Origin of the sequence: Hydrogenophaga sp. (assembly GCF_025699295.1) — a bacterium.
Lineage (GTDB): Bacteria > Pseudomonadota > Gammaproteobacteria > Burkholderiales > Burkholderiaceae_C > Hydrogenophaga.
The window spans coordinates 1-56647 of sequence record NZ_JAILWB010000028.1; the positions used below are offsets into that span (position 1 = coordinate 1).

A 56647-nucleotide genomic window follows, 5' to 3' on the forward strand; every position below is an offset into this window, starting at 1 on the left:
AGGGGCTGTTCCCCTGGACGGCATCCGGCCGCGCCATTGCCAATGGGCGCGACGAAGGCGTGACCAAGCTGCTGTTCGACGATTCACCCGAGGCCCACGGCCACGGCAAGATCCTGGGTGGCGGCATGGTGGGCACGCACGCGGGCGACATGATCGGCGAGATTGCGCTGGCCATCGAGATGGGCGCCGACGCGGTGGACATCGGCAAGACCATTCACCCGCACCCCACGCTGGGCGAGAGCATCGGCATGGCGGCCGAGATCGCGCACGGTTCCTGCACGGACGTGCCGCCGCAGCGCAAGTAACGCACTGATGCAACAAGCCGCCGGCCCGCAAGGACTGGCGGCTTTTTCATGGGCGCTCGACTCAGCGCGGCGCGACGCGGCTGGCCAGTGGCGCGCTGCGGTAGTCCGGCAGCAGTCTGCAGGTGTCGCCGTAGGCCGCCTCATACCCCTTGCACAGGGCTGCCACCTTCTGTGGTGTGGGCTTGTTCTTGTTGTCGATCCAGTTCAGCAACGCGGTGAACAGGGCAGGGTACTGCGGTTCGCTCAGGTAGCTGTGCTCGGACTCGTCGCTGAAGGTCTGCACCAGCAGGGCACCGTTGCCGGCGCCCTCCACGATCTCACGGTAGGCGGATTCGAGCTCCACGAAGGCGGTGGGATCGTTCACCGCGTGCAGCGTGAGGACGGGCACATTGATTTTTCCCTGAGGGTCACTGTCCATCGCCAGTTCGGCCACGGCCGCCGGGTCGGCGGTGTAGCGCTGCACGCCCGCGTTCAGGGCCGCGTCGTCCGGGGAGCCTTTGTACCGCACGTTGGCGTTGCCGAACGGGTTGCGGTTGCCCAGGCGCAGCTGCGTGAGATCGCGGAACAGCCAGGTCGCCCAGTTGAGGTGGCCGATCAGCGAACGCTCGGGAATCCGCATGACCTGGGTGAGGGTGGCCAGGTTCGCCTTCTGCTGTTCCGTGCGCTGGGCCGCGGGTTTGCGCACGCCCGTGCAGGCATCCACGCGGGTGGCGAGTTCGGCGCGCGTGAGCTTCGAATCCATGGGCAGGCCTTTCCACAGCGGGTACTGCGGTTCGTCGGCCCTGGGGTGGTTCTTGCAGACGTACTGGTAGACAACCCGCAGGTCGAGCCGGAAATCGTAGGCGCGCGTGCCGCCGCCCAGCACACCACTGGTGAGCAACACGCCGTCGTAGGGTCCGCGCACCTGGCCGTTGGGGCCATCCACCATGGCATGGAGCTCGGCCGCCCTGGAGGCGACGGCAGCGCCGTAGCTTTGCCCGTGCAGCAGGGTGCGACGGGGCGGGCCGAAGTGCCTCACGAAGATCCTGCGCACGCGCTCGGTGTCTTCGGCCGCCATGCTCACGCCGAAACCGCCCCGCCGGTAGCTGGCACCGGCCCAGGCGTAGCCGGCCTTGACCGTCACGGCCCATCGCTTGAGGTCCGCCTCGCTGCGCTCCCTTTTGGCGGGACCGGTGTCGGCCGGGCCGCCGTGGGCGTGCATCACGAGCACGCCGGTTTGCGGCTTCCACTGGGCCGGCAGGGCCATCCAGTAGAAGCCGCCCAGGCCATCCTCGCCGGTGTAGCAGGTCGCACCAGCCGGCACCTCGGCCGGGCAGGTGCTGGCAGCTGGCGGGGGTGGGAGCTGGGCAGACGAGATCTGGGGGAGGAGCGCCAGGACGGTCAGCGCGGGCAGAGCGATGTGGCGGATGTGCACGGTGTGTCTCCTTGTGTTTTTGCAAGTCCACGGCACGATAGGTGTGAGACAGACCAACGTCAAATATACTGAAATGCCATTTTTGATATGTTTTGAGTATGGAGATTCGTCACCTGCGTTATTTCCTCGCCGTCGCCGAGTCTGGTCACATGACGCGCGCAGCCGAGCGTCTTGGCATCCAGCAGCCGCCGCTGAGCCTGCAGATCAAGTCGCTGGAGAAAGAGTTGGGGGTGACCCTGTTCCACCGCCACCCCAAAGGTGTGTCGCTGTCCGACGCCGGCCGGCTGTTCGAGCTGGAGGCGCGGCGCCTGGTGGAGGACATGGCGGCGATGCAGCAGCGCATGGCGCGCGTGGCGCGGGGCGAACTCGGTGTTCTCAACGTCGGGTTCACCAGCTCGGCTGCCGCGCACAGCTTCACGCCGGAAGCGCTGCGGGCCTGCCGTCGAGCCTGGCCGGGCATCGCGCTGTCGATCCGCGAGGACCACGCAGCAGGCATCACGGACGCTGTGGAGGCCGGGCGCCTGCACTGTGGCCTGATCCGCGTGCCGGTGTCCCAGCCTGACAGCCTGACGTTCGAGACCTTGCTGCGCGAGCCGGTGCTGGTGGCCTTGCCGGGGGACCACAGGCTGGCCGGTGCCCGCCGGGCGCTGAAGCTGGAGGATCTGCATGACGAGGGGTTCATCCTCGTGCGGCAGCCGGGCGCGCCGGGGCTCTACGCCAATCTGCTGGCGCTGTGTGAGGTGCAGGGTTTCCGTCCGCGCATCGCAGCCGAAGTGGAGCGCATGGTGACGAGCCTGAATCTGGTCGCGGCTGGCGCAGGCATTGCGGTGGTGCCCGCATCCATGCAGGGGCTTCACCCGCACGCAGTGGCGTACCTGCCGTTGGCCGAAGGCACGCCACTGGACGCGCCGCTGACCCTGGTCTACCGCTCGGCCGACGCCGTCGGGCCGGCCGCGCACTTCCTCAAGATCGCGCGCGAAACCGCACGCAAGGCCCGCGCGCGCGCACCACGGAGGCGCGTGGCGTGATGGAGCTGACCCGTCGGCATTTCCTGCCCGTTGCCTGGACCACGGCCGGTGCTCTTGTGTGGCCGCACACCGGTTCTGCGCAAACCGGCCCCTGGCCTTCGGACGCCGTGCGCATCATCGTGGTCTATCCGCCAGGGGGACTCAGCGATGGCGTGGCGCGCACCCTGGCCGAGCAGCTTGGGTTGCAGCTGGGTGTGCCCGTGCGGGTGGAGAACCGCGCCGGTGGCGGCGGCAGCGTGGGTTTGCAGGCGCTGGCGCGTGCGCGGCCGGATGGCCACACGCTGGCGTTCTCGGCGGTCAGCCCGCTCACGCTGCGGCCCCATCTGGGTGCGGCGGCGCATGACTGGTTGCGCGACGTCGAACCCGTGGCCAGCGTGATGTACACGCCGGTGCTGCTGGTGGGTACCCCGGCATTCGCAGGCCGCACGTTTGACGCGCTGTTGCAACTGGCGCGCTCGCGCCCCCGGGCCTTGCGCTGGGCCACCTCCGGCGTTGCCACGGCTGGCCATCTGGTGCTGGAGCAGGTGCAACTCGGCAGTGGCATTGCCGTGACCCACGTGCCCTACAAGGGAGGGGGGCAGCAGCTCACGGATGCGCTGGGAGGGCAGTTCGAACTGCTGTCCACGAATGTGGCGCCAGCGCAGCTGCGGTACATCGAAGCCGGCCGCCTCACGCCACTGGCGGTGGGCGCTCCCCAGCGCCTGGCCGTGCTGCCCCAGGTGCCCACGTTCGAGGAACTGGGCCTGCCGCATGCCAACGTCGCGTCGCTCTTCGGTCTGTTTGCGCCAGCAGGCACACCGCCGGCGCTGCTCGACCGGCTGAATACGGAGATCAATCGCGCCCTGGAGGTGCCCGCGATCCGTGAGCGGCTGCTGGCTTCGGACAACCTGCCCGTGGCCGGCGACCGCGCAGCCTTCTCGCGCCGGATCGAGCAGGAATGGGCAGGCAACCGGAGGCTCGACCGCGCGAGCATCAAACCCTGAGGGCTCAGGGCTTTTGTTCGGCCGTGTTCACGCGCCGCGCGCCGTTGAAGCGCTTGCTCCAGTAGGCCAGGCGCATATCCTCCATGCGCACCTGCGCGCCGGTGCGTGGTGCGTGGATGAACTTGCCCTCGCCGACGTAGATCCCGACGTGGCTGAAGGCGCGGCGCATGGTGTTGAAGAACACCAGGTCGCCCGGCTTGAGTTCGCTGCGATCGATGGTTTGCGTGGCCGCGGCCTGTTCGTCGGAGCGGCGGGGCAGGATCTTGCCCAGCGACTGTTCGTACACGGCACGCACAAAGCCGCTGCAGTCGAAGCCGGTTTCGGCGCTGTTGCCGCCGTAGTGGTACGGCACATCCAGAAACGCCATGGCGTTGATCACCAGGCTGGACGCCTGATCGCTCACCGTATTGCGTGCGTGCTGCACCTGCTGCCCGAGACGGGCGACCACGCCCTTGTCGCTGAGCAGTGAGTCCATGTCCTCATAGGCGACCGCACCGGGAGCGGCGTGGGCCGCGACCGAGCAGGTCAGCATCAAGGCAGGGAGCCAGGGAGTCATGCCGGGGAGGGTATCGGCGCCCTGATGGGAAGTCAAGCGAGAAATAGGTCCCAAGTTATTGATTTGCAACAACTTTGACGCGGCATTGTCGCTGCCGCCGTGCAGCAGGCCGCCGGCGCAAGGCGCGGCCTGCGAAAATGCCGCACCCGAACCCTTTGCCGCGAAAGAACCCCCATGCTGCTGGATGCCTCCGATTCCCAACTCCTGCTGGTGGACTACCAGGCCCGGCTGATGCCGGTGATCCACGAAGGCTCCCAGGTGCTGGGCAATGCGCTGCGCCTGGCGCGCATGGCCCGGTTGATGAAGGTGCCTGTCTGGGGCACCGAGCAGAACCCCGACAAGCTCGGCCCCAACCCGCCCGAGCTGCGCGAGCTCTGTCAGAAGACCATGTCCAAGATGCAGTTCGGTGCAGCGACCGATGGCCTGGGCGAGTGGCTGCGGCCGGCCGCACGGCCGGTGCCCGGCAATGCACGCAGCCTGCCCAAGCACCTGCAGAAACCCCCTGCCGCTGCCGTTGCAGAGCGCCAGACCATCGTGGTGGCTGGCTGCGAGGCCCACGTCTGCCTGCTGCAGACGGCGCTGGGCCTGGTCGAGCAGGAATTCGACGTCTGGGTCGTCACGGACGCCTGTGGCTCACGCACCGAGCGCAACCGCGACGCGGCGTTCGACCGCCTGGCCGGCGCGGGCGTCGAGCTGGTCACCACGGAGATGGTGGCGTTCGAGTGGCTGCGCACGGCCGAGCACCCGGCGTTTCGCGACGTGCAGGCCTTGATCAAATGAAAGTCCGGCTGCGCGGCGCACGGCGAGCGCCGCGTCAGTGTGGTGCAAGCCGAATGCTCATAATTATGAATTCAGTTTGACCGCCCCACCCGCCAACCACCCGCAGGAGCCATTCATGAGCACCCCCCAGAGCTATGCCGCGTTCTACCGCCGCTCGGTCGATGACGCCGAGGCCTTCTGGTCAGAGCAGGCCGCGCTGGTGGACTGGAAGCGGCCGTTCGACCGCGTGTGCAACCCGGATCGCCCGCCTTTCGTGCACTGGTTCGAGGGCGGCACGACCAACCTGTGCCACAACGCAGTGGACCGCCACCTGAAGGACCGTGCCGAACAGAACGCACTGATCTTCGTGTCCACCGAAACCGATACCGAGCGCACCTACAGCTTCCGTGAACTGCATGCCGAGGTGCAGCGCATGGCGGCGGTGCTGCTGGGACAGGGCGTGAAGAAGGGCGACCGGGTGCTGATCTACATGCCCATGATTCCCGAGGCCACCTTTGCCATGCTGGCCTGCGCGCGCATCGGCGCCATCCATTCGGTGGTGTTCGGCGGTTTCGCCAGCCACTCGCTGGCCAACCGCATCGACGACGCCACCCCGGTGGCGGTCGTCAGCGCTGACGCAGGTTCGCGCGGCGGCAAGGTGGTCGAGTACAAACCGCTGCTGGACGAGGCCATCCGCCTCTCCAGCCACAAGCCGGCCGCGGTGATCATGGTCAACCGGGGTCTCGCCGCCATGAACCTCGTGCCGGGGCGCGACCACGACTACGCTGCGCTGCGCGAGCAGCACCTGGAGGCGCAGGTGCCCTGCGAATGGCTGGACTCGACCGCCATCAGCTACACCATCTACACCAGCGGCACCACCGGCAAACCCAAGGGCGTGCAGCGCGATACCGGCGGTTACCTGGTGGCACTGGCTGCAAGCATGAAGCACATCTTCATGGGCGAGCCCGGGGAAACCTATTTCTCCACCAGCGACATTGGCTGGGTGGTGGGACACAGCTACATCGTCTATGGTCCGCTGATCGCCGGCATGGCCACCATCCTGTACGAAGGGCTGCCGATCCGGCCCGATGGTGGCATCTGGTGGCGGTTGGTGGAGAAGTACAAGGTCACCGTGATGTTCAGCGCGCCCACCGCCGTGCGCGTGCTCAAGAAGCAGGATCCGGCCTACCTCAAGCAGTACGACCTCTCCAGCCTCAAAGCACTGTTCCTGGCGGGCGAGCCGCTGGACGAGCCCACCGCGCGCTGGATCAGCGATGGCCTGGGCGTGCCCATCATCGACAACTACTGGCAGACCGAGAGCGGCTGGCCCATCCTGACCATCGCCAACGGCGTCGAAAAGAAGGCCAGCAAGTTCGGCAGCCCCGGTGTGCCCATGTATGGCTACCGCGTGAAGCTTCTGCACGAGTCGACCGGCGAGGAACTGACCGGGGCCCACGAAAAGGGCGTGGTGGTGATCGAGGGGCCGACGCCACCCGGCTTCATGCAGACGGTCTGGAAGGACGATGCACGATTCGTCAACACGTACTGGAAGAGCATTCCCGGCAAGCTGGTCTACAGCACCTTCGACTGGGGCATTCGCGATGAAGAGGGCTACTTCTACATCCTGGGCCGCACCGACGACGTGATCAACGTGGCGGGCCACCGTCTGGGTACGCGGGAGATCGAGGAGAGCATCTCCAGCCACCCCAATGTGGCCGAAGTCGCCGTGGTCGGCGTGGCCGATGCACTCAAAGGGCAGGTAGCCATGGCCTTCGTGGTCGCCAGGGACACGTCGGCGCTGGGCGACGACGCGGCGAAGCTGCGGCTCGAAGGCGAGATCATGAAACGGGTGGGCGAGCAGCTCGGCGCGGTGGCACGGCCGTCGCGTGTGCACTTCGTGGCCCTGCTGCCCAAGACGCGCAGTGGCAAGCTGCTGCGCCGCGCCATTCAGGCGGTGTGTGAAGGGCGGGACCCAGGAGACCTCACCACGATGGACGATCCGGCCGCGCTGCAACAGATCAAGGACATGCTGGGCTGAGCGCCGCACGGGCGGCCTTCGCTGCCACCGCGCAGCCGACACCGGGCGGGCACCGGCGTATGATCCATGCTTATATTCACACGAGCGATGACTGCCATGGAACAGATGATCGGGTCCCAAGGTCAGGTGGAGAAAGTCCGCGTGTTCGAGCTGGCTGCCGAACTCTTCGGTGTGCTCGCGACACCCATGCGGCTGCGCATCCTCAGCGCACTGTGTGACAAGGAAAAGTCGGTGTCGCAGCTGTTGCAGGAAATTGACACGACCCAGCCGAACCTGTCTCAGCACCTGAACCTGCTCTATCGCGCAGGCGTGCTGGCCAAGCGCAAGGAAGGCACGCAGGTCATCTACCGTGTGCAGAGTGAAAAGGCCGTCACGCTGTGCCGCACCGTGTGCACGCAGATCGCCATCGAAATGGACGAGCCGAGTGCCGTTCCCACGTCCGAGCGGCTGTCGCCGCGCGTGGTCTCCTGATCTGAGCGGCATTCGCCTGACATTCTTTTGCCCAAGGTCACTCCTCAGGTGGCACAATCGCGGGCTGCAGTCAGGTCCTTCCACAGTCACTGTCGCATCCGCCTAACGGTTCAGCCGTGCCGCGGAAGGTTGTCTTAACCAGCTTATGTTTCCTGCAGGGAAACGGAGGTCAGCGGATTTATGAGCGATTCCCAATCGAACGGGGGCAACGTCTATGTTGCCTACAAGGGCAACTCGTACCTCTTCGGCGGCAACGCGCCGTACGTGGAAGAGATGTACGAAAACTACCTGGACAACCCAGGCAGCGTGCCCGAAAACTGGCGCGGCTACTTCGACGCGCTGCAGAACGTCCCGGCCGGTGATGGCACCGATGCCCGCGACGTCCCCCATCAGCCTGTCATCAACGCGTTTGCAGAGCGTGCCAAGCAGGGTGGCACCAAGGTGGTCATCGCGGCCGGTGCGGATTCCGACCTGGGCCGCAAGCGCGTGGCTGTGCAACAGCTCATTGCCGCTTACCGCAACGTCGGCGCCCGCTGGGCCGATCTGGATCCGCTCAAGCGCGCCGAGCGTGATCACATTCCCGAACTCGAGCTGTCCTTCTACGGTTTCGCCGACGCGGACCTGGAAACCATCTTCAACACGAGCAACACATTCTTCGGCAAGGAGACCATGTCCTTGCGCGAGTTGCTCAATGCCCTGCGCGAAACCTACTGTGGCTCCATCGGTGCCGAGTACATGTACATCACCGACCAGAGCCAGAAGCGCTGGTGGCAGGAGCGCCTGGAAGGCAGCCGCGCCAAACCGGTGTTCAACGCAGAGAAGAAGAAGCACATCCTTGATCGCCTGACGGCCGCGGAAGGCCTGGAGCGCTTTCTGCACACCAAATACGTCGGGCAGAAGCGTTTTTCGCTCGAAGGCGGCGAGAGCTTCATCGCCTCGATGGACGAACTGATCCGTCAGGCCGGCCAGGTCGGCATCCAGGAGATCGTGATCGGCATGGCCCATCGGGGCCGCCTCAACGTCCTGGTCAACACCCTGGGCAAGATGCCCAAGGACCTGTTTGCCGAGTTCGATCACACGGCCCCCGAGGAACTGCCCGCTGGCGACGTGAAGTACCACCAGGGCTTCAGCTCCGACGTGACCACGCCCGGCGGCCCTGTGCACCTCTCACTCGCCTTCAACCCGTCCCACCTGGAGATCGTGAACCCGGTGGTCGAAGGCTCGGTGCGCGCCCGCATGGACCGCCGCGGCGATCCGCTCGGCAAGCAGGTGCTGCCGGTGCTGGTGCATGGCGACGCGGCCTTTGCCGGCCAGGGCGTGGTGATGGAAACCCTGGCACTGGCCGAGACGCGTGGTTACTCCACCGGCGGCACGGTGCATCTGGTGATCAACAACCAGATCGGCTTCACCACCTCCGACCCGCGCGACAGCCGCTCCACGCTGTACTGCTCCGACGTCGTGAAGATGATCGAGTCGCCCGTGCTGCACGTGAACGGCGATGACCCCGAAGCGGTGGTGTTCGCGACCCAGCTGGCGCTGGAGTTCCGCATGGCGTTCCAGAAGGACGTGGTGGTCGACATCGTGTGTTTCCGCAAGCTCGGTCACAACGAACAGGACACGCCGAGCCTGACCCAGCCTCTGATGTACAAGAAGATCGCGGCCCATCCCGGCACGCGCAAGCTGTACGCGGACAAGCTGGCCGCACAAGGCCTGGGTGAAACCCTGGGTGACGACATGGCCAAGGCCTATCGCGCGGCGCTCGACGACGGACGCCACACGGTGGATCCGGTGCTGACCAACTTCAAGAGCAAGTTCGCGGTCGACTGGAGTCCGTTCCTGGGCAAGAAGTGGACCGACAGCGCCGACTCGGCCATTCCGATGGCCGAATGGAAGCGCCTGTCGGAGCGCCTGACCACCATCCCCGAGAGCGTGACACCGCACCAGCTGGTGAAGAAGGTGTATGCCGACCGTGCAGCCATGGGCCGTGGCGACATCCCGGTGGACTGGGGCATGGGTGAGCACATGGCGTTTGCCTCGCTGGTGGCCAGCGGTTTCCCGGTGCGCCTGTCGGGTGAGGACTGCGGCCGCGGCACCTTCACGCACCGCCATGCGGTGATCCACGACCAGAACCGCGAGAAGTACGACGAAGGCTTCTATGTGCCGCTGCAGAACGTGGCCGACAACCAGGCACCGTTCGTGGTGATCGACTCCATCCTCTCCGAGGAGGCGGTGCTGGGCTTTGAATACGGCTATGCCTCGAACGACCCGAACACGCTGGTGATCTGGGAGGCGCAGTTCGGCGACTTCGTCAACGGCGCGCAGGTGGTGCTCGACCAGTTCATCGCCTCCGGCGAAGTGAAGTGGGGTCGCGTCAACGGCATCACGCTGATGCTGCCGCACGGCTATGAGGGCCAGGGCCCCGAGCACAGCTCGGCACGCCTGGAGCGCTTCATGCAGATGGCGGCCGACACCAACATGCAGATCGTGCAGCCGACCACGGCCAGCCAGATCTTCCATGTGCTGCGTCGACAGATGATTCGCGGGCTGCGCAAACCACTCATCATCTTCACGCCCAAGTCGCTGCTGCGCAACAAGGACGCGACTTCGCCGTTGTCCGAGTTCACCAAGGGTGGTTTCCAGACCGTGATCCCGGAGCAGAACGCCGACGTCGCGAAGAAGGCCGAAAAGGTCAAGCGCATCATCTGCTGCTCGGGCAAGGTGTACTACGACCTGGTCAAGAAGCGCGAGGAGCGTGGCTCGGACGACGTGGCCATCCTGCGCGTGGAGCAGCTCTATCCGTTCCCGCACAAGGTGTTCGGTGCCGAGATCCGCAAGTACCCCAACGCCACGGACATCGTGTGGTGCCAGGACGAGCCGCAGAACCAGGGGGCCTGGTTCTTCGTGCAGCACTACATCCACGAGAACATGCTCGATGGCCAGAAGCTCGGCTACGCCGGTCGCGCGGCCTCGGCGTCGCCTGCGGTGGGGTATGCCCACCTGCACCAGGAACAGCAGAAGACCCTCATCGAGGCCGCCTTCGGCAAGCTCAAGGGCTACATCCTCACCAAGTAAACCCGTCGTGTGTTGTGCGTCCGGCGTTGAGCGTGATTCACGCCAACGCGCGCACAACGCCCGACCCTGAACCGGAAATTGATATGGCAATCGTAGAAGTCAAAGTTCCCCAACTGTCCGAGTCAGTGGCCGAAGCCACCCTGTTGACGTGGAAGAAGAAGGCCGGCGAGGCTGTCGCCGTCGATGAAATCCTGATCGAGATCGAAACCGACAAGGTGGTGCTCGAAGTCCCGGCCCCCGCCGCAGGCGTGCTGGTTGAACTGGTACAGGCCGACGGTGCCACGGTCGCTGCCGAGCAACTGATCGCCCGCATCGATACCGCTGCAGTGGCTGGTGCTGCGGCCCCGGCCGCCGCAGCCCCGTCTCCTGCCGCCGCGCCGGCGGCCGCTGCCGCTTCAGCCTCGTCCAAGGCAGGCGTGGCCATGCCCGCCGCCGCCAAGCTGATGGCCGACAACAACCTGGCCGCAGGCTCGGTGGCCGGCACCGGCAAGGACGGCCGGGTGACCAAGGGCGACGTGCTGTCGGCTGTGGCGGCGCCGAAGGCCGCTGTGGCCGCCCCCGTGGCGATCCCGACCGGAGCCCCGTCCAGGGTGCTGCCGCAGGTGCCCGTGGTCGCGCCTGACCTGGGCGATCGCCCCGAGGAGCGTGTCGCCATGACCCGCCTGCGCGCGCGGGTGGCCGAGCGTCTGCTGCAGTCGCAATCCACCAACGCCATCCTGACCACGTTCAACGAAGTGAACATGGCGCCCGTGATGGAGATGCGCAAGAAGTTCCAGGAGAAGTTCGAGAAGGAGCACGGTGTGAAGCTGGGCTTCATGAGCTTCTTCGTGAAGGCCGCGGTGCACGCGCTCAAGAAGTATCCGATCATCAACGCGTCGGTGGACGGCAACGACATCGTCTACCACGGCTACTTCGATATCGGCATCGCCGTCGGCTCGCCGCGCGGTCTGGTGGTGCCCATCCTGCGCAACGCCGACCAGATGAGCTTTGCCGATATCGAGAAGAAGATCGCCGAATTCGGTCAGAAGGCCCGGGACGGCAAGCTGGGGCTGGACGACCTCACCGGCGGCACGTTCTCCATCTCCAACGGCGGCACTTTCGGCTCCATGCTGTCCACGCCCATCATCAACCCACCGCAGTCGGCCATCCTGGGCGTGCACGCCACCAAGGACCGTCCGGTGGTGGAAAACGGCCAGATCGTGATCCGCCCGATCAACTACCTCGCCATGTCCTACGACCACCGCATCATCGACGGCCGCGAGGCCGTTCTGGGGCTGGTGGCGATGAAGGAAGCGCTGGAAGACCCGGCCCGCATCCTGTTCGACATCTGATCGACAACCTCTTGTGCCAGCGCCCCTGTGAGGGGCGTTGGCCCTTTGAACCCAGGAAAACAACATGTCCCAAGCATTTGACGTCGTCGTGATCGGCGGCGGCCCCGGTGGCTACATTGCCGCCATCCGCGCAGCCCAGCTCGGCTTCAAGGTGGCCTGCATCGACGAGTGGAAGAACGCCGCGGGCGGCCCGGCCCCAGGTGGCACCTGCACCAACGTCGGCTGCATCCCCAGCAAGGCGCTGCTGCAATCGTCCGAGCACTTCGACCACGCCAACCACCACTTCGCCGACCACGGCATCAGCGCGACCAACGTGAAGATCGACATCGCGAAGATGATCGGCCGCAAGGACGCGGTGGTGAAGCAGAACAACGACGGCATTCTCTACCTGTTCAAGAAGAACAAGGTCACCTTCTTCCATGGCCGGGGCTCGTTCGTGAAGGCCGTCGAGGCGGGTTACGAAATCCAGGTGACGGGTGCGAAGGAAGAGCTGATCACGGGCCAGCAGATCATCCTGGCCACCGGTTCCAATGCGCGCGCGCTGCCCGGCGTGCCATTCGACGAGGAGACTGTGCTGTCCAACGACGGCGCGCTGCGCATCGGTGCCGTGCCGAAGAAGCTGGTGCTGATCGGTTCGGGCGTGATCGGCCTGGAGATGGGTTCGGTCTGGCGCCGTCTGGGCTCTGACGTCACCATCCTCGAAGGCCTGCCCACCTTCCTGGGCGCGGTGGACGAGCAGATCGCCAAGGAAGCGAAGAAGGCATTTGACAAACAAGGCATGAAGATCGAGCTGGGAGTGAAGGTCGGCGACGTCAAGACCAGCAAGAAGGGCGTGAGCGTGGCCTACACCAACGCCAAGGGCGAAGCGCAGAGCATCGACGCCGACAAGCTCATCGTCTCCATCGGACGCGTGCCCAACACCATCGGCCTCAACGCAGAGGCCGTGGGTCTGCAGCTCGACGAGCGAGGCGCCATCGTGGTGGATGCCGAATGCCGCACCAGCCTCAAGGGCGTGTGGGCGGTGGGCGACGTGGTGCGCGGTCCCATGCTGGCGCACAAGGCGGAAGAAGAGGGCGTGGCGGTGGCCGAGCGCATCGCGGGCCAGCACGGACACGTCAACTTCAACACCATTCCCTGGGTGATCTACACCAGCCCGGAAATTGCCTGGGTGGGAGAGACCGAGCAGCAGCTCAAGGCGCGTGGCGCCGCGTACAAGGCCGGGACCTTCCCCTTCCTGGCGAACGGCCGCGCACGCGCGCTGGGCGACACCACCGGCATGGTCAAGTTTCTGGCCGATGCCGCCACCGACGAGATCCTGGGTGTGCACATCGTGGGCCCGATGGCGTCCGAGCTGATTGCGGAGGCCGTGGTGGCGATGGAGTTCAAGGCCAGTGCCGAGGACATTGCACGTATCTGTCATGCGCACCCCTCGCTGTCAGAGGCGACCAAGGAAGCCGCGCTGGCGGTGGACAAGCGCACACTGAACTTCTGACGCGGCGCGGGTCTTGAGCGTTCGCAGCACCTACGAAGCCGCTCTCAGGGAGCGCGGCTACACGTCGGATCCGGCGCAGGAGCGCGCCGTCGACGCGCTGGAACGCTGTGCTTCCGAGTGGGCGGTGTACAAGCAGAAGCGTTCCAATTCCCTCAAGAAGCTCTTCGTCAACCCGGACATCCCGCGTGGCGTCTACATGCACGGCGGCGTGGGGCGGGGCAAGAGCTTCCTGATGGAGTGCTTCTTCAACGCCGTGCCGCTGCGCCGCAAGACGCGGTTGCACTTTCACGAGTTCATGCGCGAAGTGCACCGCGAGCTGCGCGATCTGCAGGGCACGGTCAACCCGCTGGACGAACTTGGCGCGCGCATTGCCCGGCGCTACAAGCTGATCTGCTTCGACGAATTCCACGTGGCCGATGTGACGGACGCCATGATCCTGCACCGTCTGCTGGACGCGCTGTTCAAGGCAGGCGTGGGATTCGTCACCACCTCCAACTTCCACCCGGACAACCTGTACCCCGACGGGCTGCACCGCGACCGCATCCTGCCCGCCATCGAGCTGATCAAACAGAGGCTGGAGGTGTTGAGCGTGGACAACGGCACGGACTACCGCCAGCGCACCCTCAACCACATTCAGCTGTACCACTGCCCGCTGGGGCCGAAGACCGAAGCATCGATGGCGACCACGTTCGGCGAGCTGGCCGAGGTGGGGGACCAGGATCCGGTGATGCACATCGAGGCGCGGCAGATCCACGCCCTGCGCCGCGCCGGCGGCGTGATCTGGTTCGACTTCCGAACGCTGTGCGGCGGGCCGCGCTCGCAGAACGACTACCTGGAGATCGCGACGCAGTTCCACACCCTGATGCTGTCCGACGTGCCGCAGATGTCGGTCCGCCAGGCGTCGGAGGCGAGGCGCTTTACCTGGCTGATCGACGTGCTGTACGACCGCCGCGTCAAACTGGTGATGTCAGCGGCAGTGCCGCCGGAGGAACTCTACGTCGAAGGACCGATGTCGCACGAATTCCCGCGCACGGTGTCCCGGCTCACGGAAATGCAGTCGCAGGAGTTCCTGTCGCTGGAACACCGGCTGGTGGATACCGGGTTGACTTGAGCGCTGCGTCAGCCCAGCGGATCGAGCTTGACGATCGTCAGCGACAGGTTGTCGCCCATGCCCTTGGCGCGCGACCGCGCCTTCTGGATCAGGAACTCGCAGGCCTCGCGTGGCGACAGCATGGCGATGGTGCTGGAGAGCTCCTCCGGCGTGAAGTAGTGCCAGATGCCGTCGCTGCAGGCCATGATGGCATCCCCCGCCTGCAGCTGCGGCACCACGTGGATGTCCACGGGTGGATCGTTCTCCGTGCCCAGGCAGCCCATCAGGATGTTCGCATGCGGATGATCGAGCGCCTCTTCTTCGCTGATCTCGCCCTGGTTGACCAGCGTCTGCACGTACGAGTGATCCATGGTGCGGAAGACCATCCTGCCGTTGCGAAAGTGGTAGATCCGCGAATCACCCGCGTGCACCCAGTGGCTGTCGCCACCGGGGTTGATCAGAAAGGCGGCGATGGTGCTGTGGGGTTCCTGCTCGGCCGACACCGCGGTGAGCTTGATCACCAGATGCGACTCCTCGACGATCTGGCGCAGCAGCGACGCTGCATCGTCGGTGTCGGGGTCGTAGCGCTCGAACAGCTGGCGCGCCGTGAGCATGACCTGATCGGACGCCTTGCGCCCACCACTGCGCCCGCCCATGCCGTCGGCCAGCACCGCCAGCATGCAACTGCTCTGGCGCGGGTGGTGCAACAGGCAGACCTGGTCTTGCTGGTAGTCGCGGTCGCCCCGGTGGATGCCGGTGGACGCCTGGATGCGGTAGCCTTTGGACATGGGTGGTGTACGCGTTCGGTGCTGACGGGGAAGTGCCTGCAATGGTATCCATTTATCCACGCCGCACACTTGCGCCCTTTGCAAAACCGCGAACCCGTGCATGCCGCGCCACAGCACGCTCGTGCCCGGAGGCTCGCATTGGCTGCGGGCGATAGATCACCATGGAAGAGGTGATGTCGAGCGCTCTGGAGAACCGTGTGCTTGCGGCGTTTGCCTCTGGCGGAGCCCTGGCACGCTCGCGTGGTGGCGTCCTGCGCGAGCGACCAGGGCAGCAGAACATGGCGACAGCGGTGGCGCGTGCCATCGAAGCGGGTGATGACCTGGCGGTCGAGGCCGGCACGGGCGTGGGAAAGACCTTTGCCTATCTGGTGCCCGTGTTGCTCAGTGGCAGACGCGCCCTGCTGTCCATGTCCACCCAGGCACTGCAGGACCAGCTGTTCGCCCGCGACATCCCGGCCGTGGTTCGTGCCCTGGGCATGCCGGTGCGCGTGGCCCTGCTCAAGGGGCGGTCGAACTACGTGTGCCTGCAGCGTGTCGAACAGGCCCTGCAGGGCACTGCCACCCTCGGGCCGCGCGACCCTGCGATCGCTGCGGCACTGGCGCAGGTGATGCGCTGGGCGACGACATCGCGCGCCGGCGATCTGGCCGAACTGCCGACACTGGACGAAGGCTCGCCGCTGCGCCCGCTGATCACCTCCACACGCCAGAACTGCCTGGGCGCTGCCTGCCCGCGCCATGTCGATTGCCATGTCAACCGCGCGCGCCGCGAGGCGCTCTTGGCAGACTGGGTGGTGATCAACCACCATCTGTTCTTCGCGGACCAGCTGCTGCAGGAATCAGATGTGGCCGCGTTGTTGCCAAGGGCCGAGGTGCTGGTGTTCGACGAGGCGCACCAGTTGAACGACACCGGCATCGAGTTTCTGGGCCGCGTGCTCGGAGACGCGCAGCTGCGCGATCTGGCGCGCGACCTGGCCCGGCACGGGCCGCTGTGGGCCCGTGGACAACAACCCTGGGCGCACCTGTCGCTGGCACTGGAGCAGGCCACACGGGTTGTCGGATCCTTGCCCAGGCGCGACAACCTGGCCGGCATGCGCCGACGATGGTCCGGCGCGGCGCCGCAAGGGGTGGACGTGGTGGTCTGGTTGCGGGCGGTGGCGATGCTTGATCAGGCGCTGTCACAGGCGCATGCTGCACTGTCGGCCACGGCGGAGGCATCGGCTGACCTGAGGGGACTGGCGACCCGTGCACATGCCCTGCGCGAGTCGTGGCGGGGCATCGCGCATGCCCCCCAGCCGGACCCGCCGTCAGGCGACGCGCGCTGGGCCGAGTGGGGCTTTCGCGGGCAATGGCGCCTGGTCTGCGCGCCACCCGACAGTTCAGCCGCGTTCCGAGCCTGGATGAGCGAGGCCAGATCCCGTCCGCGCAGCTGGATCTTCTCGTCCGCCACGCTTGGTGGCGACGACGCGCTGAGCTGGTTCACGCGAGGCCTTGGTATCGAAGACTGGCCGCGCCTGCACAGGTTGCGCGTACCGAGCCCGTTCGACCACGCGACCCAGGCGGCGCTGTACGTGCCGGACCATTTGCCCGAGGCCGGTGAGGAGGCACATGCCGCAGCCCTGGCCGATGCCGTGGCACGCTGGGCTTCGCGCCTGGGTGGTCGAACCTTGTTGTTGACCACGACCCTGCGGTCCCGCGCGCGAATGGCCGAGCGCCTGCGTGAGCTGGTGGAGCATGGTCGCTGCGCGCCGCTGCAGGTGCTGGAACAGGGGCGCGCGTCCAGGCGCTCGCTGCTGGCGCAATTTCGCGAAGCTGCGTCCGGGGCCGCCGTGCTGGTCGCGTCGGCCACGTTCTGGGAGGGGGTGGACCTCGCGGGCGATGTGCTGCAGCTGCTGGTGATCGACAAGCTGCCCTTTCCGCCGCCCGACGACCCCCTGATGCGGGCGCGTGGCGAACGCGCCGAAGCGTTGGGCCTGAGCGCGTTCAACGATGTGTGGTTGCCCGAGGCCGCGATGGCACTGAAGCAAGGGGTGGGACGGTTGATTCGCTCGGAGACCGACCGAGGGGTGCTGGTGATCGGCGACCGGCGTCTGCTGACGCGTTCCTACGGCAACCGCCTGCTGGCGGCCTTGCCTGCCATGCGCAGGTTGCAGGACGAGGCCGAAATGGGGGCCACGCTCGACGAACTGGTACTTACCAGATCTTCCACCACGGTTCATCCGCCGACTTGAAGCCCTGGCTGAGGTACTCACTCTGCGGATAGGTGGCCTGCATGACGCGCCGCGTGTCGTCGCGCAACTTCGTCAGGCCCAGCGCGTCGTAGGAGCGCAGCATGATGAACAGCGCTTCTTCGAGGGCCGGTGCGTCGGTGTAGTCGGAAAGGGCAGTCTGCGCGCGGTTGATGGCCGCCACATAGGCGCCACGGCTGTGGTAGTAGCGCGCCACATGCACCTCGTACTGTGCCAGCGAGTTGACGATGTAGGTCATGCGGCTGCGGGCGTCCGGGCTGTAGCGTGAGTCGGGGAAGCGCGTGACAAGTTCGCGAAATGCCTCGAACGACTCTTTCGCGGCCTTCTGATCGCGTTCCGACAGGTCCTGGCGGGCCAGCGAGCCGAAGAGGCCGAGCCTGTCGTTGAAATTCACCAGCCCCTTGAGGTACAGCGCATAGTCCATGGCCGGGCTGGCGGGGTGCAGCTTCTGGAAGCGGTCGATGGCCGCCAGGGCCTGGGCCGGCTCGTCGGCCTTGTAGTGGGTGTAGGCCTTGTCAAGCTGGGCCTGTTGCGCCAGCGGCGTGCCAGCGGCGCGGCCTTCGAGCTTTTCCAGCAGTGTCACTGCCTTCTCGTAGTTGCCCGCGGCGCGTTCATCGGTGGCCTCGCTGTAGAGGCGGTTGGGGCTCCAGCCCGCCGTCTCGTCGATTGGTTTGGTGCTGCACGCACCCAGTGCAAGCACCGATGCCAGCACACACCATGGCGCAGCCGATAATCTGAAGGTCAACATCGCGGGCGCACCTTTACAACGGATCAATGGGATTGGCTCCACAAATTATATCGACGGGGGTTGCCGCGTCAGCTTCCACGCTGGGTGGCGAGGCCGATGATGTCGCGCCAGGCGACGAGATCGCACAGGACATCGAAACGCGCGATTGCGAGGTGCCCGCGGCCATGCATGGCTGGCGCGTCGACAGGGCACTGGCCCGGTTGATTCCCGAGTTTTCGCGTTCCTACCTTCAGCAACTCATGGCCGATGGTGCCGTCACACTGCGCGGTGCGGCGCGGTTCAAACCCGCCGCACGTGTTGCCGCAGGCGAGCGCCTCCTGGTGGAGCTGCGGCCGACGCAGCAGGCACAGGCCTTCGTACCGCAGGCCATGGCGCTGGACATCGTGTTCGAGGACGCCCATCTCCTGGTGATCCACAAGCCGGCCGGCCTGGTGGTGCATCCGGCCGCAGGCCACTGGACCGGCACCCTGCTCAACGGGCTGCTGGCCCATCACGCGGGGGCGGCCGGGCTGCCGCGCGCGGGCATCGTGCACCGCCTGGACAAGGACACGTCGGGTCTGATGCTGGTAGGCAAATCGCGCGCGGCGGTGGACGCACTGGTGCGCGCCATCGCCGCGCGCGAAGTCAACCGCCAGTACCTCGCGCTCGCCCACGGCCCGTGGAAAGGCTTCGTGGAGCAGGGGGTGGACCAGCCCATCGGACGCGACGTGCACAACCGTCTGCGCATGGCCGTGGTGCGCGGCGGCGAGGGCGGCGCGGGCAAGCCCGCCCAGACCACCGTACGGTTGCTCGAGGGCTCGGCGCAGGCCTGCCTGGTGGCCTGCAAGCTGCACACGGGGCGCACGCACCAGATCCGGGTGCACATGGCCTGGCTGGGTCATCCCCTGATAGGCGATACCTTGTACGGTGGTCGGGTGATGTGGGGCATGAATCGCCAGGCACTGCACGCGGCCCGCCTGAAGCTTGACCACCCCATATCCGGCGAGGCGCTGCTGTTTCGTTCGACACCGCCACAGGACATGCTCGACAGCATCTCGGCATGCGGGCTCCGCTACAATGAGGCGCGTGTGGACAGTGGTTTCCTCGAATGAACCCCACCTCGCTACCGACCGCCGCGCGGCAGTGTCGGGGCCCTGACCCCACAGCCCCCTGGTTTTTGCACCACCTGGCAACAGGTTCTTTCCCGGCGTTCCGAGCTGACGGCCTGCGCCGTCCTCGCCGGTCCGAGCCCAACGGGCCCATGCCCGCCTCCTCTACCGCCCCGGCCCTGGCCGGCCTTTGACCGACAGACATCATGAACACCACGGATGCCAAGCGCGTCCTCGAGACGGCATTGATCTGCGCACCCCAGCCACTGTCCGTGAGGGAGCTGGGCGCGCTGTTCGAAGCCGAGGTCTCCTCGGACACGCTCAAAACCCTGCTGGCCGACCTGCAGATGGAGTGGACCGGGCGCGGCGTGGAGCTGGTGCAGGTGGCCAGCGGCTGGCGCTTCCAGAGCCGGCCCGAGCTCCGCCCCTACCTGGACCGGCTGCATCCAGAGAAGCCCCCCCGCTACAGCCGCGCAACCATGGAAACGCTGGCCATCATTGCCTACCGCCAGCCCGTCACGCGCGGTGACATGGAAGACATCCGGGGCGTGACCATCAATTCGCTGATCATCAAGCAGCTGGAGGACCGGGGCTGGATCGAGGTGATCGGGCATCGCGAAACCGTCGGCCGCCCGGCACTGTTTGCCACCACACGCCAGTTTCTTGACGATCTGGGCCTGTCCTCGCTCGACCAGTTGCCGCCGCTCGAAGGCAGCGAAATCCAGGAGTCGGCGCTGGACCGGCTGGATTTCGAGGCCCTCTCGTCGAGCGTTTTGCCCGATGAAGTCGATCCGCAGGACGCGCCCGGTGCGACAGGGTCCTCCTCGGATGCAGCTGGCGCGGCCGGCCTGCCACCCCTTTGCGACGATGATCGGTCCGATGCGACCCGCAACGAACAGGAAGTGCATCGGTTGACCCCTTCAACTCAGGAAAACCATGAACCCGGCGCACACCCCCCCATCGATGCCTGAGTCCAGTCCGGACGCCGCGCCGCGCGTGTCCGAGGACACGGCCTCGCCCGACGCCCCGTCCGCGCCTGGAGCAGCCGCCGACGCCGAGGCGCTGGGCTTCGCAGACGTGGTCAGCGGCGCTTTCGACGCAGTGCAGGAACAGGACCTGCCGCTGCCGGCCAAGCGGGTGCTGGCGCCGCAGGCCGAGTCGCCCAAGCTGCACAAGGTGCTGGCCCAGGCCGGCATGGGCTCGCGGCTGGAGATGGAGCAACTCATCCTCGAAGGCCGGATTTCGGTGAACGGCGAACCGGCCCACATAGGTCAGCGCATCCAGTTTGGCGACGTGATCAAGGTCAACGGTAAGCCGGTGCGGGTTCGCATGACGCCACCGCCCCCGCGCGTGCTGGCGTACCACAAGCCGGCGGGTGAGGTGGTGTCACACGACGATCCGCAGAACCGCCCCACGGTGTTTCGCCGTCTGCCGCGCCTGATGCAGGGCAAATGGCAGTCGGTGGGGCGGCTCGACCTGAACACCGAAGGCCTTTTGCTGCTGACCAATTCGGGCGAGCTGGCCAACCGGCTGATGCATCCGCGCTTCGGCCTGCAGCGCGAATACGCCGTGCGCGTGCTTGGCGCCTTGTCGAATGAAGAAAAGCAGCGCCTGCTCGACGGCGTGCGCCTCGATGACGGCGTGGCGCAGTTTGCTTCCATTGAAGATGGGGGCGGCGAGGGTGCCAATTGCTGGTACCGGGTGACCATTGGTGAAGGACGCAACCGCGAGGTGCGCCGCATGTTCGAGGCGGTGGGTCATGCGGTCAGCCGGTTGATCCGCATCCGCTACGGCGCGGTGATGTTGCCCCGAGGGCTCAAACGTGGCGTCTGGCTGGAGCTCGACGAGCGCGACATCGGCCGGCTCACCGCAGCCGCTGGCCTGCCGAACGGCGATGAGGGTGGGCGCGGTGTTTCACGCCCCGGAGGGCGGCATCCGGCCCAGCGCGGCAAACAAGGCGGCAAGGGCGGCCGTGGGCAGGCCCGGCCACCGGGCAGCCGGGCCGAAGGCGCCGGCGATCGGGGTGCCAACAGCGGTTACGGCATGGGTGGTGCACCAGGCGGATCCAAGTCGCGCGGCGGCCGTGGCGGCGCGGGCAAGGGCGGGGCGGGAGCGGGCTCGCAGCAACCCGATCCAATGAAGACCTCGTTCGGCTATATCGGCCAGGATGCGCTGCAGCGCCAGCGCAAACAGGATGCCGGCCGTGGCGGAGCGCCCGGTGGCGCGCGCCGCCGCAGCGGTGGCCGCCCGGGTGGGCGCTGAAGGGACCTGTGAGCCCCGGGGTACGGCACGACGCTGCCACCGGGGCAATGTAGAATCGTGGGCTTTGTGAGGCCATGCAGGCCTCGGCAGATTGACCCAAAAACCTCAGGATTTCCATGGCCATCGAACGCACCCTCTCGATCATCAAGCCCGACGCCGTTGCCAAGAACGTCATCGGCCAGATTTATGCCCGCTTTGAAGCCGCTGGCCTGAAGGTTGTGGCCGCGCGCATGGCTCATCTGTCCCAGGGCGAAGCCGAGGCGTTCTACGCCGTGCACAAGGCGCGCCCCTTCTTCGGTGACCTGGTCAAGTTCATGATCTCGGGCCCGGTGATGATCCAGGTCCTCGAAGGTGAAGGCGCCATCGCCAAGAACCGCGACCTGATGGGCGCCACCGACCCCAAGAAGGCGGCCGCTGGCACCATCCGTGCCGACTTCGCCGACAGCATCGACGCCAACGCCGTGCATGGCTCCGACGCGCCCGAGACGGCTGCCGCCGAAGTCGCTTTCTTCTTTGCCGGCCTCAACGTCTACTCGCGTTGATCATGGTATGACGGCCAATCTGCTCGACTTCGATCTCGAGGGTTTGGCCGCCTTTTGCGAACAGCTGGGCGAGAAGCGCTTTCGCGCCGTCCAGCTGTTTCGCTGGATCCATCAAAAGGGGGCGTCTGACTTCGCGCAGATGACCGACCTGGCGCGCGGCCTGCGCGACAAGCTCCCCGCCGTCTGCGCCATCACCGACCTGCCGGTGCTCTCGCGCCAGGACTCGGCCGACGGCACCATCAAGTGGCTGTTCGATGTGGGCGACGGCAATGCGGTGGAAACCGTGTTCATCCCCGAGGAGGACCGCGGCACGCTCTGCATTTCGTCCCAGGCCGGCTGCGCCGTGGGTTGCCGCTTCTGCTCCACCGGCCACCAGGGTTTTTCGCGCAACCTCACCACGGGTGAAATCCTCGCGCAACTCTGGCATGCCGAGCATTTCCTGCGGCGCCATCTCAAGCGCGGGGAACGCGTGATCACCAACGTGGTCATGATGGGCATGGGCGAACCCCTGCAGAACTACAACGCGCTGGTGCCAGCGTTGCGCGTCATGCTCGACGACCACGGCTATGGTCTCTCGCGCCGTCGCGTCACGGTGTCCACCTCGGGCGTCGTGCCGATGATCGACCGGCTCGCGCAGGACTGCCCGGTGGCGCTCGCGGTGTCGCTGCATGCTCCCGGCGATGCGCTGCGCGACGACCTCGTGCCGCTCAACCGCAAGTACCCGATCGCCGAACTGCTGGACGCCTGCCTGCGCTACCTGCCGGCCGCGCCGCGCGACTTCATCACCTTCGAGTACTGCATGCTCGACGGGGTGAACGACCAGCCAGCGCATGCGCTCCAATTGCTCGACCTGCTGCGATCGCATGGAGCGCGCGGCGTTCCATGCAAGATCAACCTGATTCCCTTCAATCCCTTCCCCGACTCAGGGCTGACATGTTCGCCGCGTGCCGCGGTGCAGCGCTTCGCACAGGTGCTCATCGAAGGGGGTCTGGTGACCACGGTGCGCAAGACGCGCGGTGACGACATCGACGCCGCATGCGGCCAACTCGCCGGCGACGTGCTGGACCGTACGAGCGCCGCGCAACGGCTGGCACGGCGGCGCCAGGCCAGCGAACACACCATCCGTTTTGTTCACAAGGAAAGGCAGGCATGAGAGACGCAAACCGCACCGCCATCCGGGGTTGTCTGGCGGGGCTTGCCCTCGTGTTGCTGGCCGTGTTGGCAGGCTGCGCGCAGCCCGCCTCCGCCCCGGCCACAACGGCTGCGGCCGTGGCCACCGGCCGGGAGCCCATCACCGCGTCCGACGAGCCAGAGACCCGCAAGCGCGCCCGCATCCGTATCGAACTGGCATCGGGTTACTTCGAGCAGGGCCAGACCACCGTGGCGCTCGACGAGATCAAACTGGCGCTGAGCGCGGACCCGACCTATGCGCCGGCCTACACGCTGCGCGGCCTGGTGTACGCGCGGCTCAATGAGATCCCGCTGGCCGAAGACAGCTTCAAGCGCGCGCAGCAGCTCAGCCCACGCGATCCGGATGTGTTGCACCACTACGGCTTGTTCGCCTGCCAGCTCGGCCGCTACCCGCAGGCGATCGAACTGTTCCAGCAGGCGCTCGCCAGCCCGGTCTACGGCAGTCAGGCCAAGACCCTGATGGCCAAGGGCATCTGCGAGGTGCGTGCGGCGCAGTTCCCCGAGGCCGAAGGCAGCCTGGCGCGCTCCTACGAACTCGACCCGGGCAACCCCATCACCGCGTACAACCTGGCCGCCCTGCAGTTCCGGCGCGGCGAGAACGCCAAGGCGCAGTTCGTCATCCGGCGACTGAACAACACCGATCTGGCGAACGCGGAAACCCTGTGGCTGGGCATCAAGGTGGAGCAGCGCATGGGCAACACCGAAGCAATGGGGCAGCTCGCACAGCAACTGGAACGGCGCTACCCCGAATCCCGCGAATGGGCGTCGTACCAACGGAGAGCATTTGATGAGTGACGCGTTTGCCGGTGACGAGCGCCGTGTGGCGGGCGAGGGCGCATCGCGCCCGGTTCTGCTGCGCGCGGCCCGCGAGGCCGCCGGTCTTCACATCGCCGCCCTCGCCGCGGCACTCAAGGTGCCGGTGCGCAAGCTCGAGGCGCTGGAGGCCGGGCGCTACGGCGAGTTGCCCGACATGACCTTCGCGCGCGCGCTGGCCTCCAGCGCCTGCCGCCAGCTCAAGGTCGATCCCGGCCCCGTGCTCGAACAGATTCCGCAGGGCTCGGCGCCCGAGCTGGGTGCGTCGCGGCAAGGCATCAACGCGCCCTTTCAGTCCGCGCAGGATCCCGCGCCCATCAACCCGCTGAGCTGGCTCTCGCGGCCCGCGCTGCTGGCGGCCATTGTGCTGCTGCTCGGCGCGCTGGTGATCGTGTTCCTGCCCCGCATGGACGAAGCCGCGCAGACAGAGGTGGGTGGCGCGAACGTGGTGGTCACACCGGTTGAGCCCGTGGTGCCCACCGAGCCGGTGCCGGCGCAAGAGCCGCTGCCGCCCGCGGCGCAGCCCATGGAGGGCCAGAGCCCTCCCGCCGATGCCACCAGCGGGATGGCGACGCAGGTGCCAGTCGCCGCCGGCACGGCACCCGATTCATCCCCGTCTGTTGCGCCAGCTGCGCCGGGAACGGCGGCGCCCGCATTGGTTGCACCCGCTGCCCCGGCCTCCACCAGTCTGTTGAGCATTGCCACCACGGGGGAAACCTGGATCGAGGTGGTCAACGGCGCCGGCACCGTGGTCATGCAGCGCGTGCTGCAAACCGGCGACACGGTCGACTTCTCCAGTTCGCCGCCGTATTCCGTGGTGCTGGGCCGGGCCGAGGTGGCGCAGGTCACGGTGCGAGGCAAGCCCTTTGACGTGTCGCCCCATATCCGGAACAACGTGGCACGCTTCGAGGTGAAATGAACATGGATGCGAAAGCGCAAGCCGAAGCAGCCCCCACTTCTTGCGGGCCGATCCCGCTGTCGATCCCGCTGGCGCGCCGCTCGCGCCAGGGCGTGGTGGCCTGGGGCAACCACCGCGTGACTGTTGGGGGCGACGCGCCGGTGCGCGTGCAGTCCATGACCAACACCGACACCGCAGATGCCGTGGGCACCGCGATCCAGGTCAAGGAACTCGCGCTGGCAGGCTCTGAACTGGTGCGCATCACGGTCAACAACGACGAAGCGGCACAGGCGGTGCCCTACATCCGCGAGCAACTCGACCGCATGGGCGTGAACGTGCCGCTGATCGGCGATTTCCATTACAACGGCCACCGCCTGCTCACCGACCACCCGGCCTGCGCCGAGGCGCTTTCCAAGTACCGCATCAATCCCGGCAACGTGGGTCGCGGCGACAAGGGTGACCGCCAGTTCGCGCAGATGGTGGAGATCGCCGCGCGCCACGACAAGGCGATCCGCATCGGGGTCAACTGGGGCAGCCTGGACCAGGACCTGCTCGCCCGCCTGATGGATCAGAACGCGGCCCGCAGCGAACCCTGGGAAGCCAAACAGGTGATGTACGAGGCGCTGATCACATCCGCGCTGGAGTCCGCCCGCAAGGCCGAGGAGATCGGCCTGAATGGCGACAACATCATGCTGTCGTGCAAGGTCAGCAGCGTGCAGGACCTGATTGCCGTCTACCAGGCGCTGGCGCAGCGATGTGACTACGCGCTGCACCTGGGTCTCACGGAAGCCGGCATGGGCACCAAGGGCGCAGTGGCGTCTGCGGTGGCGCTGTCGGTGCTGCTGCAGCAAGGCATTGGTGACACCATACGCGTCTCGCTCACGCCGCAGCCTGGCGAGGCGCGCACGCAGGAGGTGGTGATCGCCTCCGAGATCCTGCAGGCGCTGGGCATGCGCGCCTTCGTGCCCTCGGTCACGGCCTGCCCGGGCTGCGGACGCACCACCAGCACCACCTTCCAGGAGCTGGCCAAACAGATCGACGATTACCTGCGCAGTTCCATGCCGGTCTGGCGTGCGCGCTACCCCGGGGTCGAAAACCTCAAGGTGGCGGTGATGGGTTGCATCGTCAATGGTCCCGGCGAGAGCAAGCATGCGGACATCGGCATCAGCCTCCCGGGTACCGGCGAGGCGCCAGCGGCTCCGATCTTCATCGACGGGCAGAAGGCCATGACGCTGCGAGGCCCGGCCATCGCGCAGGAATTCCAGCAGATCGTTGAAAACTACATCGAAAAGAAGTTCGGCGTTGGGGGGTGAGCGTCGAGCGCAGGAGACCCCGCGCCTGTCATTACGCTCAACGCCCGACGCACAACGCCCAACCACCATGACCGAGAAGCTGAGCGCCGTCAAAGGCATGAACGACATTGCCCCCCCTGCGTCCGCGCACTGGGAGTGGCTCGAAGACAAGTTGTGCGCCCTGATGAGGCGCTATGGCTACCGCAACCTGCGCACGCCGATCGTGGAGCCCACGGCGCTGTTCGTGCGCGGCCTGGGTGAGGTGACCGACATCGTCGAGAAGGAGATGTATTCCTTCGAGGACCGGCTCAATGGCGAGCAGCTCACGCTGCGACCGGAGAACACCGCCGGCGTGGTGCGTGCCGTGCTCGAACATTCGCTGCTGTACGAAGGCCCCAGGCGCCTGTACTACATGGGCCCGATGTTTCGCCACGAGCGGCCACAGCGCGGGCGCTACCGCCAGTTCCATCAGTTCGGCGCCGAGGCGCTGGGTTTCGCCGGACCCGACGTGGATGCCGAACTCATCGTGCTCGCCTGCGACCTCTGGGCCGAGCTGGGCCTCACCGGTATCGAACTCGAGATCAACAGCCTGGGCCAGCCTGCGGAGCGTCTGGCGCACCGGCAGGCACTGATTGCCTACCTCGAAGCCCATGCCGGGCAACTCGACGAGGACGCCAAACGGCGCCTGCACAGCAACCCGCTGCGCATTCTCGACACCAAGAACCCGGCGATGCAGGAACTGGTCAATGCCGCACCGCGCCTGATGGACCATCTGGGCGCCGAGTCGCTGGACCATTTCAACCGCCTGCGCGGACTGCTTGATGCGCACGGCATTGCGTACCGCATCAATCCGCGCCTGGTGCGCGGCATGGACTACTACAACCTTTCGGTGTTCGAGTTCGTCACCACGCAGCTGGGTTCGCAGGGCACAGTGTGCGCCGGTGGCCGGTACGATGGCCTGTTCGAGCAGATCGGTGGCAAGGCCGCGCCCGCCGTGGGCTGGGCGCTGGGCATGGAGCGCATCCTTGAGCTGTTGAAGGAACAGAACCGGTTGCCTGCGCAGCCGGCGCCCGATGCGTACGCCGTGGTGCCCGATGTCGCGCATGTGCCTCGGGTCATGCCCGTGTTGCGCGTGTTGCGGCAGCAGGGTGTGAACGTGCAGATGCATGCCGCGGGCGCCGATGGCATGGGCAGCATGAAGTCCCAGTTCAAGAAGGCCGATGCAAGTGGCGCTCGCTTCGCCCTGATTTTTGGCGAGCAGGAAGTCCAGCAGGATGCCGTGGCGCTCAAGGCATTGCGTGGCCCGCGCAGCGACGTACCTGCCGAGACCGCCCAGAGTCTGTTGCCGCTGGCCGGCGTGGCCGACTGGGCCGCGCGCCTGCGTGCTCCCTGAGCGGCCTTGCATCCCGGCGCGGTGGCCCCGGGGCCGCCCGCCTACAATCCCCCGTTGCGCACGCCGCGCACGTACCCCGTTGAATACCCACCATGGCCAAACACCTCGACCTTGAAGAGCAGGAACAGCTCGACCAGATCAAACATTTCTGGGCGCAGTACGGCAACCTCATCAGCTGGGTGCTCATCGTCGTGTTCGGCTCGTTTGCGGCCTGGAACGGCTGGAACTACTGGCAGCGCACGCAGGGCGCCAAGGCCGCCGCCCTGTACGACGAGGTGGATCGTGCAGCGCTTGCGCGCGATGCCCAGCGCATGGAACGGGCGCTGGCCGACATGCAGGCCAACTTTGGCGGCACCATCTTTGCCAGTCAGGCCGCGCTGCTGGCCGGCAAGACGCTGTTCGACGCTGGCGAGGTCGACAAGGCTCGTGCGGCGCTTGCCTGGGCGGTGGATCATTCCGGTGATGAGTCCTATCAGGCCGTGGCGCGCCTGCGCCTGGCCGCGCTGGACGTCGAGGCCCAGGCCTTCGACCAGGCACTCAAGACGCTCGAGGCCCCGGTACCCGAGTCCTTCGAGCCTCTGGTGGCCGATCGCCGTGGCGACGTGTTCATGGCGCAGGGCAAGCCCGACGAGGCCAAGACCCAGTACCTGAATGCCTGGCGCGCCATGGGCGAGCGCACCGAGTACCGCCGTCTCGTCGAAGTGAAACTGGCCGCGCTGGGCGTGGACGTCTCCAGCCTCGCTCCCACCGCGCGATGAAATCCATGTCTCTCAGCACATACCGCCGTTACCCGACCCCATGGCGCCGTGCGCTGCCTGTTCTCGGGCTGCTGGCCCTCGGCCTGTTCAGCGCCTGCTCGTCGGGCGCGAAGAAGCCGCAGCCGGTCGAGCTGCCGCCGGTGGCGGCGCTCATGGGCACGCGACTGGCCTGGTCCACCCAGGTGGGCGCGGGCAGTGCCTCTCTGGCCCCCGTGGTGGCCGCGGGCCGCGTTTTTGTCGCCGGCACGGCCGGCACGGTGGCCGCGCTTGACGCCGCTACGGGCAAGGACGCCTGGCGCCTGAACCTGGGCACCCCCATCGCGGCCGGTGTCGGCTCGGACGGCCAGACGGCGGCTGTGATCACGGCCAACAACCAGCTGGTCGCCCTGGCCGATGGCCGCGAGCTCTGGCGCGTGCGCCTGCCCGCTCGCTCCTTCACGGCGCCCCTGGTGGCAGGCCAGCGCGTGTTCGTGCTGACGGCGGATCGCACGGTCACGGCCTTCGACGGCAAGAACGGCGCGAAGCTGTGGACCCAGAACCGCCCGGCCGAGCCGTTGGTGCTGAGCCAGACCGGGGCACTTCTGGCCGTGGGAGACACCCTGGTGGCGGGTCTGGCGGGCCGCCTCTCCGGCCTCAATCCGGACAACGGCGCGGTGCGCTGGGAAGCGCCGGTGGCGACATCGCGCGGTACCAACGAGGTCGAGCGACTGGTGGACATCGTCGGTCCGGTCAGCCGCATTGGCGGCAGCGTGTGCGTGCGCGCTTATTCGGCGGCCGTTGGCTGCGTCGACGCCAGTCGCGGCACTGTGGTCTGGACCCGCGCGGCCCAGGGAACCACCGGCGTGCACGGCGACGACCGTCTGGTCTTTGGCAGCGAGGGCGATGGCCGCTTTCAGGCCTGGCAGCGCGCCACAGGAGAACCAGCGTGGCACAGCGACCGGTTGAAATACCGGGGCCTGAGTGCGCCACTGGCCCTGGGTCGCGTGGTGGCGGTGGGCGATAGCAGTGGACTGGTGCACCTGGTCTCGCGCGAAGACGGCAGTGAAATGACCCGCCTCAGCACCGACGGTTCGGCCATCGAGGTAGCGCCGGTGCTCGCGGGCGATGCGCTGGTGGTGCAGACGCGCAATGGCGGCGTGTACGCCTGGCGCCCCCAATGACGCCCGGCGCGAACGCCCTGTTCGCCACCGCCTGAACGAAAGCAGCTTCCGTGAAACCCGTCATCGCCCTGGTGGGCCGGCCCAATGTGGGCAAGTCCACCCTGTTCAACCGCCTGACGAGTTCGCGCGACGCCATCGTGGCCGACTTTGCGGGCCTCACGCGGGACCGCCACTACGGCAACGGCCGCCAGGGCCACCGCGAATACATCGTGATCGACACCGGTGGCTTCGAGCCCGAGGCCAGCGAAGGCATCTACAAGGAGATGGCCAGGCAGACGCGCCAGGCCGTCGCGGAGTCCGACGTCGTGATCTTCGTGGTCGATGCCCGTGCCGGCATCAGTGCGCAGGATCACGAGATCGCCAGCTACCTGCGCCGCCTGGGCAAACCCACCGTGCTGGTGGCCAACAAGGCCGAGGGCATGACCCAGGGCCTGCAACTGGTGGAGTTCTTCGAACTGGGTCTGGGCGAGGTGCTGCCGGTGTCTGGCGCGCATGGTCAGGGCGTGCGCAGCATGCTGGATGCCGCGCTGGAGCGCATTCCCGGCCTGCCACCCGAGGACGAGGAAGAGCCCGAGGCGGAGGTGGGCGTGATCCGCCTGGCCGTGGCCGGGCGGCCCAACGTGGGCAAGTCCACGCTGATCAACGCCTGGCTGGGCGAAGAGCGCCTCGTGGCCTTCGATCTGCCCGGCACCACGCGCGACGCGATCTCCGTGCCGTTCGAGCGCTCGGGACAGAAGTTCGAGCTGATCGACACCGCCGGTATCCGACGCAAGGGCAGGGTATTCGAGGCCATCGAGAAGTTCTCGGTGGTCAAGACGCTGCAGGCGATCGAGAACGCGCACGTGGTGCTGCTGCTGCTCGACGCCACCCAGGGCGTGACCGACCAGGACGCCCATATTGCCGGTTACATCCTGGAGAGCGGCCGCGCTGTGGTGCTGGCCATCAACAAGTGGGACGCGGTCGACGCCTATCAGCGCCAGCAGATCGAACGCCAGGTCGAGACCCGGCTGGCTTTCCTGAAATTTGCCTCGCTGCACCTGATTTCGGCACAGAAGCGCCAGGGCCTGGGGCCGGTGTGGAAGTCCATCACCCTGGCGCATGCCTCTGCCATGCGCAAGATGTCGACGCCGGTGCTGACCCGCCTGCTGATGGAGGCCGTGGCCTTTCAGGCGCCCACGCGCAGCGGCATGTTCCGCCCCAAGATGCGTTACGCCCACCAGGGGGGCATGAACCCGCCGGTCATCGTCATCCATGGCAATTCCCTGGAAAACGTGCCGGATGCATACAAGCGCTTTCTCGAGGGGCGCTTTCGCAAGGCTTTCGATCTGGTCGGCACGCCCCTGCGCATCGAGTTCAAGACCTCGTCCAATCCCTTCAAGGAATAGGAATTTCGACCCGTCAGCGGTCCCGTACCGGTGCTGTGGTATGGTCCATTCTTCATTAACTTACGTTGAACACGGAGCATATCGTGAGCAATAACAAAGGCCAGCTTTTGCAAGACCCTTTCCTGAACCAGCTTCGCCGGGAGCATGTGCCCGTGTCGATTTACCTGGTCAACGGCATCAAGCTGCAGGGTCAGATCGAGTCTTTCGATCAGTACGTCGTGCTGCTGCGCAACACCGTCACCCAGATGGTTTACAAGCACGCGATTTCCACCATCGTGCCGGGACGCCCGGTACAGTTCTCGGCCGTCGGCACGGACGAGCCGGCCGCCTCCTGAAGCCACTTCTGAACCGCGTTCGGCCCGTGCAGCCGCGCTGCCGGGCCAGCAGCGCCGCAAGCGTTGCTGTCAAAACGATTTGAGTTCTCCCTTTCCTGCCCCATCCTCCACGCCATCGGTCATTCTGGTCGGCGTGGATTTCGGCACGCCCCATTTCGATGCCGGGCTCGAAGAACTGGGCCTGCTGGCACAGACTGCAGGCTACACCGTCGCCGAACGCGTCAGCTGCAAGCGCCGCGCACCCGATCCGGCCCTGTTCGTGGGCTCGGGCAAGGCCGACGAAATCAAGCTGCTGGCGCAGTCCACCGGCGCATCCGAGGTGCTGTTCGACCAGTCGCTCAGCCCGGCGCAGCAGCGCAACCTGGAGCGACACCTTGGGCTGCCGGTCAACGACCGCACCTTGCTGATCCTGGAAATCTTCGCGCAGCGTGCGCGCAGCCACGAGGGCAAGTTGCAGGTTGAACTGGCGCGGCTGCAATACCTTTCCACCCGCCTGGTGCGGCGCTGGTCGCACCTGGAGCGCCAGAGTGGCGGCATCGGCATGCGCGGGGGGCCGGGTGAAACCCAGATCGAACTGGACCGTCGCATGATCGGCGAAGCCATCAAGCGCACCAAGGAGCGCCTGGAGAAAGTCAAGAAGCAGCGTTCCACCCAGCGCCGTCAGCGCGAACGGCGCGACACCTTCTCGATTTCCCTGGTCGGCTATACCAACGCCGGCAAGTCGTCCCTGTTCAACGGCCTGGTGAAGGCCCGGGCCTATGCGGCCGACCAGCTGTTCGCCACGCTGGACACCACCACCCGCCAGCTCTATCTGGGCGAAGCCGGCCGGTCGGTCTCGCTGTCCGATACGGTGGGCTTCATCCGCGATCTGCCGCACGGCCTGGTCGATGCCTTCACCGCGACGCTGCAGGAGGCTGCCGACGCCGATCTCCTGCTGCATGTGGTCGATGCTTCCAATCCCTCGCACCCCGAGCAGATTGGCTCGGTGCTGGAGGTGCTCAAGGATATTGGTGCCGATCAGGTGCCACAAATCCTGCTGTTCAACAAGCTCGACGCAATGGATCCGGCCACCGTGCCCCACGTGCTTCGCGATGCAATGGAACTGGAAGGCCAGTCCGTCCCTCGAATCTTCGTGAGCGCACACACAGGTGCCGGACTGCCCGAGTTGCGCGCCCTGCTGGCCGCACAGGTGATGGCGCAAAAGACGGGCTTCGGACCCTTGTCGCCAGGGACGTTGCCGGAAATCGGGGAGCCGGTGTCCTGATTGGGCACAATGTGGTGGTTTTGTTTTGAATCGACAACGAGTTGGCAACACATGGACGTGAATCTGCAATCCCCTTCCCGAGACGCTGAACCGGCGTCCCGCTCCGAGCGCCGGCGTGGCTGGCGTGGGATGTGGGGCATGTTCAACCTGAACGACCCGCGCTGGGGCCGGGGCGACGACGGCAACCGCAACGAAGGCTCGAACGGCCAGGAGCCCGGCCGCGACGACGACTCGCGCGGCTCGCAGCGCCCGCCTCGCGGGCAAGGGCCGAACCAGGGCCCGCCCGATCTGGACGAACTCTGGCGCGACTTCAACCGCAAGCTCGGTGGCCTGCTGGGCAACAAGGGGCGCGGCGGCGGCAACGGTTCGGGTGGTGGCGGCATGCCCGGCTTCAACCCGAATCCCAAGGCCACCGGTATCGGTGCCGGACTGATCGGCGCGGTGGCGTTGCTGATCTGGCTGGGCACCGGGTTCTTCATCGTGCAGGAAGGCCAGCAGGCCGTGATCACGCAGTTCGGCAAGTACCACAGTTCGGTGGGTGCCGGCTTCAACTGGCGACTGCCGTATCCGATCCAGCGCCACGAGACGGTGTTTGTCACGCAGATCCGTTCGGTCGACGTCGGGCGCGACAACGTGGTACCCGCCACGGGTCTGCGGGAGTCGGCCATGCTCACGGAAGACGAGAACATCGTCGAGATCAAGTTCGCGGTGCAGTACCGCCTGAATGACGCGCGCGCCTTCCTGTTCGAGAGCCGCGACCCGGATGCCGCCGTCGTCAAGGTGGCCGAAACCGCCGTGCGTGAGGTGGTGGGCAAGATGAAGATGGATGCCGCGCTGGCCGAGGAGCGCGATCAGATCGCGCCGCGCGTACGTACGCTGATGCAGAACATCCTGGATCGCTACAAGGTGGGAATCGAGATCGTTGGCATCAACATGCAGCAAGGCGGTGTGCGCCCGCCCGAGCAGGTACAGGCCGCGTTCGACGATGTGCTCAAGGCCGGCCAGGAACGCGAGCGCGCCAAGAACGAGGCACAGGCCTATGCCAACGACGTGGTGCCCCGTGCCCGCGGCGCGGCCTCGCGCCTGACCGAGGAGGCCGAAGGCTATCGCGCCCGCATCGTGGCGCAGGCCGAGGGTGATTCGCAGCGCTTCCGTTCGGTGCTTGCCGAGTACCAGAAGGCGCCCCAGGTCACCCGCGAACGCATGTACACCGATGCCATGCAGGAGATCTACAGCAATGTGACCAAGGTGCTGGTGGACTCGAAGTCGGGCTCCAACCTGCTGTACCTGCCGCTGGACAAGATCATGCAGATGACGGGGCAGGGCGGTACCACCACTTCTGCGGCGTCGAGCACCCCGGTGCCGGCCTCCGGCACGAGCTCCACGCCCGCCACCCGCAGCCTTGACAGCGCCGCGCGCTCGCGCGAGCGGGAAAGCCGCTGAGCCCGGCGCCAGCGATCAGAGAACAAGTCATGAACAAACTCGGTTTCATCATCACATCCTTCATCGTGGTTCTGGCCATCGCCAGTTCCATGCTGTTCGTGGTGGACCAGCGCCAGTTCGGCGTGGTCTTCCAGCTCGGCCAGATCAAGCAGGTCGTCACGGAGCCCGGACTGAACTTCAAGCTGCCGCCTCCGTTCCAGAACGTGTCCTACATTGACAAACGCCTGCTCACGCTGGAGAGCACGGACACCGAACCCACGCTGACAGCCGAGAAACAGCGCGTGGTGATCGACTGGTACGTGCGCTGGCGCATCGCCGAGCCCCAGGAGTACATCCGCAACGTCGGCATCAACGAGCGTGCCGGCGCCCTGCAGCTCAACCGCGTGGTGCGCAACTCGTTCCAGCAGGAAGTCAACAAGCGCACCGTGAACGAGCTGCTGTCGACGCGCCGCGAAGAGCTCATGGAAGACGTCAAGCGCGAGGTGCTCGCCGCCGTGCGTGGAGCGGACAAGCCATGGGGCATGGACGTGGTCGATGTGCGCATCACGCGCGTGGACTATGCGGAGAGCATTACCGCCTCGGTGTACCAGCGCATGGAAGCCGAGCGCAAGCGGGTGGCCAACGAGCTGCGCTCCACCGGCTTTGCCGAGGGCGAGAAGATCCGCGCCGATGCCGACCGCCAGCGTGAGGTGATCGTCTCCGAGGCCTACCGCGACGCGCAGCGCATCAAGGGCGAGGGCGACGCCAAGGCGGCGGCTTCGTTCGCCGACGCATTTGGTCGCGACCCTGCCTTCGCGCAGTTCTACCGCAGCCTGGATGCGTACAAGGCGAGCTTTTCCAGCAAGTCCGACGTGCTGGTGGTCGACCCGTCGTCCGATTTCTTCAAGGGCCTGCGCAGCAGCAACGTCGCACCGGCTCGATGAGCCACGGGCGCTGAGCGCGCGGGCACACGAATGTCGTCCGAGCTGTTCTGGTACGCGCTGGCGCTGGTGCTGGTCTTCGAGGGCCTGCTGCCTCTGCTGGCGCCCACCCTGTGGCGCCGCGTCTTCACCGACCTGATGCGCCTGCGCGATGGCCAGTTGCGCTTCTTCGGCCTGATCAGCCTGGGCAGTGGTCTGCTGCTCTGGTGGTGGCTGGCCTGAACGCGCCACGGCGCCCTGACGGGGGCCGGTAAAATCACGTTTTTAACAGCGCCTGAAAAAACAACATGTCTGCCTGGGTCCTCCCGGATCACATTGCCGATGTCCTGCCCTCCGAGGCCCGGCACATCGAAGAACTTCGCAGGAGCTTGCTGGACACGGCCCGGGGTTACGGGTACGAACTGGTGATGCCACCGCTGCTGGAGTACCTGGAATCCCTGCTCACCGGCACCGGTGAAGCCCTGGACCTGCAGACCTTCAAACTGGTTGACCAGCTCTCCGGCCGCACGCTCGGCTTGCGCGCCGACAGCACGCCCCAGGTCGCCCGCATCGACGCCCACCTGCTCAACCGCCTGGGCGTGGCGCGTCTGAGCTACTGTGGCCCTGTGGTGCACACGCGCATCGACCGGCCGCTGGCCAGCCGCGAACCCTTGCAGTTCGGCGCGGAGATCTACGGTCATGCGGGGCAGGAGGCGGACCTCGAAGTGATCGAACTGGCGCAGGCCTGCCTGCGTAGCGCGGGCGTCAGCGGCATGCAGCTTGACATGGCCGACGTGCGCGTGATCGACGCGGTGCTCGGGCCGGTGTCGCTCGCCCCCGCACAGGAGGCACGCATCCATGCCGCACTCAACGCCAAGGACGTGGCCGAACTGGACGTGCTGGCCCGCGATCTTCCGGTGACAGTGCGGCGCGACCTGCTCGCTCTGCCGCGCCTGTTCGGCGACGTGACGGTGCTCGCCGAGGCACGGCGTGATTTGCAGGCTTCGCCAGCGTTGCACGCCGCGCTCGACAGCCTGCACTGGCTCGCATCGCAGGTGGAGGGGGTCGACGTGTCGATCGACCTGGCCGACCTGCGCGGCTACGCCTACTACACCGGCATGCGCTTTGCCCTGTTCGCCAACGCACCGCAAGGCCGCGCCGCCGCGTCGCTCGAACTCGCGCGTGGTGGCCGCTACGACGAGGTCGGCGCGGTGTTCGGCCGCAATCGGCCCGCCGTGGGTTTCAGCCTGGACCTCAAGGAACTGGTGACTGCCGTGGCCCCCAGGCCTCTGGTGGCTGCGATCCGTGCACCCTGGGGCATGGACACCGGGTTGCGGGATGCCGTGGCCAGCCTGCGCGCGCAGGGCCACACCGTGGTCTGCGTCCTGCCAGGGCACGAGCACCAGGTCGACGAATTTCACTGCGACCGCGAACTGGTGCCCGATGCGGCCCGCAGCGGCGCCTGGACTGTACAAAACCTTCAAACGGATATCCGCAAATGACGAACAGCAGCAGCGCCGTGACCCCTGGGCGCAACGTGGTGGTGGTCGGCACCCAGTGGGGTGACGAAGGCAAGGGCAAACTGGTCGACTGGCTGACGGAAACCGCGACCGGCGTGGTGCGTTTCCAGGGTGGCCACAATGCGGGACACACGCTGGTCATCAATGGCGTGAAGACGGCGCTGCACCTCATTCCCAGCGGCATCATGCGCGCCGGCGTGAAGTGCTACATCGGCAATGGCGTGGTGCTCTCCGTGGGCAAGCTGTTCGAGGAAATCGCCGGGTTGGAGAAGGCCGGTGTGGAAGTGCGCTCGCGCCTGCGCGTGAGCGAAGGCTGCCCGCTGATCCTGCCGTTCCACGCGGCCATCGACATCGCGCGCGAGGCCGCCAAGGTGAAGGCGGGCAGCGAGAAGATCGGCACCACCGGCCGTGGCATCGGTCCGGCCTACGAGGACAAGATCGCGCGCCGCGCGCTGCGCGTGCAGGACCTGAAGTACCCCGATCGTTTCGCCGCCAAGCTGCGCGAGTTGCTGGCGCTGCACAACCACCTGTTGACCAGCTGGCTGCATTCGGCCGACATGGTCTGGGACGAAAAGCTCGCCGCGTACATGAAGAACGGTGAAATCCAGTTCGAACCGGTCTACGCGGAAGCCCTGCAGCAGGCCGAACTGCTCAAGCCCATGATCGCTGACGTCTCGCGCGAGCTCAACGAGGCCCACAAGGCCGGCGCCAATCTGCTGTTCGAAGGCGCCCAGGGCACGCTGCTCGACATCGACCACGGCACCTACCCGTTCGTCACCTCCAGCAACTGCGTCGCCGGCAACGCCGCGGCCGGTTCTGGCGTGGGTCCGGGCCTGCTGCACTACGTGCTGGGCATCACCAAGGCTTACTGCACCCGCGTGGGGGGCGGCCCGTTCCCCACCGAGCTGGAGTGGGAGAAGGAGGGCTCGCCAGGCTGGCACATGGCCACCGTGGGCGCCGAGAAGGGCGTGACCACCGGCCGCAGCCGCCGCTGCGGCTGGTTCGATGCCGCTCTGCTCAAGCGCTCGGCCCAGGTCAATGGTTTGTCGGGCCTGTGCATCACCAAGCTCGACGTGCTCGACGGCCTCAAGGAACTGCAGCTGTGCACGGGCTACGAGCTCGATGGCGAGGTGATCGACATCCTGCCCATGGGCGCGGAGGACATCGCGCGCTGCAAGCCGATCTACGAGAGCCTGCCGGGCTGGAGCGACTCCTCGGTGGGCGCAACGCGCTACGAGGACCTGCCGGTCAATGCCCAGCGCTACCTGAGCCGCATTGCCGAGACCACCGGGGTGCCGATCCACATCGTCTCGACCAGCCCGGACCGTGACCACACCATCCTGCTGCACCACCCCTACCATGGGTGAAACCCCCGGGGGCGGTGTGCTGCCCCTGGTGCAAAATTCTTTCCGACATCCCCACCCGGAGCCCGCATGCTCACCGAAGACGGCAAACACCTCTACGTCTCCTACGACGAGTACCACAACCTGATCGAGAAGCTTGCGCTCAAGGTCTACCAGTCGGGCTGGGAATTCGACACCATCCTGTGCCTCGCTCGCGGGGGCATGCGCCCGGGGGACATCCTCTCGCGCATTTTCGACAAGCCGCTGGCCATCATGTCCACCAGTTCCTACCGCGCCAACGCGGGCACCGAGCAGGGCATCCTGGACATCGCGCGCTACATCACCACGCCCAAGGGCGAGATCGCCGGCAAGGTGCTGCTGGTGGACGACCTGGCCGATTCCGGTCACACGCTCAAGGCCGTGATCGATCTGCTCCGCAACAGCTACAAACCCATCAGCGAGATGCGCAGCGCGGTGATCTGGACCAAGCAGCTGTCGGCATTCACGCCCGACTACTCGGTGGAGTTCCTGCCGACCAACCCCTGGATTCACCAGCCCTTCGAGGGCTACGACAGCATGCGCCCGGCTCAGCTTCTCGAAAAGTGGAAACTCTGAACTGAATGAACAAGCACGACGACGACCTGTCCACCCGGCTGATTCACCATCCCTACAAGCCCCCCGGGGGCTTCGAGGCCGTGGCGCCGGGGGTGCACAAGGCGTCGACCGTGCTGTTTCCCGACGTCGAGGCGCTGCGCACCTACGACTGGAAGGACAAGAGCGGCTACACCTACGGCCTGCACGGCACGCCGACCACCTTCACGCTCGAAGAGCGCATCGCGACCCTCGAAGGCGGTGAGCACTGCATGCTCGCGCCCAGCGGCCTGGCGGTGATCTCGCTGGTGGACATGGCGCTGCTGCGCCAGGGTGACGAAGTGCTGCTGCCCGACAACGCCTACGGGCCGGGCAAGGTGTTTGCCCAGGTCGAGCTGGCCGCCTGGGGCATCACGCACCGTTTCTACGACGCCATGGACCCGGACGACCTGGCGCGCCAGATCGGTCCGGCCACGCGCCTGGTGTGGCTGGAGGCAGCAGGCTCGATCACGCTGGAGTACCCAGACATCCCGGCGTTGATCGAACGCGTGCGCCAGGCCAATGCACAGCGCGGCGCCGACCAGACCATCGTCACCGCCCTCGACAACACCTGGGGCGCAGGCCTTGCGTTCAATGCCTTCGAGCAGGGCGTGGACGTGTCGGTGCAGGCGCTCACCAAGTACCCCAGTGGCGGCGCCGACGTGCTCATGGGCTCCGTCGTCACGCGCGACCTCGCGCTGCACCGCAAGATCCTACTGACCCGCATGCGCCTGGGCCTGGGCGTGGGTGCGAACGATGCCGAACTCGTGCTGCGCGGCCTGCCCAGCATGGCGCTGCGCTACCACGCGCAGGACGCCAGCACGCGCGCGCTGGCCGTCTGGATGCAGCAGCAGCCTGGCGTGGCGCGGGTGTTGCATCCCGCGCTGCCGGGCTCGCCGGGCCATGACAACTGGAAGCGTGATGCCTCCGCGGCCGCCTGCCTGTTCAGCGCGGTGTTCGACCCGGCCATTGCGCAGGCCCGCATCGACGCCTTCTGCAACCGCCTGCGGCTGTTCCGCCTGGGCTGGAGCTGGGCTGGGCCGACCAGCCTGTGTGCGCCGTACCACCTCGACTCGATTCGCACCCACGGCTGGCAAGACGCCGGGGGTCTGGTACGCTTTGCCGTGGGTCTGGAATCGGTCGACGACCTGCGCGCCGACCTTGCGCAGGCCTGGACTGCGCTGCAAGCCTGACCCTTTTCCTTCACCACAGACCTGAAAGACTGTTTTGGCCACTCCCAATTACGGATACGAAAAACGCCAGCGCGAGCTCGCCAAAAAGAAGAAGAAAGAGGAAAAGCTCAGGGCCAAGGCCGCCGGTCGTCAGCACCCCGAGGGCGATGCGCCAGAGGGTCAGGACGACGGGAAGCCCGAAGCACCAGGCGACGCGCCCGGCAGCGACAGCGCGGCGGACTGACGCCGCCGGCCACGGCGGCTGCATGCTGGCCTGCTGCTCAGGCTGGGTGCAGCGATGCCCCTTCGCTGGCCATCAAGGCCTGCGCGGCAGCGGCCAGGGCCTGTGGCGACCGGTTCGGCAGCGCAAGAGGCAGCGCCTGCGGAAACTGGCTGAAATTGCGCGCAATCGACTGCGCGTACATTGGGTCGTAATGCCGGGTCAGCAACTCAAGAACCACCTCCGGCGTGCGCCCCTGGCGCACCTTGTCGATCCAGCCGGAGACCACTTCCTTGCCTCGCAGTTCTGTCAACGCCTCCAGGCGCACGCAGAAGGAAGCCGGGTCCTTGACGAAGAAGTCATAGTCTTCCAGCAGCAGCGCCACGCGCTCCTCATCATCGAGTCGCAGATCGATGCAGGGGCTGGCTCGCATGGCGTCGATGAGCGCGTCGGGCACGCGCACATTGCCCACCTTCTTGCTCTCACTCTCCACGTAGACCACGCGTGCGGGGTCGAGACCACGCAGGGCGTCCCACACCAGCGAATCGAAGCGCTTCTGGCTCGGCTGCGGCTGCCCCGGAATGTGCCCCAGCACCGAACTGCGGTGGCTTGCGAGGGCCTCCAGGTCGAGCACCTGCGCGCCCTGGGCCGCCAGGGCCTGCAGCAGCCGTGTCTTGCCGCTGCCCGTGGGGCCACAGACCACGCGGCAGGATAGGGCACCGGCCAGGGCAGGGAGGGCGTCCACCAGCGCGGCGCGCCAGGCCTTGTAACCGCCCTCGATCAGCGTCACATGAAAGCCGATGGCGCCCAGGATGGTGGCGAGCGCTCCACTGCGGTTGCCACCGCGCCAGCAATACACAAGAGGCTTCCAGTCGCGGGGCTTGTCGATCACGTGGCGTTCGATGTGGGCCGCGATGTTGCGCGCCGAGATCGCCGCGCCGCGCTTCTTGGCCTCGAACGGATTGACCTGCTTGTACATCGTGCCGATCTCGATGCGCTGCTGGTTGTCCAGCGTCGGCCAGTTGATGGCACCGGGTACGTGATCGAGCGCGTACTCGTCCTCGGTGCGGGCGTCGATGACGGTGTCGAATTCCGCGAGGCGGGCCAGCGCGTGCGTGGCGCTCAGTGTGTGTACGGGCATGCCCGATTATCGAGCCGCCAGCAGCTCGCGCAGTGCGGGCCAGACGTTGTCGCGCATGGTGGGCTGGGCCGCTTCGTTGGGGTGAATACGGTCGGCCTGGAACAGGGCCGTGGGGTTCGGCGTGTCGGCCACGCCCTTGAGAAAGAAAGGTATCAGCGCGGTCTTCTCGGCTTTGGCCACGGTGGTGAACACGTCACGGAACTCCTGGCCGTATCTGGCACCGTAGTTGGGCGGCATCTCCATGCCCAGCAGCAGCACCTTCGCGCCGGCTTCGCGAGCGAGGCGGGCCATGGTGGCGAGGTTCTCGCGCGTCATCTTCAGCGGCAGGCCGCGCAGCGCGTCGTTGCCACCGAGCTCGATCACCACCAGTGCCGGGCGGTGCTGGCGCAGCAAGGCCGGCAGGCGCGAGCGGCCCCCCGAGGTGGTGTCGCCACTGATGCTGGCATTGACCACACGGGCCTGAACTTTCTCCCGGTCCAGACGCTCTTCCAGCAGGGCGACCCAGCCGCTGCCCCGTTTGAGGCCGTATTCGGCGCTCAGCGAATCGCCCACCACGAGAACCACGGGTTCCGCGGCATCCTGCGCCCACGCCGCGCTCCACGAGGCGAATGTGCAGGACGAAAGCGCCAGGGCGTTAAAGTGACGTCGTTTCAACTTGAGAAATCCTTCCATGTCCGATGTGATGATTGCGGTCCAGCATGTGTTCAAGACGGTGACCGACTCCACCGGATCGCTGACCATTCTGCGCGATATCGATTTCACCCTGCGCAAGGGCGAAACCGCCGCGATCGTGGGCGCATCCGGCTCGGGCAAGAGCACGCTGTTGTCGATCGTCGCCGGGTTGGACACGCCCACCAGTGGCACAGTTCACATCGATGGTGTCGATCTGTTCGCGATGGACGAGGACCAGCGGGCCGCGCTGCGCGCGCAGAAGGTGGGTTTCGTGTTCCAGAGCTTCCAGTTGCTGGGCAATCTGACCGCGCTGGAGAACGTGATGCTGCCCCTGGAACTGGCCGGGCGGCGCGATGCGCGCGCCACCGCCACCCAGATGCTGCAGCGCGTGGGTCTGGGCGAGCGGCTTTCGAGCTACCCCAAGGTGCTCTCCGGTGGTGAGCAGCAGCGCGTGGCGCTGGCGCGTGCCTTCGTGGTTCAGCCCTCGGTGCTGCTGGCTGACGAACCCACAGGCAGCCTGGATTTCGCCACCGGCGCCAGGATCATGGAACTGATGTTCGAGCTCAATCGCGAACAGGGCACCACGCTGGTCCTGGTCACGCACGACCGGGCCATCGCCGAGCGCTGCGAGCGCCGTATCACGATCGAGGCGGGCCAGGTCGCGGTGCCGGCCGAAGCCGCCTGAACGCACGCATCGGCTGTGCGGGCGGTTTCGTCGTTCAGCGACCCAGCGGCCCCCTCAGTTGCTGCACATCCAGCGCAGTGACCGCGCCTGCCTCATTGCCCCATTGCGTGCGCACGTGGCTGAGCACGCTGGCCAGGTCGCTGTCGCTGAGCTCCAGCACGAACGGCGGCATGCCGAAGGGGCGCGGATGGCCTGCCGTGGTTGGGCCGAAGCCGCCGTTGAGCACGATCTGAACCAGATTCGCGGGCGATGCCATGGTCACCGTGCGGTTGCCCGCCAGCGGCGGGTAGGCGATCGCGCCGCCATGGCGCACGCCTTCGCCCTCTGTGCCATGGCACTGGGCGCAGTGCTGTTCATACAGCCGCGCGCCGGTCGACAGGGCGCGCGAGTCCGGGTCGGCACGTTTCCTGGGTTGGGCTTCGCTCTGCGACGGCAACTGCCGCAGGTAGGTGGCCATGGCGCGCAGGTCTTCCGGTGTCCAGTGTCGGGTGCTGTGCTGGACCACCTCGGCCATCGGGCCGCTTGCCAGCGCGTCGCGCGCGCGGCCGTCGCGGAACAGCGCCACGATCTCTGCGATCGACCAGTGCTGCACACCTGCCTCGGTCGGGTCCAGCAGCGAGGGCGCGTACCAGCGCTGCATGGGAATGAGGCCACCTGAGAGGCCGAGCAGGTCACCCTGGCCCCCCAGCGCGTCGCGCGGCACGTGGCAGGCGCTGCAGTGGCCCAGGCCGTTGACGAGGTAGGCGCCGCGCAGCAGTTCCTGCGAAGGGGATGCGCCCTGTGGTGGTGAGATGTGGGCGTCGGCCTTGAAGTACAGCGTGCGCCATGCCTTCAGTGCGAACTGGGTGTTGTACGGCCAGCGCATGTCGTGCGGCGGCACCGGTGCGTCCTCCGGTTTCAGGCTGCGGAAGTAGGCGAAGAGCGCGTCGCTGTCTTCGCGCGTGATCTGCGTCGTGTTGTTGTAGGGGAAGGCGGGGTTGAGCCAGCGGCCGTCGCGCGACTGGCCATGGTGCAGCGCGCGCCAGAAGTCGTCGGCGCTCCAGCCACCCAGCCCGCTGTCGCTGGGAGTGAGGTTGCTGCCGTACACCGTGCCGAATGGCGTGACGACACCCCGCCCACCCGCGAACGGCGTGCCGCCCCGGGTGGTGTGGCAGGCCTGGCAGTTGCCCACCACGGCGAGGTAGCGACCGCGCTCGATGGTGTGCGGGTCGCGAAGGTTGGAGGCGCTGGCGGCGGGTGGCACCTCGATGGGGCTGGCCGGCCAGCCGAGCCAGACCATGGCAGCAATGGCACAGACCAGCAGGAGCAGGACCGTCTGCCAGACGGTGCGGCGCAACCGGGTGATGGCGCGGGGGCTCATCGGCGATTCCCCGTGGGCGGTGGCGCACTGCCACAGCGTTGCGGCAACGGCATGCCCGATGGCGCCACCGCGTGCGTGTTCGTGGGGATCCGCTGGGTGGCGAGCCAGGCGCTGACGGCGGCAATGTCTTCCGGGGCGAGGCGCCGGGCGATGTCGGCCATGCAGTCCGGCATGTGGGCTTTGCGCAGGCCGGTGCGCCAGGCGCCCAGCTGGGCGTTGAGGTAGTCGCGCGGCAGGCCCAGCAGGCCCGGTGTGGCCGGCAGCACGCCGGTGAGTGCACTGCCGTGACAGGCGGCACAGGCCGGCAGACCGCGCGCGGCATCGCCACGCAGCACGAGCTGCTCGCCGCGCTGCATTTCCTGGCGTGTGGCGTTCACCGGTGCCGGGGCGGGGTAGGGCACTTCCAGGCCGGCAAAGTGCTCTGCGATCTCCAGCAGATACGCGTCGCTCAACGGGTCGACCATCTGCGCCATCAGTGGATAGACGCGCCGGCCTTCGCGGAAATTCAGCAACTGGTGGTAGAGATAGTCGGCCGGCTTGCCGGCCAGACGTGGGTAGTAGCCATCGGCGGCGGCTCGGCCCTGCGGGCCATGGCAGGCCGTGCAGGCCAGCATGCGCTGGGCCATGGTGTCTTCAAACGGGGCCGCTGCGGCAACCTGCAGAAAAGCGCAGCCAGCGGCGATCAGAAAAGTTTGCCAGCGGCGGAGTCGGGGAATCGGTTTCATGCTGCCCAGATCATCGCAAAGCCCCATCTGATGCGCAATGTTCAGATATATTGGATTTTTACCGTATCAGATCAGATTTTTCCCGACCGGACCTTCATGGACGACTCCCGTCTCAAGCGCTATCAGCAGCTGGCCGAAGACCTGGCCGACGGCATACGCGCAGGCGTGCTGCGGCCGGGGGATCGCCTGCCCTCGGTGCGCCAGACCTGCGCCGAGCGTGGTGTCAGCGCCTCCACCGTGTTCCAGGCCTATGGCCAACTGGAGTCCCGGGGTCTGGTGGAGGCGCGTGCGCGCTCGGGCTTTTTCGTGCGCGCGGCACGACGCGTGCCGCGCGCCGTGCCCCAGGTGGCTGCCCCGCGCGGCGCGGCCACCCCGGTCGAGATCAGCGAACTGGTGTTCGATTTGCTCGGCACCACGCGCGACGCCGATGTGGTGCCGCTGGGTTCGGCGTTCCCAGCGCCGCACCTGTTCCCGTTCGAAGCACTTGCACGCAGCACAGCGCGGGCGTTGCGCCGCCTGCCCGCGGCGCGCATCACGGGCGCGCTGACCACCGGCGACGAGGGCCTGCGCCAGGCGCTGCTGCGGCGCCATGCGTTGCACGGCATTGCGCTTGACCAGGGCGAACTGGTCATCACCAATGGCGCGATGGAGGCGCTCAACCTGTGCCTGCAAGCTGTGACGAAACCGGGCGACGTGGTGGTGGTCGAATCGCCCACCTTCTACGCCGCGTTGCAGGCGCTCGAACGCCTGCACCTGAAGGCGGTGGAGGTGGCGACCGACCCGGCAGAAGGCGTGGACCTGGCCGCGTTGGCGGAACTGCTCGGGCGCCAGCCGGTGGCCGCCTGCTGGTTCATGCCCAGTTTCCAGAACCCGCTGGGCGCGCTGATGCCACCCGCGCGCAAGCAGGCCCTGGTGGAACTGCTGGCGCGCCACCGCGTGCCGCTGATCGAGGACGATGTGTATGGCGAGCTGTACGCGGGTGTGCGGCGCCCGCCGCCGGCCAAGGCCTTCGACCGGGAAGGCGGCGTGCTGCACTGCGCGTCGTTCTCGAAATGTCTGGCGCCGGGATACCGAGTGGGCTGGGCCGCGGCAGGGCGCTACGCCCCCGTGGTGGAGCGGCTGAAGATGTCGAACTCGCTGGCAACGGCGATTCCCTCGCAACTGGCGCTGGTGGACTACCTGGCGCAAGGCGGCTACGACCGGCACCTGCGTCGCCTGCGCGAGGCGCTGGCCGCGCAACAGCAGCACGCCCTGCGTCTGGTGGAGCGGCACTTCCCGGCCGGCACACGTGTGACGCGCCCGCTCGGCGGCTACTTTCTCTGGCTGGAGTTGCCTGCGAGGGTGGATGCGCTGGCCTTGCACCACCGCGCCATGGCCGAATCCATCAGCACCGCCCCGGGTGTTCTGTTTTCCGCGGACCGCCGCTTCACCCACCACCTGCGTCTGAATGTGGGCCATCCCGGTGACGACCGCATCGACGCGGCACTGCGGCGCCTGGGCGAGCTCGCGCACCAGGCCTGAAGGCCTGCAACGCCGATAATCCCCGCATGTCTTCCCCCAAAGTGCTGTTCGGCTTTCACGCCGTGGGTGTGCGCATGAAAACCGCGCCGCAATCCATCATCGAGATCTACTACGAGCCCACGCGGCGCGATGCGCGCATGCGCCAGTTCCTGGACCGGGCGCGCGAGGCCAATGCGCGCCTGATCGAGGCCGACAGCCTGCGCATCGCCAAGCTGGCGGGCAGCCATGGTCACCAGGGCGTGGCGGCGCGCGTGGAAGCCATCCCGCAGGCGCGCTCGCTCGACGACCTGCTGGAACAGCTGGAGCCCACCGGTATCCCTCCACTGCTGCTGGTGCTCGACGGCATCACCGACCCGCACAACCTGGGTGCCTGCCTGCGTGTGGCCGACGGCGCCGGCGCGCACGCCGTCATCGCGCCCAAGGACCACGCCGCCGGCATCAACGCCACCGTCGCCAAGGTGGCCAGCGGCGCGGCCGAGACCATGCCGTACTTCATGGTGACCAACCTGGCGCGCACCCTGGGTGAGCTCAAGGAACGCAACATCTGGGTCATCGGTACCAGCGACGACGCGCCGAAAACGCTCTACCAGGTCGACCTCAAGGGCCCGGTGGCGCTGGTACTCGGCGCCGAGGGTGCGGGCATGCGCCAGCTCACGCGCAAGACCTGCGATGAGCTGGTGAGCATTCCCATGGCCGGCGCCGTGGAAAGCCTGAATGTGTCGGTGGCCAGCGGCGTGTGCCTCTACGAAGCGCTGCGCCAGCGCAGTTGAGGTCGTTCAGGCTTTGCCGCCGAGCATGCGAACGGCGCTGGCAATGCGCTTGTTGGCGCGCAGGAAGTAGATGCCGACGGCCATCGTGATGAAGCCCACGAGGATCGGGATCATGGGCACGGAGACGATGATGATCAACCAGGCACCGATGACGCCGACGTTGGTGTTCAGCTGATAGATGAGGTTGGTCGTTTCGTTGCGCAGCGCCAGCGCGTGGAACTCGGCCTTGTCGTCCCCCGCCACGGTGACCTGGTCGCCTTCGGCCAGCTGAATCGAACTTTTCATCAACACCTGGCGGTTGCCGAGGCGGAAGTGCGTGCTCGATTCCTGCGCAATGTTGGCGTTGCTGCCGTGGATGACGACACTGCCTTTGATATGCGAAGCGGTGCCGGAAAGCGTGGCGAGGGCCATCGGGAACTCCTTTTTTTGTCGGGCGGGTGGAAGGCGCAAGGGTAGCGCATGCTTCATGACCCAGGTGCAGGGGCCTCAGACCAACCCCAGCGCCCCCAGCACCGCCCCGGCCCCGATCATCCACAACAGGTGGATCTTCGTGCGCCACACCAGCAGCGTGGCGCAGAGGGTCACCGCCCACAGCGGCCAGTCGCGTGCCGGGTTGTCGTGCGAGCCGGTGAGCAGCCAGCCGGTGGCGATCAGCAGCGCGATCACGATCGGGGCCATGCCGGTCTTGAAGGCGCGCACCGCGCGCAGTTCGCGGTTCTGGTGCGCCCAGCGCGTGGCGGTGTAGGTCAGCACCGACGAGGGCAGCAGGATGGCGACCATCGTCACCAGCACGCCGAAGAAGGCCAGTGCCCAGGCCAGCCACCCGGCCGATGGCCCGCCGCCCGCATTGAGCCCCACATTCCAGCCCAGCAGCGCGACGAACAGCACGTTGGGGCCCGGCGCGGCCTGCGACAGCGCGATGGACGAAGTGAACTGCGCGTCGTTCAACCAGCCGTTCTGGTAGACGAGGTAGCGGTGCATGTCCGGCGCGGTGGTGATCGCACCGCCCACGCCGAGCAGCGAGAGCGAGGCAAAGTGGGTGAACAGGTCGAGCCAGTTGGCGGCCGTTGGCAGCATGGTGCTCAGGCCTCGCCGGCCTTCTGGCGATCGGCATCCACGTCCGACAGCACGCGGTAGGCCCACAGGCAGGCGCCGCCGCCGATGCCCAGCAGCACCCACAACAGGGGCCAGCGCAGCAGGGCGATGGCTATGAAGGTCAGCGTGGCCAGGCCGATGCACACGGCCATGCCCATCGCGTTGCGATCGAGCGCGGCAATCAGCTTGATGCCGGTGGCGGTGATCAGGCCCGCGGCCACGGCGCCCATGCCGCGCAAGGCGTTCTGTGCCACCACACTGTCGGCCACGCTGCCGTACAGCACGGCGAGCAGCAGCACGACGACCATGGGCGCTGCCAGCATGCCGGCCAGCGCGGCCAGCGCGCCAGGCAGGCCGAAGTAGCGCCCGCCGATCATCATGGACAGGTTGACCACGTTCGGCCCGGGCATGATCTGCGCGACGGCCCAGTCTTCCACGAACTGCTCGCGCGTCATCCAGCGCTTTTTTTCCACCAGTTCGCGTTGCACGACGGCGAGCACACCACCGAAGCCCTGCAGGGCCAGCCAGGTGAAGGAGCGGAAAAGATCGGCCTTCGATGTCGGATGGTTGAGCGCGTCGTCGGGTGCTGGAAGGGGGTGGTCTGGCATGGCCGCGATTATCGTGTCGCGCTCATGGCCTTGCTCAGAGGGCGAGTTCCCAGGTTTCTCCGACGAGGTCCTTGCCGTAGCTGTGGTGCGGCTCGCTGTGCACCAGGGCGAAGCCGCGCTGCGCGTAGATGGCGCGTGCGGCGCTGAGGTTGCTGTTGGTCCACAGCACCATCTTGCGATAGCCCCTGGCGCGCGCGAAGGCCAGGCATTCGTCTGTGAGGCGCGCGCCCAGGCCCAGGCCGCGCGCGGTCGGGCTGAGGATGAGCAGGCGCAACTGGGCCTCGGCCTCGCTCTTGCGCACGACGAAGACCGAGCCGACGCGCTCGCCGTCGAGTTCGGCGATCCACCCACGTTCCCGGTGCGGGTCGTGCTGGCGGATCATGCGGGCCACGATCTCTGCCACCAGCGCCTCGAACTCGCTGTTCCAGCCGTACTCGCGCGCGTAAATCTCGCCGTGCTGCTGTACCACCCAGCCCATGTCGCCAGCGCGCACGTCGCGCAGCACCGCCGTGTGCGAGGGGTTGGCGGCTTCGGGGGAGAGCAGGGCCTGGGCCTTGTCCAGTGCCGCGATCAGGGCGTCGCGTCGGGCCTGCGCCAGGGGTGCCAGCAGGCGTGCGGCGGCCTCGCGTGAGCGTTGTTGCAGCGGCTCGAAGGCGGCTCGACCCTCGGGCGTGAGGCTCAGCGACAGCTGACGGGCATCCGCGGGCGACGGGGTGCGGGTGAGCCAGCCTGCGTCGCTGAAACGGCGCACGATGCGGCTGAGGTAGCCGGCGTCGAGCAGCAGTCGGCGCCCGAGGTCGGTGGCCGTGCAGGGCGCGTGGTGCGCCAGTTCGTAGAGCACCCGCACCTCGGTGAGCGAGAAAGCGCTGCCCAGGTAGGGGTCGAGCAGGCCGGTGCGCTGGGTGTAGAAGCGGTTGAAGGCGCGCAGGGCGCGAACCTGGGCGGGGTCGACTTGCGTCAGGGTGTGGTCGTTCATGCGCCCACTGTCCATCATTAATTTGACTATGTCAACTTGATGATGGAAAGAGGCAAGTATCAGCCGGTCTCCAGCATCTCCCGCACGCGCTCCACCGTGAGCGGTTTGGTGACGAAGCCCTGGATCAGGGGGATCTCGCTGGCCCGTTCGCGATCGTGGGCGGCGTCGGAGGAGGTCAGCATCATCACCACGACCGTGGGTTTGTCGCTCAGCAGGGGCGTGGCTCGCTGCGCGAACTCGAACCCGTCCATCAGCGGCATGTTGATGTCCAGAAAAAGACAAGTGGGCAGGTGCAGCGGGTCGTCGTGCAGGAAGGCCAGCGCATCGGCGCCGCCTTCGAAGACCAGCACGTCGCCTGTGAAGCCCGCGCGGCGGATCATGATCTCGTGATAGACGTTGTCGGCCTCGTTGTCGTCGACCAGGATGAAGCGTTGCGGGATGGTCATGGCGTGTTTCCTCGTGGCATATCAGGAGCTTGTGGCCGGTGACGCCGGCAGATGCAGCGTGAAGCGGCTGCCGGCGCCCGGCACCGAGCGCACCGAGATCTGGCCACCGTGCTGTTCCACGATCCGTCGACAGATGGACAGACCCAGGCCCGAGCCGTCGTAGCGCTGGCGCGAATGCAGCCGCTTGAACATGTCGAAGATGGCCGGCTGGTGCTCGGGAGCAATGCCGATGCCGTTGTCGTCCACGTGGATCAGGTCGAAGCCGTCTTCGCGGGTGGCGCTCACGCGCACCAGCGGCGGCGTGTCCGGTCGCGCGAACTTCAGGCCGTTGGACACCAGGTTCTGCAGCGCGATGCGCAGCAGCGAGGCGTCGGCCTGCACCATGGGCAAGGCGTCGCTTTCAAGCCGGCCGTTGGCCACCAGGAGCGCGGAGGCCAGGTCGTCGCGCACCTGGTCCAGCAGGCGCGCCACGTCCACCGGCCCGCTGGCGGTTGCTCGCCGGTCCAGTCGCACGTATTCGGCGAGATCGTCCAGCAATGCGCCCATGCGCAGGCCGCCCGCCTGCACAAAACCGAGGTAGCGCTGGGCCAGCGGAGGCAGGTCCTGCGCGTGATCGGTGCTCAGCAGGGCGCTGAAGTTGTTGATCGAGTTGATCGGCTCGCGCAGGTCGTGCGAGATGATGTGGATGAAGCGCTCCTGCTCCAGTGTCTTCTGCTCCAGCAGCGCTACCGTGCGGTGGAGCTCTGCTTCCCGGTCCTTGAGCGCCTGGATGTCGTGACCGCGGGTAACCACGCCTATCACCCGGCCCTGGGCATCGTGCACGGGCAACAGGGTCACCTCCATGTGCCGTGAGCCCTTGGCCCTGAAGTGCGCCTCCCGCTGGTAGGTGACCGTCTCGCCGGCCAGAGCCCGTTGCAGGCGGGATTCCACCCTGTCGCGAAAGACATCGTCCCCGAGCTGCTCGGTGACGTGGCGCCCGACGACGTCCTCGCGCGCGCAGCCGTGGTAGGCCAGGTAGGTGTCGTTGACGTGGCGGTACACGCCCGATGCGTCGACGAATGACTGCAGGTCGACGCCCAGCAGCGCCATGGCGGTCAGTTGTTCGTGCTGCTGGCGTTCGGTGGCACGGGCGCGGTCCGCCTCCGCCTGGCGCGTTTTCTCGTGCTCCAGCAGGTTGGCCACCAGGCCCGAGAGCTTGCTCAGGGCATCGAGCTGCACGGGGTGCAGCTGGCGGGCCTGCTGGTCGATCACGCACACGGTGCCCAGCGCGTAGCCGTCGTTGGTGACGATGGGGGCGCCCGCGTAGAAACGCACCTGGGTGCTTCCGATCACCAGGGGGTTGTCCTGGAAGCGCGCGTCGCGGTGGCTGTCTTCCACCACCATCACATGCTCGGCGTCCAGGATGGCGTGGGAACAGAAGGCCACCTCGCGCGGCGTCTCGGACGCATCCATGCCAATGCGCGACTTGAACCACTGCCGGTCGCGGTCCACCAGCGTGATCAGTGCGACCGGTGTGCCACAGATCAACTGGGCCAGAGACGAAATGTCGTCAAAGGCCTTCTGGGGCAGGGTGTCGAGAATGCCCAGGCCACGCAGTCTGGCCAGGCGCTGTTCCTCGTTGGCGGGTAGGGGGGCGGTCTGCATGCAGGCGGGGCAATTCGAAGTCTTTCATCATTGCACACAGGACCCGTCTGCAGCAGGAATCAGGCCCCGGGATCGGCTGGTACCGGGGAGTACCGCACGCCACTCCGTCACGCAAGGGCGAACTGCGTCACACCGACATGCCGCCCGAGACTTCGATCACGGCGCCGTTGATGTAGCTGGCCTCGTCGCTGGCCAGGAAGGCATAGACGTTGGCGATCTCTTCGGGCCGGCCCAGACGGTGCAGTGGCACGCGGTGCTCCATCTCGGCGATGACCTTGGCCGGAATCGTGTCGAGGATGTGCGTGGCAATGAAGCCCGGTGCCACCGCGTTCACCCGCACCCCCTTGGGCCCGAGTTCGCGGCTCCAGGTCTTGGTGAAGCCGATCACGCCGAACTTGCTCGCGGCGTAGTTGGTTTGCCCGAAGTTGCCGTAGATGCCCACGACTGAGGAAGCGTTGAGGATCACGCCGCTGCCCTGGGCAACCATGGTGTCGGCCACGGCCTGCGCGCAATGGAACACGCCGCGCAGGTTGACGTCGATCACCCGGTCGAACTGCTCCAGCGTCATCTTCTGCAGGCGCGCATCCTGCGTGATGCCGGCGTTGTTCACGAGCGTGTCGATGCGCCCGAAGCGCGCCACCACCTGCGCGACCACGGCGTCCACCATTTCCCGCTGCGCCACGTCCATCACGAAGCCGGCGGCCTTTGCGCCCAGTGCCTCGCACTGGCGTACGGCATCGTCCACCGCGGCCGGCAGGAGGTCGCAGACGACCACGCTGGCGCCTTCGCGCGCGAACTTGAGGGCGGTGGCCAGGCCGATGCCCTGCGCAGCACCGGTGATGAGGCTGATCTTTCCGTCGAGTCGTTTCATGGGTTCAGAAGGTCGGTTGGTGCTGGCGGATCACGGCTTTCGCGGCGCTGTCGAGTGCAAAGCCCGTGCCATGGCGGGTGGCCAGTTCGGCACAGCGCTGCTCGAAAGCCTCGATGCCCGTGCCGTAGATGAACTGCAGCGCGCCACCGGTCCAGGCCGGAAAGCCGATCCCGAAGATCGAACCGATGTTGCCGTCGTGCACGGAGGTGAGCACGCCTTCGGCCAGGCATCGCGCGGTTTCCACCGACTGGCGATAGAGCAGGCGGTCCTTGATGTCCTGCAGGTCCCAGGTGGTGCCGGCTTTCTCGAACAGCGGCTTGAGCTCGGACCAGAGCTGTTTCTTTTGCCCGGGGGGGTAGTCGTAGAAGCCGCCGCCGCCCGCGCGACCCGGGCGCTTGAGCTCCTTGACCATGCGTTCGACCAGCAACTCGCCCGGTGTGGCCTCGTAGCGCCTGCCTTCCTTCTCGTAGTCGGCACGGGTCTGGTCCAGCACGTGCACCGAGAGCGAGAGCGCGGTCTCGTCGAGCACGGCCAGCGGCCCCACCGGCATGCCGGCCTGCATGGCCGCGTTTTCGATCACCGGCGCGGGAATGCCTTCGCCCAGCATGGCCGCGCCTTCCATCACGAAGGTGCCGAAGGTGCGGCTGGTGTAGAAACCGCGCGAGTCGTTCACCACGATCGGCAGCTTGCCCAGCGCCTGCACGTAGTCGTAGGCGCGCGCGATGGTTTCGTCGTCGGTGTCCTTGCCGCGGATGATCTCCACCAGCTTCATCTTGTCCACCGGGCTGAAGAAGTGGATGCCCACGAAGCGCTGCGGCCGGCTGCTGGCCTGCGCCAGACCCGAGATGGGCAGGGTGGACGTGTTGCTGGCGAAGAAGCCGCCAGCGGCGAGCATGGGCTCGGCTTCCTTGGTGACCGCGGCCTTGAGCTCGCGATTCTCGAACACGGCCTCGATGATCAGTTCGCAGCCCTTGAGGTCGCCCGGATGGTCGGTGGGCAGGATGCGGTCGAGCAGCGCGCGCTGGTCGTAAGGGCTCATGCGCCCTTTGTCCACCCGCGCCTGCGTGAGCCGGTAGCTGTAGGACTTGCCGCGCTCGGCGTTCTCCCTGCTCACGTCCTCCAGCACGGTGTGGATGCCCCGGCTGGCCTGCGCATAGGCAATGCCCGCGCCCATCATGCCCGCGCCCAGGATGCCGACCTTCTTCGGTTTGAAGCGCGAGATGTCCTTCGGGCGCGACTGCCCGCTCTTGATCGCGTTCATGTTGAAGAAGAAGGTGTTGATCATGTTCTTCGCCACTGGGCTCACGATCAACCGCGCGAGGTAGCGGCTCTCGATGCGCAGCGCGGTGTCGAAGTCCACCAGCGCACCCTCGGCCATTGCCGCCAGCGCGGCCTCGGGCGCGGGGTACAGGCCGCGCGTCTTCTGCTTGAGCATGGCCGGGGCCACGGTCAGCATGCCGGCAACCTTGGGGTTGGCCGGCGTGCCGCCGGGGATCTTGTGGTCCTTCAGGTCCCAGGGCTGGCGCGATTGCGGGTGGGCCGCGATCCAGGCCAGCGCTGCGGTGCGCAGCGCGGCGGCGACATCGCCTTCGGCCGACACCAGCTCGTGCACCAGGCCCAGCTCCAGCGCCTCGCGCGGGTTGAACAGCTTGCTCTCCAGGATGTAGGGCTGCGCGCCCATCAGCCCGAGCAGGCGGACCATCTTGGTGATGCCGCTGGCACCCGGGATGAGCCCCAGCGTGATCTCGGGCAGGCCGAGCTGAATCCGCGGGTCGTTCACCGCGATGCGGTGGTGGCCGACCAGCGCCACCTCCCAGCCGCCACCGAGCGCGGCGCCGTTGATGCAGCTCACCACCGGCACACCCAGCGTCTCCAGCGTGCGGAAGTTCTTCTTGGTCTGTTCGATCTCGGCGAACACCCGCGGCGCGTCGGCCGCCGTGAGGCGCATCGTGCCCTTGAGGTCAGCCCCCGCGAAGAAGGTGCTCTTGGCCGAGGCCAGGATGATGCCCTTGATGTCGGCGCAGTCGTGCATGACCCGGGCGGTGACTTCGGTGAGGTCCGCCTGCCAGTCGGCGCACATGGTGTTCACTGGCGAGCCTTCCTCGTCGAAGGTGATCGTCGCGATGCCGTCGGCAAGTTCGTAGCGGATGGTTTTCATCGGATGCGGTACTTTCATGCCCGTTCGGGCTGAGCCTGTCGAAGCCTTCTTGCGTTGCACCGCGAGAGCCCTTCGACAGGCTCAGGGCGAACGGTGCATTTGAACGCGGGGGTGGGTCGTCAGACCCTTTCGATCACTGTGGCGATGCCCATGCCGCCACCCACGCACAGCGTGGCCAGTCCATAGCGCAACTGGCGGCGGTGCAGCTCGTCCACCAGCGTGCCCAGGATCATGGCGCCGGTGGCGCCCAGCGGGTGGCCCATGGCGATCGCGCCGCCGTTCACGTTCACCTTCTCATGCGGCACGCCCATCTCCTTCATGAATTTCATGGGCACGGCGGCGAAGGCTTCGTTCACCTCGAACAGGTCGATCTGGTCGATCGTGAGCCCCGCCTTGGCCAGCGCCTTGCGCGCTGCCGGCATCGGGCCGGTGAGCATGATGGTGGGATCGGCGCCCGAGAGCGCCACCGAGACGATGCGCGCGCGTGGCGCAAGGCCGTGTGTCTTGCCGGCGGCCTCGCTGCCGATCAGGACGGCGGTGGCGCCGTCGACGATGCCCGAGGAATTTCCCGCGTGGTGCACGTGGTGGATGCGCTCCACCTGCGGGTAGCGCTGCAGCGCCACTGCGTCAAACCCCATGCCGCCCAACTGCTCGAATGCCGGCTTGAGCGAGGCCAGGCCCTCCATCGTCGTATGCGGTTTGATGAACTCGTCCTCTTCCAGGATGGTCTGACCGAGGAAGTCGGTGACCGGCACGATGGATCCCTTGAAATGACCCGCCGCGCGAGCGGCCGCCGCGCGCTTCTGCGATTCGAGCGCGAAGGCGTCCACATCCTCGCGGCTGAAGCCTTCGAGTGTGGCAATCAGATCGGCGCCAATGCCTTGTGGCACGAACAGGGTGTCGCTGTTGGTCTGCGGGTCCTGCGCCCAGGCGCCGCCGTCGGAGCCGATGGGCACGCGGCTCATGCTTTCCACGCCGCCGGCCACCACCAGGTCTTCCCAGCCGCTCTTGACCTTCATGGCCGCCATGTTCACCGCCTCCAGGCCCGAGGCGCAGAAGCGGTTGAGCTGCACGCCCGAGCAGCGCCAGTCCCAGCCGGCCTTGAGCGCGGCCACCTTGGCGATCACCGAACCCTGCTCGCCAATCGGCGAGACCACGCCCATCACCACGTCGTCCACCGCAGCGGTGTCGAAACCATTGCGCTGCTGGAGCTGGGTGAGCACGCCGGCCAGCAGGTCGATCGGCTTGACCTCGTGCAGGCTGCCGTCTTTCTTGCCCTTGCCGCGCGGCGTGCGCACGGTATCGAATACGAATGCTTCGCTCATGGTGTCTCCTGGGGGAAGGCGGGTGCCGCGGATCAGTATAGACTTTTGCCAAGCACCTGCTTTGTCAAATTCCCGGCCCCCAGTCTGATAGGTGACAACCATGATCGAACGCACCATCTTCAACGCCGACCACGAGGCGTTCCGCGACAGCTTCCGCAAGTTCATCGAGAAGGAAATCGCACCGCACCACGAAGCCTGGGAAGAGCAGGGCTACGTGGACCGCGCGGTCTGGAGCAAGGCGGGTGACAACGGATTCCTCTGCATGACGCTGCCGGAGGCTTATGGCGGCTCCGAGGCCGACAAGCTGTACTCGGTGGTGCAGATGGAGGAGATCGCGCGCAGCGGGTTCACCGGCATCGGCTTTGGCCTGCACAGCGAGATCGTGGCGCCGTACATCCTGCACTATGGCACCGAGGAGCAGAAGAAAAAATACCTGCCCCGGCTCGCCAGGGGTGAGATGGTCGGTGCCATCGCGATGAGCGAACCCGCAGCGGGCAGCGACCTGCAGGGCGTCAAGAGCACGGCAATCAAGCAGGCCGACGGCGGTTACCTGCTCAACGGCAGCAAGACATTCATCACCAACGGCTGGCACGCCGACCTGGTGATCGTGGTCGCCAAGACCGACCCCGCTGCCGGCGCCAAGGGCACCAGCCTGCTGCTGGTGGAACGCGGCATGCCCGGTTTCGAGACGGGCAAGCGGTTGAAGAAGCTGGGCATGAAG

General features: G+C 66.9%; 53 protein-coding genes and 1 pseudogene (1 of these 54 cut by a window edge). 37 read left to right on the forward strand and 17 right to left on the reverse strand.

The window, feature by feature from the left end; all coding sequences use genetic code 11:
• Positions 1 to 305 (forward strand): annotated as a pseudogene (locus tag K5880_RS21770) (dihydrolipoyl dehydrogenase); the annotation flags it as partial.
• 61 nt (positions 306 to 366) lie between these two features.
• On the opposite strand, the gene K5880_RS21775 reads toward K5880_RS21770, so the two are convergent.
• Positions 367 to 1680, reverse strand: coding sequence for a hypothetical protein (locus tag K5880_RS21775; protein WP_297657738.1), 1314 nt, complete (start codon positions 1678 to 1680; stop codon positions 367 to 369).
• Positions 1681 to 1817: 137 nt separating this feature from the next.
• Between K5880_RS21775 and K5880_RS21780 the strand changes: the two genes are divergently transcribed.
• Positions 1818 to 2747, forward strand: a complete 930-nt coding sequence (locus tag K5880_RS21780) for a LysR family transcriptional regulator (RefSeq protein WP_297657584.1) — start codon at positions 1818 to 1820, stop codon at positions 2745 to 2747.
• Positions 2747 to 3730: a tripartite tricarboxylate transporter substrate binding protein gene (locus K5880_RS21785; RefSeq protein WP_297657587.1), complete on the forward strand. Its 984-nt coding sequence runs from the start codon at positions 2747 to 2749 to the stop codon at positions 3728 to 3730. The genes K5880_RS21780 and K5880_RS21785 overlap by 1 nt, the downstream gene beginning before the upstream one ends.
• A gap of 4 nt (positions 3731 to 3734) precedes the next feature.
• On the opposite strand, the gene K5880_RS21790 is transcribed toward K5880_RS21785, so the two are convergent.
• On the reverse strand, positions 3735 to 4286 hold the full coding sequence (locus K5880_RS21790) for a C40 family peptidase (protein ID WP_297657591.1): 552 nt from the start codon (positions 4284 to 4286) through the stop codon (positions 3735 to 3737).
• Between the two features lie 174 nt (positions 4287 to 4460).
• Here K5880_RS21790 and K5880_RS21795 point away from each other — a divergent pair, with 174 nt between their 5' ends.
• The 7 genes from K5880_RS21795 (at position 4461) to zapE (ending at position 14560) form a co-directional block, all read left to right on the forward strand.
• Entirely contained in the window at positions 4461 to 5066 is a 606-nt protein-coding gene (locus K5880_RS21795; RefSeq protein ID WP_297657594.1) for an isochorismatase family protein, read from the forward strand.
• A 115-nt stretch (positions 5067 to 5181) separates the two neighbouring features.
• A complete protein-coding gene (locus K5880_RS21800) occupies positions 5182 to 7083 on the forward strand; it encodes a propionate--CoA ligase (protein WP_297657597.1) in 1902 nt (633 codons plus the stop codon).
• A 96-nt stretch (positions 7084 to 7179) separates the two neighbouring features.
• Positions 7180 to 7554, forward strand: a complete 375-nt coding sequence (locus K5880_RS21805) for a metalloregulator ArsR/SmtB family transcription factor (protein WP_297657600.1) — start codon at positions 7180 to 7182, stop codon at positions 7552 to 7554.
• Positions 7555 to 7734: 180 nt separating this feature from the next.
• On the forward strand, positions 7735 to 10626 hold the full coding sequence (locus K5880_RS21810; protein ID WP_297657603.1) for a 2-oxoglutarate dehydrogenase E1 component: 2892 nt from the start codon (positions 7735 to 7737) through the stop codon (positions 10624 to 10626).
• An 83-nt stretch (positions 10627 to 10709) separates the two neighbouring features.
• Positions 10710 to 11957, forward strand: coding sequence for a 2-oxoglutarate dehydrogenase complex dihydrolipoyllysine-residue succinyltransferase (gene odhB / locus K5880_RS21815; RefSeq protein ID WP_297657606.1), 1248 nt, complete (start codon positions 10710 to 10712; stop codon positions 11955 to 11957).
• Between the two features lie 64 nt (positions 11958 to 12021).
• Complete coding sequence (gene lpdA / locus K5880_RS21820; RefSeq protein WP_297657609.1) at positions 12022 to 13449, forward strand: dihydrolipoyl dehydrogenase; 1428 nt, start codon at positions 12022 to 12024, stop codon at positions 13447 to 13449.
• A 13-nt stretch (positions 13450 to 13462) separates the two neighbouring features.
• Positions 13463 to 14560: a cell division protein ZapE gene (gene zapE / locus K5880_RS21825; RefSeq protein WP_297657612.1), complete on the forward strand. Its 1098-nt coding sequence runs from the start codon at positions 13463 to 13465 to the stop codon at positions 14558 to 14560.
• 8 nt (positions 14561 to 14568) lie between these two features.
• On the opposite strand, the gene K5880_RS21830 is transcribed toward zapE, so the two are convergent.
• Complete coding sequence (locus K5880_RS21830) at positions 14569 to 15327, reverse strand: protein phosphatase 2C domain-containing protein (protein WP_297657615.1); 759 nt, start codon at positions 15325 to 15327, stop codon at positions 14569 to 14571.
• Positions 15328 to 15500: 173 nt separating this feature from the next.
• On the opposite strand from K5880_RS21830, the gene K5880_RS21835 reads away from it, so the two are divergent.
• Positions 15501 to 17555 (forward strand): ATP-dependent DNA helicase, encoded by a 2055-nt coding sequence (locus tag K5880_RS21835; RefSeq protein WP_297657617.1) that lies wholly within the window; start codon positions 15501 to 15503, stop codon positions 17553 to 17555.
• Here K5880_RS21835 and K5880_RS21840 read toward each other — a convergent pair.
• Positions 17518 to 18321, reverse strand: coding sequence for an outer membrane protein assembly factor BamD (locus K5880_RS21840; protein WP_297657619.1), 804 nt, complete (start codon positions 18319 to 18321; stop codon positions 17518 to 17520). The two genes, K5880_RS21835 and K5880_RS21840, sit on opposite strands and share 38 nt — an antisense overlap.
• Positions 18322 to 18347: 26 nt before the next feature.
• Here K5880_RS21840 and K5880_RS21845 point away from each other — a divergent pair, with 26 nt between their 5' ends.
• The 22 genes from K5880_RS21845 to K5880_RS21950 all read left to right on the forward strand — a co-directional run bounded on the left by K5880_RS21845 (position 18348) and on the right by K5880_RS21950 (position 39953).
• A complete protein-coding gene (locus K5880_RS21845) occupies positions 18348 to 19412 on the forward strand; it encodes an RluA family pseudouridine synthase (RefSeq protein ID WP_297657621.1) in 1065 nt (354 codons plus the stop codon).
• Positions 19413 to 19615: 203 nt separating this feature from the next.
• Positions 19616 to 20380, forward strand: coding sequence for an SMC-Scp complex subunit ScpB (gene scpB / locus K5880_RS21850; RefSeq protein WP_297657624.1), 765 nt, complete (start codon positions 19616 to 19618; stop codon positions 20378 to 20380).
• Positions 20346 to 21671: a pseudouridine synthase gene (locus K5880_RS21855; protein ID WP_297657628.1), complete on the forward strand. Its 1326-nt coding sequence runs from the start codon at positions 20346 to 20348 to the stop codon at positions 21669 to 21671. The genes scpB and K5880_RS21855 overlap by 35 nt, the downstream gene beginning before the upstream one ends.
• Before the next feature lie 116 nt (positions 21672 to 21787).
• Positions 21788 to 22213: a nucleoside-diphosphate kinase gene (gene ndk / locus K5880_RS21860; RefSeq protein ID WP_297657631.1), complete on the forward strand. Its 426-nt coding sequence runs from the start codon at positions 21788 to 21790 to the stop codon at positions 22211 to 22213.
• Positions 22214 to 22220: 7 nt separating this feature from the next.
• Positions 22221 to 23366 carry a 23S rRNA (adenine(2503)-C(2))-methyltransferase RlmN gene (gene rlmN, locus K5880_RS21865; protein ID WP_297657634.1) on the forward strand — a complete coding sequence of 382 codons (1146 nt, stop codon included), beginning with the start codon at positions 22221 to 22223 and terminating at the stop codon, positions 23364 to 23366.
• Entirely contained in the window at positions 23363 to 24199 is an 837-nt protein-coding gene (gene pilW, locus K5880_RS21870; protein ID WP_297657636.1) for a type IV pilus biogenesis/stability protein PilW, read from the forward strand. Before rlmN ends, pilW begins: the two co-directional genes overlap by 4 nt.
• Positions 24192 to 25136 carry a helix-turn-helix domain-containing protein gene (locus K5880_RS21875; RefSeq protein WP_297657638.1) on the forward strand — a complete coding sequence of 315 codons (945 nt, stop codon included), beginning with the start codon at positions 24192 to 24194 and terminating at the stop codon, positions 25134 to 25136. The genes pilW and K5880_RS21875 overlap by 8 nt, the downstream gene beginning before the upstream one ends.
• Positions 25137 to 25138: 2 nt before the next feature.
• Positions 25139 to 26428 carry a flavodoxin-dependent (E)-4-hydroxy-3-methylbut-2-enyl-diphosphate synthase gene (ispG, locus tag K5880_RS21880; protein WP_297657641.1) on the forward strand — a complete coding sequence of 430 codons (1290 nt, stop codon included), beginning with the start codon at positions 25139 to 25141 and terminating at the stop codon, positions 26426 to 26428.
• Positions 26429 to 26495: 67 nt separating this feature from the next.
• Positions 26496 to 27800 (forward strand): histidine--tRNA ligase, encoded by a 1305-nt coding sequence (gene hisS, locus K5880_RS21885; RefSeq protein ID WP_297657643.1) that lies wholly within the window; start codon positions 26496 to 26498, stop codon positions 27798 to 27800.
• A 92-nt stretch (positions 27801 to 27892) separates the two neighbouring features.
• Positions 27893 to 28558 carry a tetratricopeptide repeat protein gene (locus tag K5880_RS21890; protein ID WP_297657646.1) on the forward strand — a complete coding sequence of 222 codons (666 nt, stop codon included), beginning with the start codon at positions 27893 to 27895 and terminating at the stop codon, positions 28556 to 28558.
• 5 nt (positions 28559 to 28563) lie between these two features.
• Complete coding sequence (bamB, locus tag K5880_RS21895) at positions 28564 to 29718, forward strand: outer membrane protein assembly factor BamB (protein WP_297657649.1); 1155 nt, start codon at positions 28564 to 28566, stop codon at positions 29716 to 29718.
• A gap of 50 nt (positions 29719 to 29768) precedes the next feature.
• Complete coding sequence (gene der, locus K5880_RS21900; RefSeq protein WP_297657653.1) at positions 29769 to 31103, forward strand: ribosome biogenesis GTPase Der; 1335 nt, start codon at positions 29769 to 29771, stop codon at positions 31101 to 31103.
• 65 nt (positions 31104 to 31168) lie between these two features.
• Positions 31169 to 31438 (forward strand): RNA chaperone Hfq, encoded by a 270-nt coding sequence (gene hfq, locus K5880_RS21905; protein WP_084360358.1) that lies wholly within the window; start codon positions 31169 to 31171, stop codon positions 31436 to 31438.
• Between the two features lie 79 nt (positions 31439 to 31517).
• The gene (hflX, locus tag K5880_RS21910) at positions 31518 to 32702 is read left to right on the forward strand and encodes a GTPase HflX (RefSeq protein ID WP_297657657.1); all 1185 of its coding nucleotides are present in this window, start codon (positions 31518 to 31520) and stop codon (positions 32700 to 32702) included.
• 129 nt (positions 32703 to 32831) lie between these two features.
• Positions 32832 to 34145, forward strand: coding sequence for an FtsH protease activity modulator HflK (hflK, locus tag K5880_RS21915; protein WP_297657741.1), 1314 nt, complete (start codon positions 32832 to 32834; stop codon positions 34143 to 34145).
• Positions 34146 to 34174: 29 nt separating this feature from the next.
• Complete coding sequence (hflC, locus tag K5880_RS21920; protein ID WP_297657660.1) at positions 34175 to 35068, forward strand: protease modulator HflC; 894 nt, start codon at positions 34175 to 34177, stop codon at positions 35066 to 35068.
• 30 nt (positions 35069 to 35098) lie between these two features.
• Complete coding sequence (locus tag K5880_RS21925) at positions 35099 to 35287, forward strand: DUF2065 family protein (protein ID WP_297657663.1); 189 nt, start codon at positions 35099 to 35101, stop codon at positions 35285 to 35287.
• Positions 35288 to 35352: 65 nt separating this feature from the next.
• A complete protein-coding gene (locus K5880_RS21930; RefSeq protein ID WP_297657666.1) occupies positions 35353 to 36546 on the forward strand; it encodes an ATP phosphoribosyltransferase regulatory subunit in 1194 nt (397 codons plus the stop codon).
• Positions 36543 to 37931, forward strand: coding sequence for an adenylosuccinate synthase (locus tag K5880_RS21935; RefSeq protein WP_297657669.1), 1389 nt, complete (start codon positions 36543 to 36545; stop codon positions 37929 to 37931). The genes K5880_RS21930 and K5880_RS21935 overlap by 4 nt, the downstream gene beginning before the upstream one ends.
• Before the next feature lie 66 nt (positions 37932 to 37997).
• Positions 37998 to 38522, forward strand: coding sequence for a phosphoribosyltransferase (locus tag K5880_RS21940; protein WP_297657672.1), 525 nt, complete (start codon positions 37998 to 38000; stop codon positions 38520 to 38522).
• Between the two features lie 5 nt (positions 38523 to 38527).
• The gene (locus K5880_RS21945; RefSeq protein ID WP_297657675.1) at positions 38528 to 39730 is read left to right on the forward strand and encodes a PLP-dependent transferase; all 1203 of its coding nucleotides are present in this window, start codon (positions 38528 to 38530) and stop codon (positions 39728 to 39730) included.
• A gap of 34 nt (positions 39731 to 39764) precedes the next feature.
• Positions 39765 to 39953, forward strand: coding sequence for a hypothetical protein (locus tag K5880_RS21950; RefSeq protein ID WP_297657679.1), 189 nt, complete (start codon positions 39765 to 39767; stop codon positions 39951 to 39953).
• A 37-nt stretch (positions 39954 to 39990) separates the two neighbouring features.
• On the opposite strand, the gene mnmH is transcribed toward K5880_RS21950, so the two are convergent.
• On the reverse strand, positions 39991 to 41070 hold the full coding sequence (mnmH, locus tag K5880_RS21955) for a tRNA 2-selenouridine(34) synthase MnmH (protein WP_297657682.1): 1080 nt from the start codon (positions 41068 to 41070) through the stop codon (positions 39991 to 39993).
• Between the two features lie 6 nt (positions 41071 to 41076).
• Positions 41077 to 41742, reverse strand: coding sequence for an arylesterase (locus tag K5880_RS21960; protein ID WP_297657685.1), 666 nt, complete (start codon positions 41740 to 41742; stop codon positions 41077 to 41079).
• Here K5880_RS21960 and K5880_RS21965 point away from each other — a divergent pair.
• Positions 41741 to 42427: an ABC transporter ATP-binding protein gene (locus K5880_RS21965; RefSeq protein WP_297657688.1), complete on the forward strand. Its 687-nt coding sequence runs from the start codon at positions 41741 to 41743 to the stop codon at positions 42425 to 42427. The genes K5880_RS21960 and K5880_RS21965 overlap by 2 nt on opposite strands.
• A gap of 34 nt (positions 42428 to 42461) precedes the next feature.
• On the opposite strand, the gene K5880_RS21970 is transcribed toward K5880_RS21965, so the two are convergent.
• Together K5880_RS21970 and K5880_RS21975 are read right to left on the reverse strand one after the other, a co-directional pair.
• Positions 42462 to 43787, reverse strand: coding sequence for a cytochrome c (locus K5880_RS21970; RefSeq protein WP_297657691.1), 1326 nt, complete (start codon positions 43785 to 43787; stop codon positions 42462 to 42464).
• Positions 43784 to 44413 (reverse strand): c-type cytochrome, encoded by a 630-nt coding sequence (locus K5880_RS21975; protein WP_297657744.1) that lies wholly within the window; start codon positions 44411 to 44413, stop codon positions 43784 to 43786. The genes K5880_RS21970 and K5880_RS21975 overlap by 4 nt, the downstream gene beginning before the upstream one ends.
• 195 nt (positions 44414 to 44608) lie before the next feature.
• Between K5880_RS21975 and K5880_RS21980 the strand changes: the two genes are divergently transcribed.
• Entirely contained in the window at positions 44609 to 46033 is a 1425-nt protein-coding gene (locus K5880_RS21980) for a PLP-dependent aminotransferase family protein (protein WP_297657694.1), read from the forward strand.
• A gap of 26 nt (positions 46034 to 46059) precedes the next feature.
• Complete coding sequence (gene rlmB, locus K5880_RS21985; RefSeq protein ID WP_297657697.1) at positions 46060 to 46803, forward strand: 23S rRNA (guanosine(2251)-2'-O)-methyltransferase RlmB; 744 nt, start codon at positions 46060 to 46062, stop codon at positions 46801 to 46803.
• A 6-nt stretch (positions 46804 to 46809) separates the two neighbouring features.
• Here the strand turns inward: rlmB and K5880_RS21990 are convergent, their stop codons facing one another.
• The 9 genes from K5880_RS21990 to K5880_RS22030 form a co-directional block, all read right to left on the reverse strand.
• Positions 46810 to 47214 (reverse strand): hypothetical protein, encoded by a 405-nt coding sequence (locus tag K5880_RS21990; protein WP_297657700.1) that lies wholly within the window; start codon positions 47212 to 47214, stop codon positions 46810 to 46812.
• Between the two features lie 75 nt (positions 47215 to 47289).
• Positions 47290 to 47880 carry a chromate transporter gene (locus K5880_RS21995; protein ID WP_297657703.1) on the reverse strand — a complete coding sequence of 197 codons (591 nt, stop codon included), beginning with the start codon at positions 47878 to 47880 and terminating at the stop codon, positions 47290 to 47292.
• A gap of 5 nt (positions 47881 to 47885) precedes the next feature.
• Positions 47886 to 48506, reverse strand: coding sequence for a chromate transporter (locus K5880_RS22000; RefSeq protein WP_297657706.1), 621 nt, complete (start codon positions 48504 to 48506; stop codon positions 47886 to 47888).
• 34 nt (positions 48507 to 48540) lie between these two features.
• The gene (locus K5880_RS22005; protein ID WP_297657709.1) at positions 48541 to 49482 is read right to left on the reverse strand and encodes a bifunctional helix-turn-helix transcriptional regulator/GNAT family N-acetyltransferase; all 942 of its coding nucleotides are present in this window, start codon (positions 49480 to 49482) and stop codon (positions 48541 to 48543) included.
• A gap of 59 nt (positions 49483 to 49541) precedes the next feature.
• Positions 49542 to 49928 carry a response regulator gene (locus tag K5880_RS22010; RefSeq protein ID WP_297657712.1) on the reverse strand — a complete coding sequence of 129 codons (387 nt, stop codon included), beginning with the start codon at positions 49926 to 49928 and terminating at the stop codon, positions 49542 to 49544.
• Between the two features lie 21 nt (positions 49929 to 49949).
• Complete coding sequence (locus K5880_RS22015; protein WP_297657715.1) at positions 49950 to 51572, reverse strand: ATP-binding protein; 1623 nt, start codon at positions 51570 to 51572, stop codon at positions 49950 to 49952.
• A gap of 127 nt (positions 51573 to 51699) precedes the next feature.
• Entirely contained in the window at positions 51700 to 52443 is a 744-nt protein-coding gene (gene fabG, locus K5880_RS22020; protein WP_297657718.1) for a 3-oxoacyl-ACP reductase FabG, read from the reverse strand.
• A 4-nt stretch (positions 52444 to 52447) separates the two neighbouring features.
• Entirely contained in the window at positions 52448 to 54601 is a 2154-nt protein-coding gene (locus tag K5880_RS22025; protein WP_297657721.1) for a 3-hydroxyacyl-CoA dehydrogenase NAD-binding domain-containing protein, read from the reverse strand.
• Positions 54602 to 54720: 119 nt separating this feature from the next.
• Positions 54721 to 55926 carry an acetyl-CoA C-acetyltransferase gene (locus tag K5880_RS22030; RefSeq protein WP_297657724.1) on the reverse strand — a complete coding sequence of 402 codons (1206 nt, stop codon included), beginning with the start codon at positions 55924 to 55926 and terminating at the stop codon, positions 54721 to 54723.
• Positions 55927 to 56026: 100 nt separating this feature from the next.
• Between K5880_RS22030 and K5880_RS22035 the strand changes: the two genes are divergently transcribed.
• A protein-coding gene (locus K5880_RS22035; protein ID WP_297657727.1) for an acyl-CoA dehydrogenase family protein crosses the window boundary here: on the forward strand, positions 56027 to 56647 show its 5' portion. The gene runs 534 nt beyond the window's last position; 621 of the gene's 1155 nt are visible here — the first part of the coding sequence; it begins with the start codon at positions 56027 to 56029; the stop codon falls past the right edge of the window.

Coding starts and splice junctions, on each gene's coding strand:
- K5880_RS21780 (WP_297657584.1), top strand. CDS start 1,818: ATGGAGATTCGTCACCTGCGTTATTTCCTCGCCGTCGCCGAGTCTGGT.
- K5880_RS21785 (WP_297657587.1), top strand. CDS start 2,747: ATGGAGCTGACCCGTCGGCATTTCCTGCCCGTTGCCTGGACCACGGCC.
- K5880_RS21790 (WP_297657591.1), bottom strand. CDS start 4,286: ATGACTCCCTGGCTCCCTGCCTTGATGCTGACCTGCTCGGTCGCGGCC.
- K5880_RS21795 (WP_297657594.1), top strand. CDS start 4,461: ATGCTGCTGGATGCCTCCGATTCCCAACTCCTGCTGGTGGACTACCAG.
- K5880_RS21800 (WP_297657597.1), top strand. CDS start 5,182: ATGAGCACCCCCCAGAGCTATGCCGCGTTCTACCGCCGCTCGGTCGAT.
- K5880_RS21805 (WP_297657600.1), top strand. CDS start 7,180: ATGGAACAGATGATCGGGTCCCAAGGTCAGGTGGAGAAAGTCCGCGTG.
- K5880_RS21810 (WP_297657603.1), top strand. CDS start 7,735: ATGAGCGATTCCCAATCGAACGGGGGCAACGTCTATGTTGCCTACAAG.
- odhB (WP_297657606.1), top strand. CDS start 10,710: ATGGCAATCGTAGAAGTCAAAGTTCCCCAACTGTCCGAGTCAGTGGCC.
- lpdA (WP_297657609.1), top strand. CDS start 12,022: ATGTCCCAAGCATTTGACGTCGTCGTGATCGGCGGCGGCCCCGGTGGC.
- K5880_RS21830 (WP_297657615.1), bottom strand. CDS start 15,327: ATGTCCAAAGGCTACCGCATCCAGGCGTCCACCGGCATCCACCGGGGC.
- K5880_RS21835 (WP_297657617.1), top strand. CDS start 15,501: ATGTCGAGCGCTCTGGAGAACCGTGTGCTTGCGGCGTTTGCCTCTGGC.
- K5880_RS21840 (WP_297657619.1), bottom strand. CDS start 18,321: ATGTTGACCTTCAGATTATCGGCTGCGCCATGGTGTGTGCTGGCATCG.
- K5880_RS21845 (WP_297657621.1), top strand. CDS start 18,348: ATGGGATTGGCTCCACAAATTATATCGACGGGGGTTGCCGCGTCAGCT.
- scpB (WP_297657624.1), top strand. CDS start 19,616: ATGAACACCACGGATGCCAAGCGCGTCCTCGAGACGGCATTGATCTGC.
- K5880_RS21855 (WP_297657628.1), top strand. CDS start 20,346: ATGAACCCGGCGCACACCCCCCCATCGATGCCTGAGTCCAGTCCGGAC.
- ndk (WP_297657631.1), top strand. CDS start 21,788: ATGGCCATCGAACGCACCCTCTCGATCATCAAGCCCGACGCCGTTGCC.
- rlmN (WP_297657634.1), top strand. CDS start 22,221: ATGACGGCCAATCTGCTCGACTTCGATCTCGAGGGTTTGGCCGCCTTT.
- pilW (WP_297657636.1), top strand. CDS start 23,363: ATGAGAGACGCAAACCGCACCGCCATCCGGGGTTGTCTGGCGGGGCTT.
- K5880_RS21875 (WP_297657638.1), top strand. CDS start 24,192: ATGAGTGACGCGTTTGCCGGTGACGAGCGCCGTGTGGCGGGCGAGGGC.
- ispG (WP_297657641.1), top strand. CDS start 25,139: ATGGATGCGAAAGCGCAAGCCGAAGCAGCCCCCACTTCTTGCGGGCCG.
- hisS (WP_297657643.1), top strand. CDS start 26,496: ATGACCGAGAAGCTGAGCGCCGTCAAAGGCATGAACGACATTGCCCCC.
- K5880_RS21890 (WP_297657646.1), top strand. CDS start 27,893: ATGGCCAAACACCTCGACCTTGAAGAGCAGGAACAGCTCGACCAGATC.
- bamB (WP_297657649.1), top strand. CDS start 28,564: ATGTCTCTCAGCACATACCGCCGTTACCCGACCCCATGGCGCCGTGCG.
- hflK (WP_297657741.1), top strand. CDS start 32,832: ATGTGGGGCATGTTCAACCTGAACGACCCGCGCTGGGGCCGGGGCGAC.
- hflC (WP_297657660.1), top strand. CDS start 34,175: ATGAACAAACTCGGTTTCATCATCACATCCTTCATCGTGGTTCTGGCC.
- K5880_RS21925 (WP_297657663.1), top strand. CDS start 35,099: ATGTCGTCCGAGCTGTTCTGGTACGCGCTGGCGCTGGTGCTGGTCTTC.
- K5880_RS21930 (WP_297657666.1), top strand. CDS start 35,353: ATGTCTGCCTGGGTCCTCCCGGATCACATTGCCGATGTCCTGCCCTCC.
- K5880_RS21935 (WP_297657669.1), top strand. CDS start 36,543: ATGACGAACAGCAGCAGCGCCGTGACCCCTGGGCGCAACGTGGTGGTG.
- K5880_RS21940 (WP_297657672.1), top strand. CDS start 37,998: ATGCTCACCGAAGACGGCAAACACCTCTACGTCTCCTACGACGAGTAC.
- K5880_RS21945 (WP_297657675.1), top strand. CDS start 38,528: ATGAACAAGCACGACGACGACCTGTCCACCCGGCTGATTCACCATCCC.
- mnmH (WP_297657682.1), bottom strand. CDS start 41,070: ATGCCCGTACACACACTGAGCGCCACGCACGCGCTGGCCCGCCTCGCG.
- K5880_RS21965 (WP_297657688.1), top strand. CDS start 41,741: ATGTCCGATGTGATGATTGCGGTCCAGCATGTGTTCAAGACGGTGACC.
- K5880_RS21960 (WP_297657685.1), bottom strand. CDS start 41,742: ATGGAAGGATTTCTCAAGTTGAAACGACGTCACTTTAACGCCCTGGCG.
- K5880_RS21970 (WP_297657691.1), bottom strand. CDS start 43,787: ATGAGCCCCCGCGCCATCACCCGGTTGCGCCGCACCGTCTGGCAGACG.
- K5880_RS21975 (WP_297657744.1), bottom strand. CDS start 44,413: ATGGCCCAGCGCATGCTGGCCTGCACGGCCTGCCATGGCCCGCAGGGC.
- K5880_RS21980 (WP_297657694.1), top strand. CDS start 44,609: ATGGACGACTCCCGTCTCAAGCGCTATCAGCAGCTGGCCGAAGACCTG.
- rlmB (WP_297657697.1), top strand. CDS start 46,060: ATGTCTTCCCCCAAAGTGCTGTTCGGCTTTCACGCCGTGGGTGTGCGC.
- K5880_RS21990 (WP_297657700.1), bottom strand. CDS start 47,214: ATGGCCCTCGCCACGCTTTCCGGCACCGCTTCGCATATCAAAGGCAGT.
- K5880_RS21995 (WP_297657703.1), bottom strand. CDS start 47,880: ATGCTGCCAACGGCCGCCAACTGGCTCGACCTGTTCACCCACTTTGCC.
- K5880_RS22000 (WP_297657706.1), bottom strand. CDS start 48,506: ATGCCAGACCACCCCCTTCCAGCACCCGACGACGCGCTCAACCATCCG.
- K5880_RS22005 (WP_297657709.1), bottom strand. CDS start 49,482: ATGAACGACCACACCCTGACGCAAGTCGACCCCGCCCAGGTTCGCGCC.
- K5880_RS22010 (WP_297657712.1), bottom strand. CDS start 49,928: ATGACCATCCCGCAACGCTTCATCCTGGTCGACGACAACGAGGCCGAC.
- K5880_RS22015 (WP_297657715.1), bottom strand. CDS start 51,572: ATGCAGACCGCCCCCCTACCCGCCAACGAGGAACAGCGCCTGGCCAGA.
- fabG (WP_297657718.1), bottom strand. CDS start 52,443: ATGAAACGACTCGACGGAAAGATCAGCCTCATCACCGGTGCTGCGCAG.
- K5880_RS22025 (WP_297657721.1), bottom strand. CDS start 54,601: ATGAAAACCATCCGCTACGAACTTGCCGACGGCATCGCGACGATCACC.
- K5880_RS22030 (WP_297657724.1), bottom strand. CDS start 55,926: ATGAGCGAAGCATTCGTATTCGATACCGTGCGCACGCCGCGCGGCAAG.